Here is a 47,127-nt window from a genome sequence, read left to right on the forward strand (position 1 = left end):
GGGGCAGCGGCCGTCGTCGAGCTCGTCGCGTGTGTAGAACCGCTCGCATCCCACGCAGTAGTCGCCTGTGTAGGGCTGCTTGTACAGGTCTTCGTTCAAGGCTGCCGCGGCCCACAGTCGCTGCACGGCTGGGACGTGGCGAGGATCTGCGCTGGTCCGGATGAAATCATCGAAGCTGAGTCCCAGCGGGTCGCGAAGACCCTCGAAGCGTCGTGCGTGCGCGTCGACGAAGGTGCGGACCGCGACTCCAGCGTCCTCTGCGGCGAGGACGTTCTTGAGGGAGTAGTCGTCCGTGCCACCGAGGAATCGCGTGGCGGTGCCTTCGAGGCGGCTTGCCCGCGCGTGAACGTCGGCCAGGATGAGCTCGTAGGCGTAGCCGAGATGCGGGTCGGCGTTCACGTAGGGAATCGCCACCGTCACGTAGTTCGTGGCCACAGGTGCCTCCAAGGTTGAAGCCTCGGAGAACGCCGGCGAGTCCGTCATTGGCGGCCTCGGTGTCCCCGAGGCCGTGCGGATCGCTACAGGTACGTGCGCGAACCCGGCCCCGTCCGGGGCCGCATCATCAGACTGGAGCCGACGAAGCTGTAGCGCACGGACCGGACGATACGCGCCCCTGGCTCAGCCGGGCCAGTGAATTCTCCGACCTTCCTGCTGCGTCCGAGCGATGCCGAGGAGGTGCGAGCCGCCTGAGCCCAACGGAGTGCCCCGCGGGGCACTCGGCCTCCTCGCCCGGCTACTTCCTCGGGCACTGACGTCGGCCCTCGCCTGCCGGCGTCGTAGCCTGACCGCCATGAGCAAGCCGATCATGCCGTCCGTGGGGTGGGGCGTCCTCCACCTGTTCTGCAAGCGCGGCCCCGGCGCCGACGCCGATGGGGTCACCACCGCGGTGAAGGCTGCGACGGGTGACGACCACCAGGTGGTGCCCTTCGCCGTCCTCGGCCACAAGGCCGACCTCGGCTTCCTCGCCATCGGGCCCGACCTCTGGCGCCTCCGGGCGCTGCAGACCGACCTGCAGGCTGCCGGTCTCGAGCTCGCCGACTCCTACGTCTCGCTCACCGAGCTGTCGGAGTACTCGAAGGGTGTGCCCGAGGCGCAGCGCACCGCCCGCCTGCGGCCGGTCCTGCCGCCCGAGGACAAGCCGGTGTTCTGCTTCTACCCGATGTCCAAGCGCAGGGCGGTGGGGCAGAACTGGTACGCCCTGCCCTACGAAGAGCGCCTCGAGCTGATGTACGCCCACGGCGCCTCCGGCCGGAAGTTCGCCGGGCGGATCGTGCAGCTCGTCACCGGCTCCACCGGCCTCGACGACTGGGAGTGGGGCGTGTCGCTGTTCGGCACCCACATCGACGACCTCAAGGAGTGCGTCTACACCATGCGCTTCGACGAGGCCTCCACCACCTACGCCGAGTTCGGGCCGTTCTACACGGGGCTCGTCGCCCCCCTCAGCGAGGTCCTGGTCCGCGCCGGCCTCCGGTGAGCCCGGCGCCGTGCCGGCGACCGGCAGGGGCCCGATACGGAACCACCCCAGCAGCTGGATGACGGGATCCGTTCATCTGCGGGCCATCTCGGCCTAGGATGCGCGCTGAGAGCGGCTGCCCTGCAGCCCGGGGGCGTGGAGATCCGCGTCGCCGCCGACATGAGAGGAATCCCCACATATGCGATCCAACAGGTGGTTGCGCCTTCTGGCGTTGTTCGCTGTGCTCGGCCTCGTGGCCGCAGCCTGCGGTGACGATGACGACGACACCGCGGACGGCACGACGACGACCGCGGCCGACGACGACATCGACGTCCAGCCCGTGGCCGAGGGCCTGATCATCGGTGCGATCCTGCCCGAGACCGGCGGCCTCGCCGAGGCCGGCCTGGGTGAGCCCCAGATCGCCGCCATCCAGCTGGCCATCAACGACATCAACGCCGCCGGCGGCGTGCTCGGCAACGACGTCACGCTGCTCCAGGGCGACGAGGCCGGCGACGAGGCCCTCGCCCGCGAAGCTGCCCAGCGCATCCTCGGCCAGGGCGCCAACGCCATCGTCGGCGCGGCGGCGTCGGGCATGTCGCAGGCGATCATCCAGCTGCTGTCCGACAACCAGATCCCGCAGTGCTCGGGCTCGAACACCTCGCCGGCCTTCACCGGCCAGGCCAACGCCGACTACTACTTCCGCACTGTGCCGCCCGACGAAGCCGTGGCCCCGATCATCGCCGACGAGGTCGCCGGCGACGGCCACGAGAACGTCGTGATCGTGGCCCGCGCCGATGACTACGGCACCGCCCTGGCCACCCTGGTCGAGGGTGCTCTCGACGAGCTCGGCGCCACCGTGGCAGCCAACGTCACCTACGACCCCGACGCCACCACCTTCGACGCCGAGGTCAGCCAGATCACCGATGCCAACCCCGACGCTGTGGTGGTCATCTCCTTCGGCGAGGGCTTCCCGTTGATCGCCGGCCTGTTGGAGGCAGGGATCAGCGCCGACCAGATGTACGGCGGCGACGGCATCTTCGGCCCCGCCACCATCGAGGGGGTCGACCCGAGCGACCCCAACGTCGTCGACGGCATGAAGGTCATCGGTGCCGCCGGTGGTGCGGAGTTCAATGAGCGACTGGCGGGCGACGTGAGCGCCGGGAACTACATCTACGCCGGTCAGGTCTACGACTGCGCCATCATCATCGCCCTCGCCGCCGAGATCAGCGGTAGCACCGACGGCGCGGAGTTCATGGACGCCGTCTTCGACATCACCCGGGGCGGAACCGAGTGCGAGACCTTCGAGGAGTGCAAGCAGCTCATCGAAGACGGCGAGGAGGACATCAACTACAACGGTGCCTCCGGCCCCCTCGAGCTCGACGACAACGGCGACCCCACCGTGGGCCGCTACGCCATCGGTCAGTTCCAGGACGGTGAGCTCGTGATCATCGACGACCAGGACGTCGACGTCACCGCCCTCTAGCCAAACCCAGCACCACCGAAGAGAACACCTGAGGGGCCCGGGAGACCGGGCCCCTCAGCCATTTTCAGGACAAGAGGAGAGGCCTCGGCGAAGCCCCAACAAGAGGCCTCGGCGAAGCCGAGACCGCTCAACATCCCCCGACGAAACCTGGGGACGCCGACCCAAGCGAGGTAGCGGGTGGCACCGAACGGAAGGGCCCCGCCCGGAGCTTGCGGAGGGTGGGAGGGTTCCGTCGGTGACAGGCCCCGCTACCGGAACCCGCCGACCGCCCCGCTACCGAGACCGCGCGAGCGTCCCCAGGTAGAGCTCGATCACCTTGGGATCCTCCAACAGCTCGGTGCCCGTGCCGGTGTAGGCGTTGGTGCCCTGGTCGAGCACATAGCCCCGGTGGCTGACCTGGAGGCAGCGGCTGGCGTTTTGCTCGACCATGATGATCGAGACGCCGGCCTCGTTGATCTCCCGCACCCGCGTGAACACCTGGTCCTGGAAGGCGGGGGAGAGGCCGGCCGAGGGTTCGTCGAGGAGGAGCACGCTCGGGTCCATCATCAGGGCGCGGGCCATCGCCACCATCTGGCGCTCGCCACCGGAGAGCGCGCTGCACCGTTGACCCGACCGCTCGGCGAGGAGCGGGAAGAGGTCGGCAACGAGCTCGAGGCGTTCCTTGAGGCCCTTTGGGCGCAGGTAGGCGCCCATCTCGAGGTTCTCGGCGATGGTGAGGCTGGGGAAGACGTTTTGGGTCTGGGGCACGTAGCCCACGCCCTTCGACACCAGCGAGTGGGCGGGCAGGTTGGTGATGACCTCGCCCCGGAGGCGCACGGCTCCCGTGCGGACGGGCACGAGCCCGAAGATCGCCTTGAGCAAGGTCGACTTGCCGGCGCCGTTGGGGCCGATGATGCCCACGATCTCGCCCTCGGCCAGCTCGAGGTTGCAGCCGTTGAGGATGTCGACGCCGGGGATGTAGCCGGCCACGAGGGACTCGGCGGCGAGGATGGGGGTGGCGACGGCGCCGTCGGTGGTGGTCATGTGGTCTCCTCGGCGCCCTCGGCGGGGTCGCGGTAGCTGGTACCGAGGTAGGCCTCGATGACGGCGGGGTCGGCCGCCACCGCCTCAGGGGGACCCTCGGCGATGACGACACCGCGCGCCAGGCAGACGATCCAGTCGCTGATGTCCATGACGACGTCCATGTCGTGCTCGACGTAGACCACCGACATGCCCTCGTCGCGCAGGCCGGTGACGTGGCCGAGCAGTGACTGCGTGAGCGCCGGGTTCACGCCCGCCATGGGCTCGTCGAGCATCACCAGTGACGGCTCCACCATGAGGGCCCGGGCCATCTCCAGCAGCTTGCGCTGCCCACCGGAGAGCGTGCCCGCCAGCTCGTCGCGCATGTGGTCGAGCGTGAACCGCACCAGTAGCTCGTCGGCCCGCTCCTCGATGTCGTGCTCCTGGTCGCGCCACAGGGGCCGGGCGAGTGCGGAGAAGAAGCGCTCGCCGCGCTGGCCGGTGCCGCCGAGCTTCATGTTGTCGAGGACGGTGAGGCGCGACAGTGCCTTGGTGAGCTGGAAGGTGCGCACCATGCCCGCTCGGGCCACCCGGTGGGGCGGCAACCTGGTCACGTCCTGGCCGTCGAAGACCCAGCGACCCGCGCTCGGACGGTCGAAGCCAGTGAGGAGGTTGAACAGCGTGGTCTTGCCGGCGCCGTTGGGGCCGATGAGGGCGGTGATGACGCCCCGCTGGATCTCCAGGTGATCGATGTCGACGGCCATCAGACCGCCGAACGACCGGCGGATGCCATCGACGACCAGGATGGGATCGGGTTTGGCCACGCCCGGGACGGGCTCGACGTCGCGGAGGGCATCGCGGGCGAGGGCGACGTCAGGCATCGAGCCTCATCTCGTCCTTGTCGCCGAAGATGCCCTGCGGTCTGAAGATCATCAGCAGCATGAGGCCGAGGCCCACGAGGCCGATGCTGACCGCACCCACGGCCTCCGAGCCCGACAGCAGGTCGGGCAGCCAGTCGGTGCCCGCTGCCTCGCGCAAGAACGACTGCACGCCGGCGATCAGGAACCAGAACAGCACGGCACCCACGATGGGGCCCATGCGGGTGGCGGCCCCGCCGAGGATGAGGATGGCGTAGGCGAAGAAGGTGACCTGGGGCCGGAAGGCGTCGGCGTTCACCGCCGAGGGGGTGATGGCGAACATGATGCCGGCCATGCCGCCGATGAGGCCGCCGACCACCAGGCTCTGCATCTTGTAGGCGAAGACGTTCTTGCCCAGGCTGCGCGCCGCGTCCTCGTCTTCCCGGATCGACTTGAGGACCCGGCCCCACGGGCTGCGCACCAGCAGCACGATGAGGATGGTGGCCAGGGCCACGACGGCCCAGGTGACGAGCAGGGCCCAGAGCTGGGTGTGGGGGAAGCTGAGGACGCCGATGCCGTGGCGGCCCCGGGGGATGGGGTTGAGCCGGTAGAACTCGACGGCGATGCCCTGGAGGCCGAAGACCGAGCCGGTGAGGGGGTCGGCGGGGGCCGAGCGGACCACCAGGCGGAGGATCTCGGCGACGGCGATGGTGGTGATGGCGAAGTAGTCGGAGCGCAGCCGCAGGGTGGGCAGGCCCATGGCGAGGGCCAGCACCACGCAGCCGGCGAGGCCGACGCCGATGCCGACCCACATCGACCAGCCGAAGGTGGCCACGCTGATGCCGACGCCGTAGGCGCCGACGAGCATGAACCCGACCATCCCGAAGTTGAGGAGGCCGGTGAAGCCGTAGTGCAGGTTGAGGCCGATCGCCGCCAGGGCGTAGACCGCGGCCTCCGGGCCCATCGCCGCCCGGAAGGCGTTGCCGAGGATCGTAGAGAGGTCCATCGCTAGCCCAGCCGCTCCTTCATGCCGAGGATGCCCTGCGGTCGCACCAGGAGCACGATGATCAGGGCGAAGAGGGCGAAGACCAGCTTCAGCTCGGGGGAGAACCAGACGACGCTGATCTCGGTCACGAGGCCGATCACGATGGCACCCACCATGGCGCCGTAGGCGGTGCCCAGCCCGCCGAGGATGACGGCGGCGAACATGAGCAACAACAGCCGGAAGCCCATGAGGTAGCTCACCGACTCGGTGGTGCCGAGGAGGATGCCGCCCGAGGCGGCCAGGCCCGCGCCTGCCACCCAGACGAAGAGCAGGACGCGCTTCACGTCGATGCCGGACGACTCGGCCAGGTCGACGTTGTCCGACACGGCCCGCATGGCCTTGCCCATCCGGGTGCGCTGCAGGCAGACAGCAACGGCGACGAGCACCACGGTCGAGATCACCATGATCCAGATGTCGCGCTCGGTGATCGACAGCGGGCCCCAGCTGAGGCGCTCCTGGATCACGAAGTCGGTGTAGCGGCGGCGTCCGCCGCCGAAGAACAGCTGGATGCCGTGGCGGAGCACGAGCGAGAGGCCGATGCTGATGACCAGCAGCTGGAACAGACCCAGCTTGCGGGCGCGCAGGGGCTGCCACAGGCCCTTCTCCAGCCCGGCACCGAGGCCACCCGCGATCACGATGGCGATGGCGGCGGCTGCCAGGAGGTGGAGCTCGGGCCCCTGCAGGTTGAGGTACCACGCCACCACGGCACCGAAGGTGACCAGCTCGCCGTGGGCGAAGTTGATCAGCCCGCTGGTACCGAAGATCAGCGAGAGGCCGATTGACGCCATGGCGATGATGAGGCCGAGACGCAGCCCGGTGAGGGCGGCCTGGGCGATGCGGTCGAGGGTGGCGGTGCCGGTGCGGGCACCCTCCCCGAACTGGAAGATGGCGGTCGTCTCGCGGCCGGTGCGCACGTTGCGCTCGACGGAGTCGCGCTCGGGGTCGCGGAGGGTGACATCGTCGGGGAGGGTCTCCTGGTCGAGCGTCACGACGTAGCGGCCGCCCCCGGGGAGCTCGATGCTCCACGAACCGTCGTCGGCGGTGGTCGCGGCACCCACCTCGTTGCCGTCGAGGTCGCTGACGGTGATGTCGACGCCGGCGATGGGCTCGTCGTCGCCGGAGCGCAGGGTACCCCCGACCGAGGTGACCTCATCGACGTCGGTGTCGTCACCGTCGGTGTCGGCCTGCGGCGCTTCTCCCACGTCGGTCTCGGCCGGGTCGCCTGGGGCCTCCTCCTGGGCATGCGAGGGGGCGGCCACGAGGAGGAGCACCGACAGCGCAGCGAGGAGGAGGGGAGGGAGGAGGCGTGGCGCAGACAAGCGGGCGCAGTGTAGTGGTGGGTCGGGGCTTGGGCCCACCGGTGCCACGAGGCATCATCACGGCGTGCCCACCGACGTCACCGAGCGGATCGACGCCCTCCGGGACCGCCTGCGCGAGCTCGACCGCGTGGTGGTGGCCTTCAGCGGGGGGGCCGACTCGTCCCTGCTCGCCTGGGTGGCAAACGACACCCTCGGCCCGCACCGGGTTCATTCGGTCACGGCGGTCTCACCCTCGCTCGCACCGGAGGAGGAGGGCGACTGCGCCCAGCTCGCCCGTGAGTGGGGCCTGCGCTGGACCCCCGTCGAGACCGACGAGCTGGCCAACCCCGCCTACGCCGCCAACGACGGGGAGCGCTGCTACCACTGCAAGGCCGAGCTGATGGCCGTGGCCGGGCCCATCGCCGACGACGAGGGTGCCACCGTGGTCCTCGGCGTCAACGTCGACGATCTCGGCGACCACCGGCCGGGGCAGCTGGCAGCCGCCGAGCGCGGCGCCGCGTTCCCGCTGGTCGACGCCGGGTTCACGAAGGCCGACGTCCGGGCCGCCTCGCGCGACCTCGGCCTGCGGACGTGGGACAAGCCGGCTGCCGCCTGCCTGGCGTCCCGCGTCCCCTACGGCACCGCCGTCACGATCGGCGTGCTGGCGGAGGTGGCGGCGGCCGAGTCGGCGCTGCGCAGCCTGGGGTTCCTCCAGCTCCGGGTCCGCCACTACGGCGACCTCGCCCGCCTCGAGCTCCCGCTCGACGAGCTCGACGCGGTGCTCGCCCGCCGGGTCGAGGTGGTCGACGCCGTCCGGTCGGCGGGCTACCGCTACGTGACCCTCGATCTCGAGGGATTCCGCTCCGGCAACCTCAACGCCACGATCGGTGGTCCGACGCGATAAATTGGTTACCACGTGCGCGACCCCTCGGTCGTCGCCGAGTCCCTCGAGTCCAGCTGGAGCACCCATGACGGCCACCACCGGTCCCACCACGCCCGACAGCGCTCCCATCGACAAGGAGGCGCTCCGGCAGAAGTACCTCCACGAGCGCGACAAGCGCCTGCGGCCCGACGGCAACGACCAGTACCTGCGCATCACCGGCCAGCTGGCCCACTACCTCGACGACCCCTACACGCCCGTGGCCGAGCGTGCACCGCTGACGGACCACGTGACGGTTGCGTTCATCGGTGGCGGTTTCGCCGGCCTGGTGACCGGCGCCCGGCTGAAGGAGGCGGGGGTCGACGACGTCCGCATCATCGAGAAGGGTGGTGACTTCGGGGGGACGTGGTACTGGAACCGCTACCCGGGGGCACAGTGCGACACGGCGTCGTTCGTGTACATGCCGCTGCTCGAGGAGACGGGCCACATGCCGTCGGAGAAGTACGCCCGCGCCCCGGAGATCCTCGAGCACTGCCAGCGCATCGGCAAGCACTACCGGCTCTACGACGACGCCCTGTTCCACACCGAGGTCGAGGACCTCGAGTGGCAGGAGGCGTCGTCGCGGTGGCTCATCCGCACCAATCGGGGCGACGCCTTCACCGCCCAGTTCCTCGCCATGGGCACCGGGCCGCTGCACGTCCCCAAGCTCCCGGGCATCGCTGGGATCGCAACCTTCGGGGGTCATTCGTTCCACACCAGCCGCTGGGACTACGACTACACCGGGGGCGACCCGCACGGCGCCCCGATGGAGCGGTTGGCCGACAAGCGGGTGGCCATCATCGGGACGGGGGCGACGTCGATCCAGTGCGTGCCCCACCTGGCCCGGGCCTGCGCGGAGCTCCACGTCTTCCAGCGGACCCCGTCGTCGGTCGACGTCCGCGACAACCGGCCGACCGACCCGGAGTGGTTCGCCGAGATCGCCACGCCCGGCTGGCAGCAGCGCTGGCTCGAGAACTTCACCGCCAACCAGACCGGCGGCCTCGTCGAGGACGACCTGGTCATGGATGGCTGGACCGACCTGGCGCGGCGGATCCGCGAGAGGATCATGGCGCTGCCCCCCGAGGACATGACCCCCGAGAAGATGATCGCCGCCTTCGAGGACTCCGACTTCGAGAAGATGGAGGAGATCCGGTCCCGGGTGGAGTCGATCGTCGAGGACCCAGAGACCGCCGAGAACCTCAAGGCGTGGTACCGCCAGCTGTGCAAGCGGCCCTGCTTCCACGACGAGTACCTCCAGGCCTTCAACGAGCCCGGCACCCACCTCGTCGACACCGACGGCAAGGGCGTCGAGAGGATCACCGAGCGGGGGGTGGTCGCCGCCGGCCGGGAGTACGAGGTCGACTGCATCATCTACGCCTCCGGCTTCGAGGTCGGCACCGAGTACACCCGCCGGGCGGGCTACGACCTGACCGGCCGCGACGGGGTGAAGCTCTCCGAGCACTGGGCCGACGGCATGCGCACCAAGCACGGCATCCACGTGCACGGCTTCCCCAACGCCTTCATCGTCCAGCCGACCCAGGGCGCCAACCTCATCTCCAACATCCCCCACAACCTCACGGAGTCGGGCCGGACGATCGCCACGGTCGTCAAGCAAGCCCTCGACCACGGCTTCGACGAGGTCGAGGTGACCGAGGAGGCCGAGCAGGCCTGGATCGACCTCCTGCTCACCGGCGGCGGACGGATGCTGGGCTCGCCAGACTGCACCCCCGGCTACTACAACAACGAGGGCCAGGACCCCGGCCCCGCCGCCAAGCTCAACGTCGGCTACCCGCAGGGCGCCATGGCGTTCTTCCGCTACATCGACGAGTGGCGCTCGTCCGGCGACTTCGAGGGCCTCGCCTTCCGCTGAGCCAGTCGCTACCGGTGCTCGAGCTCCACCGGGGTCCAGAACGGGAACGACAGGTGGGCGGCGCCGAGGTGGTCGACGATGCGCCCACGCTCGCGGAGCCCCATCAGGCACGGCGCCACGACCTCGGGTCCCCCGGCCAGGGCCGCGTAGTCGGCGACGGTGACGAGCAGCGGGCCGGCGTCGACGTCGCCGTCGCGGACCAGCGCCTCCACCTCGAGCGTCGGGCGGCAGGGGTTGGACGTGTCGACGGCGTAGCAGTGGTACACCACGCCCTCGAAGACCGACACGGCCCTGATGATCACCGGGACGTGGAGGTGCGGACCGGGGCCATGTCGGCCAGCATGGCCAGCGATGGACCAGCCCGCCAACCATGCCGCCAACCACCAGCCCGAGGACGCCGAGCTGCGCGTGGCGACGCTGGAGCTGGCACTGGGTGTCGAATCGGCGCTGCCGGGTTGGGTGGTCCGGTCGGTCGGGGAGCTCCATCGGGCGTGGGCGGGGGAGGTCCCCGCCGAAGTCAGCCAAGCGGCTGAGGTGGCCGGGCGGCGAGCCGCCGACGAGGTCGGCGCGGAGCTGCGGCGGATGGCCGACGCCGGCCCCGACGAGCAGCCGACGACGCCGCTCGGCGTGATCCGTGACGCCGTCCGCTTCCCGACGGCGGTCCTGCGGGAGGCGGGGGTCCCCGGTGTGGTGCGGGACGCCTTCGACGAGCGCCACTTCCCTCACGACCAATACGGGCTCACCCCCCGAACCTTCGCCGACGTCGACCCGGCGCTGCACGAGCCCGGTCTGCGCTGGGGGGCGGCGAGAGCCCGCTCCCACCTCGCCCGCCACGGACACAAGCGCACCCTCGGGCAGGGCTGAGGGTTGCGGGCCGTGGCATACGTCCCGGACCTGATGGACCGCTCGCGCGTGCTGGACGCCCATCCGGGCGTCGAGGCGGCTGGTGACGTGGCCGGCCTCGTGGCGATGGCCGAGGGGGCCGACGTGGTGGTGGTGGACCTCGCCCGGCCCGGCGTGCTGGAGGCCCTGCCGGCGGTCGTGGCTGCCGCCGGTCGGGTGGTCGGCTTCGCCAGTCACGTCGACGTCGGCCTCCTCGAGGCCGCGTCCGCGACCGGGTGTGACGCCCTCCCGAGGTCACGCTTCTTCCGCGATCTCGACGAGGTGCTCCGCCCCGGGTGACGGACCGACCGGGCGGTCAGCCCAGGCCGCGTTCCCAGCCGGCGTCGGTGATCGGGCGTGGCTCGAAGAAGAGGCAGCCCTCGGGGCAGGCGAAGGGCATCTCCTCGTTGGCGTCGAGGCGGCAGCGCTGCAGCACGTCGCCGCCCGTCGTCGAACGGGTCGAGTAGTGGCGGCAGTCGCGGCGCACGGCCATGGTGCCCATTGTGGTGCACCGTCGGTGACCGCACCCTCACGGTGCGGTCTAGCCTCGTCCGGTGGGCGAGCGGCTGGTGGTGATCGGTGGCGATGCCGGCGGCATGGCCGCGGCGTCGCAGGCCCGCCGCCTCCGCGGCGACCTCGACATCGTGGCGCTCGAGCGTGGCCCCCACACGAGCTACTCGGCCTGTGGCATCCCCTACCTCGTCGGGGGCGAGGTGGGCGCCGTCGCGGACCTGGTGGTGCGCACCCCGCAAGAGCACCGCGACCGCTCCCGGATCGACGTCCGCACGCGGCACGAGGCGGTGGGCATCGACCTTGGCTCCCGGCGGGTGGAGGTCCGCGACCTCGAGCGCGGCAGGACCTTCAGCCTCGGCTTCGACCACCTGATGCTCGGTCTCGGCGCCCGCCCCCGCCGGCCACCGCTGCCCGGGATCGACGGGCACTCCGTGCACGGCGTCCAGACGCTGGCCGACGCCACCGCCTTGCTGTCGTACGCCGAGCGGACGCCGTGCCAGGACGTGGTGGTGGTGGGCGGCGGCTACATCGGCCTCGAGATGGCCGAGGCGTTCGCCCGGCGGGGGAGCGCGGTGGTCGTGGTCGAGCGAGGCCCCCAGGTCATGGGCACCCTCGACCCCGACATGGGGGCGCTGGTGAGCGCGGCCATGCGGAGCCACGGCATCGAGGTGCGCTGCGGCACGATCGTCGAGGCCTTCGAGGACGGTGTCGTCCACACCGGTGCCGGCGACCTGCCGGCTGACCTGGTGATCCTCGGCATGGGGGTGGAGCCCAACGTCGAGCTCGCGGCCGACGCCGGGGTGGCGCTCGGTGACAGCGGCGCCATCGCCGTCGACCGCCGTCAGCGGACCAGTGCCGAGGGCGTGTGGGCGGCCGGTGACTGCTGCGAGGTGCGACACCTCGTCTCCGGGCGCAGCACGCACGTGGCCCTCGGCACCGTCGCCAACAAGGCGGCCCGGGTCGCCGGCACCAACATCGGCGGCGGGTACGCCACCTTCGACGGGGTCGTCGGCACCGCTGCGGTCCAGGTCTGCGCCACCGAGGTGGCCCGCACGGGCCTGACCGAGGCGGAGGCCACCCGCGACGGGTTCGAGCACCATGCCGTCACCGTCGACAGCACCACCAGCGCCGGCTACCTGCCCGGCGCGTCCCCCATCACCGTGAAGCTCGTCGCCGAGCAGGGCAGCGGACGGCTCCTCGGCGCCCAGATCGTGGGCAAGAGCGGGGCGGCCAAGCGCATCGACGTGGTGGCCACCGCCCTCCACGCGCGGATGACCGTCGAGGCGATGACGCAGCTCGACCTGGCGTACGCGCCGCCGTTCTCCCCTGTGTGGGATCCCGTGCTGATCGCCGCCAGGAAGGCAGCCCAGGCGGTGGCGGAGGCGTCGTCGTCGTGACCCCTACCGGCGACCCCGGCGACGGCGGCGAGGGAGCGCTGAGCGGTCGCGAGGCGGTCGTCGCCGACCGGTCGCTGCGCGGTCGGGCGCTGTGCCGGGCGCTTGCCACCGAGACCGACCGGTGGGTGGTGGGCCTCTTCGAGTCGGCCTGCGGCGGCGACCCTGACGGCCTCGCCCTCGTGGCCGTGGGCGGTTACGGACGTGGGGAGCTGGCGCCGGGTAGCGACCTCGACCTATGGCTGCTCGACACCGGGCGGTCCGACGTCGCCGAGGTGGCCGAGCGCCTCTGGTACCCGATCTGGGACGCCGGCGTGAAGCTCGGACATGCCGTGCGCAGCCCACGCCACGCGCTGGCGCTGGCCGGGGAAGACCTCGAGACGGCCACCGCATCGCTCTCCGTGCGGCACCTCGCTGGCGAGGTCGCCACCTCGACCGGACTGGCCGAGCGGGCGCTGGCGCAGTGGCGGACCCACGGCTCGCGGTGGTTGGCCCGCCTCGCTGACCGGGTCGACGAGCGCCATCTGGCTGCCGGGGAGGTCGCGTTCCTGCTCGAGCCGGACATCAAGGACGGGCGGGGCGGGTTGCGCGACGTCCACGCCCTGGTGTGGGCCGAGGCGGCGCGCCGGGTGCTGCTGGAGGGCGACGCCGGTGCGGTGGGCGCCGCCGAGGCGCTGCTCCTCGACGTGCGTGTGGAGCTGCACCGCCTGACGGGCCGCCCGAGCGACGTGCTCCTACTGGAGCGACAGGACGACGTGGCGCGGGCACTCGACCTCGGTGACGCCGATGCCCTGATGTCGCAGGTGGCTGCGGCCGCCCGGGTGGTGGCGTGGCGGTCCGACGAGACGTGGGCCCGCCTCCGCTCGGCCGTCACCGGACCCTCCGGTCGGGCCGTCCGTCGCGAGCGGCATGCCGGACCGGGCGTGGTCGTCCGGGAGGGCAGCGCGCACATCACCCACGAGGCCGACGTGGCCGGGGACGCGTCGCTGGCCCTGCGCGTGGGGGCTGCGGCCGCGGCCCACGGCGCTCGAATCGACCGCACCACGCTCGACCGGCTCGCGGGACAGGCCCCCGTGCTCACGGAGCGGTGGCCCGACGCGGCTCGCCTCGCCCTCGTCGAGCTCCTCGGCACCGGTCGTGCGGCCATCGGGGTGCTCGAGGCGCTCGACCAGCGCCGCATCCTCGAGCGGGTCCTCCCCGAGTGGGAGCCCACGCGCTCGAAGTCCCAGCGCAACGCCCTCCACCGCTTCACCGTCGACCGCCACCTGTGCGAGGCCGCCGCCAACGCCGCCCGCCTGGTGTCCACCGTCCGGCGCCCGGACCTGTTGCTCGTCGGCGCCTGGCTGCACGACCTGGGCAAGGGCTGGCCCGGGGACCACACCGTGGTCGGCATGGAGCTCATGGGCACCATCGCGGATCGCATGGGCTTCCCGCCGGCCGACGTCGACGTCCTCGTCGCCTTGGTGCGACACCACCTCCTGCTCCCCGACGTCGCCACCCGGCGCGACCTCAGCGACGACGACGTGATCGTCGCCGTCGCCGACGCTGTCGGCTCCCTCGAGGTCCTGGAGCTGCTCGCCGCCCTCACCGAGGCCGATGCGCTGGCGACGGGGCCCTCGGCGTGGGGGCCGTGGAAGGCCGAGCTGGTCGGCGAGCTGGTGGACCGCACCGCCCACGTGCTGCGGGGCGGGGTCGCCGCCGAGCGCATCGGGGAGGGCTTCCCCCCACCGGAGGTCGCCGAGCTGATGAAGGCCGGGGCCACCGTGGTGCAGGGCGTCGACCTCGTCCTCACGGTGGTCGCACCTGACCGTCCCGGCACCCTCAGCCGGGTGGCGGGGGCGCTCTCGCTCGGCGGGGTGGGGGTGCTTGCCGCCGACGCCGCCTCCGACGACGCCGGGATGGCGGCGTCGAGGTTCCGCGTGTCCCCGCCCCCGCAGGGGATCGACTGGGACGCGCTCACCCGCGACGTCGAATTGGCGCTCCAAGGCCGGATCGCCCTCGAAGCCCGAATGGCTGAGCGGCTGCGCACCGCCCGCCGGCCTGCCCGCGGTGCGTCCCTGCTCGGTGCACCGACGGTGCGCATCGACAACACGGCCTCGGGCACGTCGACGGTCGTGGAGGTCCGTGCGCCCGACGCCATCGGTCGCCTGTACCGGATCACGAGGGCGCTGGCGGACCTGGACCTCGACATCCGCACCGCCCGCATCTCCACCCTCGGTGACGAGGCGGTCGACACCTTCTACGTCCGCACCGCCACGGGGTCGAAGGTCGTGGACCGCGACCACCTCCGAGAGCTCGAGCGCGCCGTGCTCCACCAGGTCTCGCTGTAGTCGGGCGGGCGCCTCGGTACCCTCCAGGGTGTGGACGAGCGGCCGGTCTCGCATCGGGATCTCCTGCGGTGGAGCGAGGCGCTCGCCGGGATCGCCCGCACCGGCCTCGGCTTCACCGACAACCTCTACGAGCGTGAGCGCTTCGAGGAGGTCCTGAAGGTCGCGGCCGACATGCGCACCCGCGCCGCCGGCTCCGGTGACCCTGCCGATCTGATCGCCGAGTGGATGAAGCTCGTGGGCAAGGGTGTCGCGGGCTACGTGACGCCAAAGACCGCTGTGGGGGCCGTCGTCGGCAACGACGACGGTGAGATCCTGCTCGTGCAGCGCGCCGACTCGGGGGTGTGGCTCTACCCCACCGGATGGGCCGACGTCGGGTACTCGGCCGCCGAGGTGGCGATGAAGGAGGTCGAGGAGGAGACGGGGATCGAGTGCGTCCCCGAGCGCCTGATCGCCGTGCTCGACGGGTTGCGCCTCGGCTTCACCCGCATCCCCCTCTACTCGCTGGTGTTCCACTGCCATGCCGTCGGTGGCGAGCTGCGCGCCCACCCCCTGGAGTGCACCGACGTGGGCTGGTTCGCGGAGGACGCCCTCCCCGAGCCCCTCGCCGGCGCCGAGCGGTGGGGTCCCCAGGCCTTCGCCGCCATCCGGGGTGAGCCGGTCGACGTGCTCTTCGACGCCCCCCGCAGCCCCATGTGGCGCGACGACGACCCCGCGGACCCCGATGTCTGACTAGGGGGCGTCGCCGAGCTGGTCGAGGACCGCGGCCACGATCGACAGGCGGCCGCCGGTGGCCTCCCACTGATCACCGATGGCGCGGTGGTCGGCGACCCCCGCCCCGTCCGGGGGGATCCCCAGGGCGTCGGTCGCCGCCGCGGCGAGCGGGGCGGGTTCCACCTCCTCGCCGTAGGCGGCGAACGCCTCGAGGCCGTCCCACAGCGAGGCAGGCTCGGCTGGCAGCTCGCCCCCGGTCGCCAGGGCGAGCGCGACGGTGGAGAAGACCTCATGGGTGGTCAGCGCCGGCGGGCGGGCGTAGCCGGGTGCCGGGTGGAGGCGCCACTCGAGGGTCATGCCGCCCGGCCCGTCGTCGCGCAGCCACACCTGGGAGCCGTTCACGTAGGCATCGACCGGCTCGCCGAAGCGATCGTCGAGCGCCAGGATGAGCGCGGAGGTGGTCCGCCACACGCAGGTCGGCACGAGATCGGTCATGGGGCCTCCAGAGCCCGCAGCGTAGTGTCGCCGTCCCCCGCCCCGGAGCGGTGGGTAGAGTCGCCCCCGTGCTCGCCGGCTTCACCCCCCGCTCGTGATCCGCGACAGCGCCATCGAGGTGGCCGAGTCGGTCCGCGCCGGTCGACGCCGTGCCGTGGAGGTGCTCGACGAGGCTCTGGCGGCGGTCGCCGAGGCCGACCCGGCGCTCAACGCCTGGGTCGTGGTCGATGAGGGTCTGGCCCGTCGGGCGGCGGAGGCGGTGGACGCCACGGTGGCGAGGGGCGACGACCCCGGCCCGCTGGCGGGCGTCCCGTTCGGGGTGAAGGACCTCGAGGACTGTGCGGGCTTCACCACGGGCCACGGTTCGCTGGTGTACGCCGACCACCCGCCGGCCGCCCGCGACTCGCTCCACGTGGCGCGCATGCGGGCAGCGGGCGCGGTGCCGCTGGGCAAGACGGCGGCGCCGGAGTTCGGCACCCTCAACTTCACCAAGAACCGGGTCACCGGCGTGACCCGCAACCCATGGGACCCGAGCCGCACCCCAGGCGGCTCGTCAGGGGGCTCGGCAGCGGCAGTCGCCTCGGGCATGGTGCCGATGGCCACCGCCAGCGACGGCGGCGGCTCGACCCGGATCCCGGCGGCCTTCGCCGGCCTGGTGGGGTTCAAGCCCAGCCACGGCCGCATCGCCAACCCCAGCGCCCAGGCGTCGCAGACGTCAGTCGTGGGCGTGGTCACCACGACGGTCGCCGATGCCGCCCGGCACCTCGACGTCACCGCCGGGCCCGACGAGGCCGACCGCCTCTCCCTGCCGCCCGCCGGGGTGGTCTACGAGCAGGCCATCGCCTCGCTCGACGTGTCCGGCCTCCGGGTGGCGTGGTCCTCGGACCTCGGCTTCGCCGCGGTGGCGCCCGACGTCGAGGAGGTTGCCCGGTCCGCCGCCGGGGACCTCGTCGAGGCCGCCGGCATGACGTGGGTGGAGCGCGAGGTGTCGCTCACCGACCCGGTGCGGGCCTGGATGTCCTCGGGCGCCGTCGACCTCTGGCTCGATCTCGAGCCCGGGATGTGGCCCGAGCGGGCTGACGACCTCACCCTCTACGTTCGCCAGGTGTTCGAGCAGACGGAGTCCTACCAGGTCTCCCGCTACGCCCGCGCCCTCCAGCGTCGCCTGGAGCTCCAACGCGAGACCGCTGCGCTCTTCCACGACGTCGACGTGTGGCTCACCCCGACGACGGCCGTCACCGCCTTCGCGGCCGAGGGCCCACCGCCCGACGAGATCGCCGGCCGCCCGGTGGGCCCCGCCATGGCCACCCCCTTCACGATGCTCGCCAACCTCTGCTGGGGCCCGGCGTGCTCGCTGCCCGCCGGGCTCGGCGCCGACGGCCTCCCCGTGGGCTTGCAGGTGATGGCGCGGCGTCACGCCGACGAGGTCGTGCTCCGGCTGGCCCGTGTGCTCGAGGAGGCTCGCCCGTGGCCGAGGTGGGCCCCGGAGCGACCCTGACCTCCGGGCCCGGCGCTCAGTCGCGCTGCTCGCGCAGGAAGCGCTCGACCTCGTCGACCAGCGAGGCCGCGGAGGGCAGCTCGTCGCCGGTGCCGCCGGCCTCCTGGGCGGCGTAGCGGGCTTCGAGGCGGGTCACGTACTCGGTCATCTCCTCGTCGTCGACGACCACCTCGGTGACCTGTCGCTCGTAGGAGGCAGCGGCGATCTCGAGGTCGGTGACGGTCACCGGGACGGCGAGCAGCTCGGCGGTGCGCTCCACGAGGGCGAGGGCGGCCTTGGGGGACGGGGCACCGGGCACGTACGCCGGCACGGCCGCCCAGAGCGACGCGCCGGGGATCCCGGCGGCGGTGCAGCGGTCCTGGAGGACGCCGACGATCCCGGTGGGTCCCTCGTAGCTCGACCGGCGCAGCTCGTGGCGCTCGATGAGCTCGTCGTCGACCGAGGTGCCGATGATGGACGTGGGGCGAGTGTGGGGGACCTCGGCGAGGAGGGCGCCGAGGGTGAGGACGAGCCTGGCGTCGAGCTGCTCGGCGACGGCGACCACCTGGTCGGCAAAGGTGCGCCACCGCAGCTGCGGCTCGGTGCCGACGACGACGACGGTGTCGACCCCGGCGCCGCTTCCCGAGGTCAGCTCGGTGGACGGCCACTCGATCTCCCGGGTCACCCCGTCGGTGAGCACCACCTGGGGGCGCGTGGTGGTGAAGTCGAAGAAGTCCTCCGGGTCGATCTCGGCCATGGGATCGGGCGCCCAGCGGCCCCGGAGCCACCGCGCCGCCGTGCTGGCGGCGTCGCCGGCGTCGTTCCAGCCCTCGAAGGCGGCGATGACGACCGGACGGTGGAGCGCCGGTCGGCTGATCCAGCGGACGTGCTCCATGGGTCCGAGGGTACCGGTTTGGTCCTCCCGTCCCCGCCGGACCGTCAGGCGCGGGCGCGGACGCGCTCGTCCCGGGAGGGGGCACCGGGGACTTCGTCAGGGTCGGCGGTCTCGCCGGCGCAGCTGCGGGCCAGGCAGAAGCCGGTGAGCAGGATGGCGTTGGCGAGGTACAGCCAGAGGGCGAGCAGGACGACTGCGGCGAAGCCGCTGCCCGCCACCCGCTCCTCGAAGTCGGCGCCCTGCCCCAGGTAGACGATGTAGCCGAGCGACATCACGGAGATGGCGGCCGCGGCGGCTCCGGCGCCCTGGAGCAGCGACCGAAGCGGCAGGGGGTCGGGCCCGAAGACCCGATAGATGACGGCGAGCGTGACCAGCCCGGCCGCCGTGCCGGCGATCAGCGCCAGCGCCCACCCCGCGACCATGAGCAGCGCTCCGTCGCCGAGGACGTTCGTCGCCAGGTACGACGTGGCCAGCGCGCCGAGCACGAACACCGGTAGGAGGATGACGAAGAGGAGCGCCTTGGCCCGGCCGCGCAGCCCTTGGGCCACTCGCTTCGGGCGTTGGGAGATGCGTTCGAAGGCGCGAACCAGCCCGCCGCCGTAGGCGGTTGCCGGCCAGAGGGCGGCGATCAGGGCGCTGACCCCGATGCCGGTGTCGATCCCCGCGAGCTGGTCGATCGCGCCGGAGACGTCGGCGCCGCCCGGGGCCAGCTCGTCGAGGTTGGCGCCGAGCTGGCGGAGGCCGTCCTCCCCGACGATGCCGCCGGCGATCCAGAAGCCGATGACGACGAAGGGGGCGATCGAGATGAGGCCGTAGAAGGCCAAGCCCCCGGCGAAGAGCAGGAGCTCGTTCTCCCGGATGGCGTCGATGAGGGCGCCGACCGTCGGCGGGAGACGGCTCTTGGCCGCCTCCAGCCGGTCGTCGAGCGCCCGCGGGCTCAGATGCCCCGGCGGCCGCGGCCGCGCATGGTGAAGCCGCCGAAGGCGCCGAGCAGGAGCAGGACCACGAGGATGATCAGCAGGGTTCTCATGCACGGATCCTTCCCACCTTCGGCGATCCTTGACCCTTCGGGCTCCTAGGATCGGGCCGATGGTCGAGGTGCCGCCGGGGCTGAAGGGCCTGCTCGTCACCGACACCGAGGTCGGCGATGTCCGGGGACCTCTTGAGGTTGCGGCAAGGTGAGGAGCCCGTGGCCGTTCGCCCCGAGCTGGGTCACGCCGCCCACCTCCTCCACCAGCACCTGGGGGAGGTCCCCGACCCGGACGTTGCAAGGGCCCTCGAGCAGTACCTGATCACCACCATCGACCACGGGTTCAACGCGTCGACCTTCACCGCCCGGGTGATCGCCTCCACCGGTGCCGACCTGGGCTCAGCCGTCGTCGGCGCCCTCGGCGCCCTCTCTGGTCCGCGTCACGGCGGCGCCCCGAGCCGTGCGCTCGACGCGCTCGACGCCATCGGTGAGCCCGGTGCTGCCGCCGCCTGGGTGCGTGCCACCGTCGGCCATGGGGAGCGGATCATGGGCTTCGGCCACTCCGTCTACCGGGGCCCCGACCCACGGGCCGTGCTGCTGCGGGAGGTCGCCCTGCGCCTCGGAGGCCGGCTCGTCGACCTGGCCGTGGCGGTCGAGCCGATCATCACCCGCACCCTTGACGAGCTCCGGCCCGGGCAGCGCATCAGCACCAACGTCGAGTTCTACGCCGGGGTGGTCATGGCCCGGTGCGGCCTGCCCCGAGAGGCGTTCACCACCACCTTCGCCGCCAGCCGGTCGATCGGGTGGTGCGCCAACGTCCTCGAGCAGGCACGCGACCCGCGGGTGATCCGGCCCAGCGCCCGGTACGTGGGGCCACCGGCGCCGCAGCCGGTGCCGCCCGGTCCGTGAGGCGGCGCCGCCATCGGTGGGCAGGGGTACGGTCGGCACCATGAGCGTCGTCGTGCAGGAAGCATCCGAGGTCACCTCGGCCGTGGTGGAGGCGTTCGAGCGCCTCGTGCCGCAGCTGTCGCGGACGTCCCCCCCGCCGGACCGCGCCGCGCTCGACGAGATGCTCGCCGCGCCGGGGACCATGGTCCTGTTGGCCCTCGACAGCGACAGCGGCGACATCGTCGGGAGCCTCACGCTGGTGGTGTTTCGCATCCCGACGGGCATGCGGGCCTGGATCGAGGACGTGGTCGTCGATGAGGCCGCTCGTGGCCGCGGGGTGGGTGAGGCGCTGAACGAGGCCGCCCTCGACCGGGCGCGGCGCCTCGGAGCCCGCACCGTCGAGCTCACCAGCCGCCCCTCCCGCGAGGCTGCCAACGCCCTCTACCGCAAGCTCGGCTTCGTGCAGCGGGAGACCAACGTCTACCGGTACGAGCTAGAAGGCTGACTCTCCTCGGTCTATCGTCCTGACTCGCCGTCTGTACGCAACCACGCCTCCCTGGCGCAGGCGCATCGGCCCAGGTGGCCTTGCCTCGCCAGCCGCCCGATGGGTGGTGCGCGCAGACATCCGGTGATCGACATCAGTCGTAGCCGATCATCTCCGACGCCGCAGACGCTCGCGGAGTTGAGGCGGATCAGAGGTGCTCCGCGTTGTGTTATGAGACTTTCTCTCACCATCTATGAAGATTCACAGACGGCGACATAGAGTATGATCGTGGACCCTGTCAGGAACCCCTACTCGCCTGGTGCGGGCACCCCGCCGCCATACCTGGCAGGACGGGACGACTTGATCGCTGCGTTCGACACACTCCTGGGACGGGCAACGATCGGCAACACGGTGCAGCCGCTCGTGCTCTCAGGTCTACGAGGCGTCGGCAAGACCGTCCTCCTCCTCCAATGGAGGTCTCAGGCAGAGGCTGCCGGCTGGACCGCCAGTCACATCGAAGCGCGAGCGACCGTGGACCTGCGTCACCAGCTCGGTGACGCAGTTGCCGATCTCCTTCGCCAGGTGAGCCGTCGCTACCGCAATGCCCAACGCGTCGAGCGACTGAAGCGGGTGGCTGCCTCGTTCATCCGGACGGCCGGTGCCTCGGTGTCGCGCGGAGGCATCACCCTCGACGTCGACCCAGAGCCTGGTGTTGCAGACTCCGGTGATTTGGAGACCGACCTCACCGAGTTGCTCATCGAGCTCGGAACTGCGGCCAGGGAGGAGGGCGTCGGCGCGGTGATCCTGATCGACGAACTGCAAGACGCCGGATCCGAGCACCTCGCCGGTGTCGTCGGTGCGTGCCACCGCATCAACCAGGAGCGCCTTCCAGCGCTGGTCGTCGGAGCGGGCTTGCCCACCGTCGGGAAGGTCCTCTCGGACGCCAAGTCCTACGCTGAGCGCCTCTTCGACCTTCGCACCGTCGGTCCACTCGTCGGCGAGGCCCAGGACCTGGCCATCGTCGAGCCCGCCGAGGACCTCGGTGTTGCCTTCGAAGCAGCCGCATTGGGAGCACTGCGTTCTCTGGCGGGCGGATACCCGTTCTTCATCCAGACACACGCGAAGTTCGTCTGGGACGCGGCGATCGACAGTCCGATCGACGAAGCGGATGTCGCAGCGGCATCGCCGCTCGCCGAAGACCAGCTGCGTCGCTCGTTCTTCGGTCCGCGTTACGACAGGGCAACGCCAGCCGAAAGGCGATACATGCATGCCATGGCGGCACTCGGCGATGGCGGCGTGGCGACGGCCGACGTGGCGGCCAAGCTCGGTCGACGCCAATCCGCTGTGTCCGTCCAGCGCGACGGTCTCCTGAACAAGGGGCTCGTCTACGCCCCCGAGCGCGGGCTCGTGGCGTTCACCGTGCCGCACATGTCCGCACACCTTCGCTCGCTACCGACCCACGAGTTCACCGATGACTTCTAAGAACTCGTCGTACACGAACGTCTACCGCTTCACCCTCGGCTGACCTGGTCGCGGATGGACCTCCTCCTGCTGTCGAACTCCACCAACCACGGCAGCACGATGTACTCGCACGCCCGTGACGAGATCGTCGAGCTGGTGGACGGCGACGCGGTGGTGTTCATCCCCTATGCCCTGGCCGACTGGGACGACTACGCCGACCGGGCCACCGCCGCGCTCGGCGGCTTCGGCGTCGACGTCGCATCGGCGCACCGGTCGGCTGATCCCGCCCGGGCCATCCTCGAGGCCCCGGTGGTGATGATGGGTGGTGGCAACACCTTCCGGTTGCTCGACACGCTCTACGGCCTCGGAGTGCTCGAGCGGCTCGGCCAACGGGTGCGAGAGGGAGCCACCCGCTACATGGGGGCGTCTGCGGGGACCAACGTGGCCTGTCCCACCATCCGCACCACGAACGACATGCCGATCTGCATGCCCCCGAGCCTCGATGCGCTCGCACTGATCCCCTTCCAGATCAACCTCCACTACCTCGATGCCGAGCCCGACTCGACCTTCATGGGCGAGACCCGTGCCGAGCGCATCGAGGAGTTCCTGGAGGAGAACGACTGCCCGGTGGTCGCGATGTACGAGGGCTCGTTCCTCCGCGTGTCCGGTGACGCCGCCGTGGTGACCGGTCGCTCCCGGCTCTTCGAACGGGCGAGCCACCAGGCGTTCGACGAGCAGCTCGATGCCTCCCCGCTGCTGCGGGCCACACCCCGCTTCGACGCCGGGAGGCGCCCAAGGGGCGGAACCACGGGTTGAGCGGTAAACTCGGCCGCTCACCCTTGCTTAGCGGGGACCTCTTCTCTTCGCTCCGGTCGTCGTTGACCGAGCCATCTGGTCGCCTCCTCTGAGTCCAGCTCTGAGGAGCCCCATGTTCGTGCCCTCCGCACCCCTTCCCGTCGTCGCGCCCGCCCGTGCGTTGCCGGCCCGTCCGACCGCCGTCGTCTACTGCGAGGCGAACTTCGGCGCAGGCGATGGCAAGACGGCCAACGGGCTGGTCCGGCACTCCGAGCGCTACGAGATCGTGGCGGTCATCGACAGCTGGCAGGCAGGCCTCGACGCCGGCGAGGTCCTCGACGGCGAGGTGAGCTCGATCCCCATCGTGCGCGACCTGGCCGGCGCGATCTCGCTCGTGGGTGGCACCCCCGACGTCTTCATCTTCGGGGTGGCGCCGTCGAGCGGCATGCTCTCCGCGCCGGAGCGCCTCGTCATGCTCGACGCCATCGGTCGCGGGATGCACCTGGTCAACGGCCTCCATGAGTTCCTGAACGACGACCCGGAGTTCGCCGCCGCAGCCGCCGCGAACGGCGTGACGATCCTCGACGTGCGCCGGCCGCGCGACAAGAAGGATCTGCGCCTGTTCAGCGGGCGCATCGCCGAGGTCACCTGCCCTCGCATCGCCGTGCTCGGCACCGACAGCGCCATCGGCAAGCGCACGACGGCCACGCTCCTCACCCAGGCGCTCAACGAGCGTGGCATCAGGGCGGTCATGGTCGGCACCGGCCAGACCGGCCTCATCCAGGGTGCGCGCTACGGCGTGGCACTCGACGCCATCCCGTGCCAGTTCTGCTCGGGCGAGATGGAGGCGACGGTGGTGGAGGCATTCGAGGGCGAACACCCCGATGTGATCGTCATCGAGGGTCAGGGCGCGCTCAGCCACCCTGCCTACCTCTCGTCGAGCTTCATCCTGCGGGGCAGCCAACCCCATGCCGTGGTCCTCCAGCACGCGCCGGCCCGGCGCACGCTCGGTGACTTCCCCGGCGTGGCGATGCCGACCCCGGCGAGCGAGATCAACCTGATCCAGACCTTCGCCGACACGCGGGTCATCGGCCTCACGATCAACCACGAGGACATGACCGACGCCGAGGTGACTGCCGCCATCATCGGCTACGAAGCCGAGCTCGGGATCCCAGCGACCGACGCCCTCACCCGATCGCCGGACCGCTTGGTCGACATGGTGCTCGGCGCCTTCCCCCAGCTCGAGGTGAAGCTGGTCGCGGCAACCTCGTGAGCGGTCCGAGACTGGAGCTGCGCCTCGACCGGATCCGCCACAACGCCGCGACCCTCGTCTCCCGCCTCGCCGCCCGCAAGATCGCCGTCACCGGCGTCACCAAGGTGACGCTGGGGTCGGCCGAGGTCGCCCGGGAGCTCCTCCAGGCCGGTGTCCGCTCGCTCGGGGAGTCCCGGATCGAGAACGTCGAGACCCTGCGCCACGCTGGGATCACCGCCCCCATGACCTTGATCCGCTCGCCGATGCTGAGCCAGGTCGACCGGGTGGTCGAGCACGTCGAGGTCAGCCTCAACAGTGAGCTCACCGTGCTGGCGGCCCTCTCGGCGGCGGCCGGCGCCCAGGGCAAGCGACACGGCGTCGTCCTCATGGTGGAGCTCGGCGACCTCCGGGAGGGCATCCTGCCGGGGGACGTCGCGGCGACCGTCCGGGAGACCCTCCGCCTCCCCTCCATCGACCTCGTCGGCATCGGCACCAACCTGGCCTGCCAGAGCGGCGTGACGCCCGATGCCCGCAACATGGCTGAGCTGTCGTCGCTGGCGACCTCGCTCGAGTCGACCTTCGGGGTGAGCTTCGACGTGGTATCAGGCGGGAACTCGGCCAACCTGGACTGGGCCCTCGGGTCTGGCGACGTCGGTCTCGTCAACGACCTCCGCCTCGGTGAAGCAATCCTCCTCGGGCGCGAGACCCTTCGCCGGCGTCCGGTCGATGGCCTCCACACCGACGCCATCACCTTGGTCGCCGAGGTGATCGAGGCCAAGGTGAAGCCGACGCAGCCTTGGGGCGAGATCAACCAGGCCGCCTTCGGCGCCTCCACCGCCGTGGTCGACCGGGGCACCATCTCCCAGGCCATCGTGGCCCTCGGCCGGCAGGATGTCGATCCCGCCGGGCTCGGAGCGCCCCCGGGGATGGCGGTCCTCGGTGCCAGCAGCGACCACCTCGTGCTGGACACTGGGGCGACCACCCTCCCCGTCGGGTCGGAGGTGCGCTTCGCGGTCGACTACAGCGCCCTCCTCGCGGCCATGACCTCGCCGTTCGTCGGCCGGGTCTTCACCCGGGGCGATGAGCCGGGGGATGGGCCGAGCCCCGCGGTGTTCGACCGCGCCGGCGCCCCCTGACGCCGTCGCTCACTCCGAGTCGACGAGGCTGCGTTGCTCCACGATGCGCTGGGCGACCTCTCGGAGCTTGATGTTCTCTCGCTGCGAGGCCTGGCGCAGCAGATCGAAGGCATCGTCGGCTGTCCTGCCCGGTGAGGCGGCCATCAAGATGCCCTTGGCCTGTTCGATGACCGCCCGGCTCGCCATGGCCTCGGTCAGCTGCTCGCCCAGCTCGAGGGCGTCCCAGTAGGCGACGGCGTTGGCCAGCACGGCGGCTGCGGCGACGGCGAGGTCCACCCCGAGTGCCTCGTCGTCGTCGGAGAACCCGTGGCGGCGGCCGGAGTAGAGGTTCATGGCGCCGAGGGCCCTGCCGGCCGCGACCAGCGGCAGCGACAGGGTGCTGTGGACACCGTGGCCGGCGCAGGTGGCGGAGAACTCGGGGTAGGCGCCGCCGTCACCGGCGGCGATGTCGTCGAGCCTGACGACCCGGTCGTGCCGCCAGGCGTCGAGGCAGGGGCCGCGCCCGCTGTCGTACTGGCTCTGGTCGATGTCGGGGGACTCCTGGTCGGTGAAGACCTCAGTGGTCGGCTGCCCCTTGTCGTCGAGCATGGTGAAGCCGGCGAACTCGGCGCCCGGCAGGGCCGCCACGGTGATCTCGGCCACCCGTCGGAGGCTGTCGCCGAGCGAGGCCTCCGCCACCAGGAAGGTCGATAGGGATCGCAGGGCCTCGGCGAGGGCGTCGTCCTTGGTGCTCATCACGGCCTTCAACGTCGTTGGAGACGGTGGCCCTGTGTGGTCAAGGAGGAACGTCTGCACCCACCTTACTGGTGTGACGTCGCAGTTCAGGACGTCTGGGCCGCCCCGCCGGACGTCCTGCGGCGGGGGCCGTTCCGTCGAACTGCGAGACTTGGCCTGCCGTCGACGTCGAGGGGGTGCGGGTCGTGAACACCGTGGAGGTCGCCGCCCGCCTTGCTCCCGAGCGGCCGGTCACCGGGATGGCGGCCGTCCTCCTCCCGTACACGGCGGATGGCGCTGTCGACTGGCCCGCGCTGGAGGCCCATGTGGCGCGCACCGCCGAGGCGGGCCTGACGCCGGCGGTCAACATGGACACCGGCTACGTCCAGCTCCTCGACGGCACCACGTCCGCCCGGGTCCTCGACCTGGCCGCCGCCGTCACCGGCGGGTCGTTCGTGGCGGGTGCCTTCGTGGCGGACGACGCCGGTGCTGCGGTCGACCTCGATGCGCACCGCGCCGCGGCCGAGGCGGTCGCGGCGCGCGGTGGCACGCCGGTCGTCTTCCCCTCCCACGGGCTCAACGGGCTCGCCGAGGACGGCTGGGTGTCGGCGCTCGCCGCCATCGGCTCGGCGGTCGACCGCTTCATCGGCTTCGAGCTCGGCCCGAGTTTCGTCCCCTACGGGAGGATCTTCTCCCTCGACGCCTACCGAGGCCTCATGGGGATCCCGTCGTGCATCGGGGCCAAGCACTCGTCGCTGAGCCGGCGCCTCGAGTGGGATCGCCTCGTCCTGCGGGATGAGGTGCGCCCCGACTTCATGGTCCTCACCGGGAACGACCTCGCCATCGACATGGTCATGTACGGCTCGGACTACCTGCTCGGCCTCGCCACCTTCGCCCCCGACGCCTTCGCTGAGCGCGACCGCCTCTGGGCCACCGGCGACGCCTCGTTCCACGAGCTCAACGACCTGTTGCAGTACCTCGGCCAGTTCGCGTTCCGGCCGCCGGTGCCCGCCTACCGCCACGACGCGGCGATGTTCCTGGAGCTGCGCGGCTGGGCGGGCAGCGACGCCACACCACCAGGGGCACCCCGTCGCCCAGCATCGGATCGCGCCGTGCTGGCCGACATCGTCGAGCGGCTGGGCCAGTGGGTGTGAGGTACACCCAGGTCAAGAAGCTCGCCTCAACGGAGGCGCTGCGACGCCACCTGGCCGGACTCGGGGTCGAGGTCCCGGTCGACGACGAGGTCGACCCGAACGGGGTGCTCGCCACCCCGCTCGACGTCGTCGACGCCGGCGCCGGGACCCTCCGTGTGCCCAACCGGTTCGCGGCGCTGCCCATGGAGGGGTGGGACGCAACCGTCGACGGCCGGCCCACCGATCTCGTGCGGCGACGCTGGGCACGGTTGGGCTCGAGCGGTTGCGGACTGGTGTGGGGTGAGGCCACCGCGGTGCGGCCCGACGCCCGGGCCAACCCCAACCAGCTCGTGCTCGACGAGTCGACCGTCGACGGCATCGCCGCCCTGCGGGACCTCCTCGGCCAGGAGCAGGTTGCCGGCCTCCAGCTCACCCACTCGGGACGGTGGAGCCGGCCGGGTGGTCGACCGGCACCGCGCACCGCCTACGAGCACCCGCTCCTCGACCGCCGCGTCGGTGCCTCGGCCAGCGACGTCCTCGGCGACGACGAGCTCGACGAGCTGGTGGCCGGCTTCGTCAGCGCCGCGGTGCTGGCAGAACAGGCCGGCTTCGACTTCGTCGACGTCAAGCACTGCCACGGCTACCTGCTCCACGAGCTGCTCAGCGCCACGGGCCGGCCCGGGCGCTACGGCGGGGACCTCGCCGGCCGGACGCGCTTCCTCCGCTCCGTCGTCAGCGGCATCCGGGCATCCGCACCGGGGCTGGCGGTGGCGGTGCGGCTGTCGGCCTTCGACCTCGTGCCCCACGTCGCTGGAGACGACGGGACCGGGGTCCCCGAGACCACCGGTCCGTACCACCACGCCTTCGGCGGTGACGGCACCGGACTGGGGATCGACCTCGGCGAGGCCCACGCCTTCCTCGACCTGCTCGCCGAGCTCGGGGTGGGGCTGGTCGGCATCACGGCCGGCAGCCCCTACTACACCCCCCACGTCCAGCGGCCCGCCTACTTCCCGCCCTCCGACGGCTACCAGCCCCCCGAAGACCCCCTGGTGGGCGTGGCCCGTCACCTGGCGGTCACCGCCGAGCTGGCGGCCGCCCACCCCACGCTGGCCCTCGTCGGCTCCGGCTACTCCTACCTCCAGGACTGGGTCCCCCACGTCGCCCAGGCCGTGGTGGCCTCGGGCGGCGCCGCCATGGTGGGGCTGGGTCGCATGGTCCTGTCCTACCCGGACCTGCCCGCCGACGTCCTCGCCGGCCGGCCGGTGCAGCGACGTCTGGTGTGCCGGACGTTCAGCGACTGCACCACCGCCCCCCGCAACGGTCTGGTGTCCGGCTGCTACCCCCTCGACCCCTTCTACAAGGAGCACCCGCAGCGGGTGGAGCTCACCCGGGCGAAGCGGGCGGCGAGGCCCAGCCCACGCTGAGCCGTCACCAGCCGAGACGAGCATGGCGAGGCGGTGTGACAGACCGGGAGGATCTGCCCGTGTCGGTGGCGAACTCTGGAGGGTGCGCCGCCTCGGGGTCCTCGTCATCGTCCTGGCCGTCGTCTCGCCGCTGGCTCCACTGCGGGCCGGGATGGTCGAGGACACCCTCGGCCCATCCGAGCCCCGGCGGGAGTTCGAGAAGGGGTTCGTCGAGTACCTGCCAATCGACCGCCAGTCCGAGAGCACCCTGTCGTCTTGGGACGACCCCCATGTGGGCGGATGGGGCGGCGTCCTCCCCGGCGACATCGACGGCGACGACGAGTGCGTGCGCCGGCCGCGGCTGCGCCCGGTCGTCTTCGTCCACGGGACCACGGAGGACGCCTGGTTCTGGCGGGCCGCCGAGAACGACGCGACCGTCGACGTCCGCGAGCGGTTCCTCGCCGCAGGTTGGTGCCCAGACCAGCTCTGGGCGATCTCCTACACCGGTGGCAAGGGCTACTTCACCTACAACGACATCAACGCCGACGAGGTGGCCGAGTTCATCGACGCCGTCCGCCGGTACACGCGGGCCCCCAAGGTCGACGTGGTCACCCACTCGCTCGGCGTCACCGTCTTCCGCAAGGCGGCGTTCGAGCACCCGAAGCTGTACCGGCGGGTGGCCAACGTCGTGGCGATCGCGGGCGCAAACGAGGGGGTCACCACGTGCCGGGGCCTGGGGACGGCGCAGGGCAGCGAGGTGTGCATCGAGCTCGAGCCCGGTTCCGAGTGGCTCGCCGAGCTCAACTCCATCGGCCAGACCCCGAGGGGGCCTTCGTACCTCGCGCTGTACGACCCGGTCGGCGACCAGTTCTACCAGGGGCCCGACGCCCGCAGCCCCCGCCTCGAGGGCGGGTGCAACCATGAGATGCCCGGTGCCTTCCACAACGGCCTGGCCCGGGGGCCGCTCGCGGTCTCGACCTACATCCCGTTCCTCCAGGGGGGTCAGCTGCCGGCCTGCCACCCCTGAGCCGACCCCTAGAGCACCCCGGTGGGGCAGGCGACGCCGGTGGAGCCGAGGCCGCAGTAGCCCGCCGGGTTCTTTGCGAGGTACTGCTGGTGGTAGTCCTCGGCGTAGAAGAAGGGCTGGTCGTGGGCGATCTCGGTGGTGATCCCGCCGTGGCCCGCGGCCGTGAGGCGCTCCTGGTAGGCGGCCCGGGTGGCTGACGCCACCCGCCGTTGCTCGTCGGTGGTGGTGTAGACGGCAGAGCGGTACTGGCTCCCGACGTCGTTGCCCTGGCGCATGCCCTGGGTGGGGTCGTGGCCCTCCCAGAAGACCTTGAGGATCTCCTCGTAGGACACGGCCTCGGGGTCGAAGACGACCAGCACCGCTTCGGCGTGGCCGGTCTGGCCGCTGCACGTCTCCTGGTAGGTGGGGTTCGGGGTGAAGCCGCCGGCGTAGCCCACGGCGGTGCTGTGGACGCCCGGCAGCTCCCAGAACAGCCGCTCCGCCCCCCAGAAGCAGCCCATGGCGACGATCGCCACCTCGAGGTCGTCGGGGAAGGGCGGCGCGATGGGCGTGCCGAGGACCAGGTGCTGGTCGGCGACGGGCATCGGGGTGTCCCGGCCGGGGAGGGCCTGGTCTGGGGTGACCATGCTCGGCGTGGTGCGGAAGAACGACACGGGTGCTCCTGGTGGATCGACGTCGTGTTCAACAGCCTGCACCAGGGAGGGCATTCCGGCCAGCCGCGCGCGCGGGTCGAGAGCGAGGGCAGGGGTGCGAACAGGCGGAGACGGGAATGGGCCATTCGGCCCATTCCCAGCGTGGGGATCCCACAGTTGACTCTCTCCACCGGTGCGGTGCCGGTGCGCGGCCGGATGGGCGTGGGGCGGATCGACGATGGAGGACCAGATGATCCGAGGGAGGCGACCGCTGGCGCTGCTGGCGGTGGTCATGCTGCTGCTGGCGGCATGCGGCAGTGACGACGACGGGGTGGCCGGCACGGGGTCGGAGACGACCGAGGCGGGAGACGGCGCCGAGGACGGGCCGCAGGAGATCACCGTGCAGATCGACGGGAGGGCCGACGACTTCAACGCCGCGTTCCTCGCCTACTTCCCGGACCAGGTAACGGTCCACCCGGGCGACACCATCGTGTACCGGAGCAACTTCACGGGCGAGCCCCACTCGATCTCGTTCGGCTCCATCGTCACCGACGTCGTCGACGCGTTCCGCGCCCTGACGCCGGAGGAGCTCGAGAGCGAGGGTCCCCCTCCGCCGGAGCTCATGGCCGCCTTCGAGGCGGTGCCGTCCATGCTGCCCGAGGGCCCAGGTGACGCCAACCAGTCGAGCATCAACCCGTGCTTCGTCGCAGCGGGCGAGGACCTCCCAGAGGACGAGTCCGCGCAGTGCGACGTCACCGAGCCGGCGCCCTTCGACGGCACGGAGGTGTTCTACAACTCTGGGTTCCTCCCCGACGGTGAGACCTTCGAGCTCCAGCTGGCCGATGACATCGAGCCAGGAACGTACGTCGGCTTCTGCACCCTGCACTTCGTGGAGATGATCTCCGAGGTCACCGTCGTGCCGGCCGACCAGGAGATCCCGTCCGCAGGCGAGGTGGACGACGAGGGTCAGGAGCAGCTCGACGCGCTGATCGAGCAGCTCGAGCCCGCGGCCGAGGACCCGGAGTCGCCGGGCGACGGCGAGGTCCAGGCGGGTGCCGGTTCGGAGGAGCTCCCGAACGCCATGGTCGTCGAGTTCCTCCCCGATGAGATCGAGGTCGGAGTCGGTGACGAGGTCACGTGGACCTTCGTCGGCCCCCACACCGTCAGCTTCAACGCCCCCGAGGAGGCCCGCGTCCCAATCAGCCGCGGCGACGACGGTGGCTTCCACCTCGTCGCGGCTGCCCTCGCGCCGGCGGGCTTCGACCCACCGCCCCCGCCTGACCCCCCGCCCGACGAGGAGGGCCCGCCACCCGACATCGAGGGTGGCGTCTGGGACGGGTCCGGGTTCTTCAGCTCGGGCATCGCGTTCGGCGGAGGGTTCACCGTGACCTTCAGCGAGGAGGGGTCGTACGAGTACGTCTGCCTGATCCACCCCGAGATGGAGGGCACCGTCACCGTCTCGTGAGGCGGCGGCTCCTCTCGGGTCTCGTGCTGCTGGCCTCGGCGCTCGCCGGGGTCAGCGGCGCGCCGGTGGCCGAGCATGGGCACGAGGGGCACGAGAGCCACGACGAGAGCAGCCCATCCCAGCTCGAGGGCCCGACGGGTCACGAGCACGACGAGGGTCTCGCCCTCCGGCCGCAGTCATCGGAGTCCACCTCGGCTGGTGCGACCTGCACCGAGGAGATGCCGCACCGTCGCTACGACATCACCGCGGTGGCCCTCAGCATCACCCTGAACCGCTACGGCGACCACGACCCCGCCGGACGTGCCTACGTGCTCGACGAGGCGCTCGACGATGTCCTCGCCGCCGCCGAGGCTGGCACCGAGGCCGTCACCCTCGGCCTGCAAGGCGACGCTGTCCAGCCGCTCGTCCTGCGGGTGAACCCGGGCGAGTGCCTCCTGGTCCGGCTGACCAATGGGCTGGCCGAGTCGGCGAGCTTCCACCTCCACTCGTCGTCTCTGGTCGTCTCGGCCACCGGCGAGGCGGCCACGGCGGCGAACTCGGATGCGACGGCGGCACCGGGGGAAGTGGTGACATACGAGTGGGCGGTGCCCACCGAGGAGGCAGAGGGCAGCCGGGTGTTCCACTCCCACGGGCACGTCCGGGCCCAGTCGGGTCACGGCCTGTTCGGGACGCTGGTGGTGGAGCCGCCCGGCTCGACCTGGTCGGACCCTCGAACCGGCGTGGCCGGCACCGTGGGCTGGGATGCCATGATCTCGTCCCCCGAAGGCCGGTTCCGCGAGTACGTGCTCGCCTACCACGAGGTCGGTGACGAGGAGTACCGGATCTCGCGCGAGGGCGGCGGGACGGTGCCCCAGGTCGACCCGATCACTGGCGCCTACCGCCCGGCGGCGCGCGCCATCAACTACCGCAGCGAACCGTTCCTGAACCGGCTGAGGCTCCAGGAAGGGGTCGCCGGGTTCGCCGACGAGTCCCTCGCCTACAGCTCGTACGCGTTCGGTGACCCCGCAACCCCGATCCTGCGCAGCTACGTGGGGGACCCGGTGAAGCAGCGCGTGGTCCACGCCGGCGGCGAGGTCTTCCACGTCCACCACGTGCACGGCGGCTCCGTTCGCTGGCGTCGTCAACCGGGCGCTGGGCCCACCGGGTTCGGTGACGGCCTCACCAAGCACCCATCGCTGCTGCCCGGGCCCTCGGAGCGCACCGACTCGCAGAGCCTCGGGCCCTCCGAGGCCTTCGACGTGGACCACGAGTGCTCCGCCGGGGGCTGCCAGCAGGGTGCGGGCGACCACCTGGTCCACTGCCACGTCGCCCATCACTACTTCGCGGGGATGTGGGGGATCTGGCGGGTCTACAACACCGTCCAGGACGGTGCGGCATCGACCGACGCACTCCCGCCGCTGCCCGTGCTTGCCGACCGGGCGGACGCCACCGACGTGGGCGTGGACCTGAGTGACCTGGCGCCGACCCAGCGGGAGAAGGCCCTACGCCACCTCCCGCCACCGGGACGGCCGGGGTCGTACGACGCGTCGGTGTGGGACTGGGTGGAGGCCGACGGTGGCGTGCGTGGCGAGCCGGCCGAGCCTCGGCGTTGGCCGGGCCACGAGCCCGACCATCCTGGCGAGCGACCCGTCGTCCTGTTCGAGCCGACCACCGGTCGACCCGCGTACCCGCTGCTCCGGCCTCAGCTCGGCCGCCGGCCTCCGTTCGCGCCTGGTCACGGTCCTGCGCCATACCTCGACACGCCGACCCCGGACGGTGAGCCACCACCCCCCGGTGCCGACGGGCCGACGTCTCTGTGCCCTGAGGGCACGACCCGGCAGGAGCTGATGCTGCGCGCCGTGGAGGTGCCCGTTCCCCTCGACCCGAGCAGTGGCCTGATCGACCCGGCGGGGACGATCTTCGTGCTCGCCGAGGATGCGGACGCCGTGCGTGGCGACCCCTCACTGCGCACACCGCTGGTGGTCCGCGCCAACGCGGGAGAGGACTGCGTCGACGTCCTGCTCACAAACGAGATCGCTGACGGAGCCGACCACCCCTTCAGCAAGGTGAGCGCCCACATCCACTTCGTGCAGTTCGACGTGCAGGGTGGTGACGGGGTGGACACGGGGTTCAACTTCGAGCAGAGCGTCCGACCATATGCAGCGGCGGGAGAGCGGCTGGCTCGGTCGGTCGCCGCCGGTTCGACCGAGGTGAGGGTGGGGTCGGGGGAGCGGTTCCACGTCGGTGCCCTGGTGGGTGTCGGCCTGGACCAGGCCGGGAGGCTCGAGGTCCGCCGGATCACCGCCCTCGACGAGTCGGGCGCCGTCACCCTCGACCGGCCCCTCGAGCACGACCACGGTGAGGGCGAGGCGGTGAGCGCTGAGTTCGTCCGCTACCGCTGGTACCCCGACGCGCAGGTGGGCACCTCCTACTTCCACGATCACGTCAACGGCCTGCGGACGTGGCAGCACGGCCTGGTGGGTGCGCTCGTGGTGGAGCCGCCGGGCTCCACGTACCACGATCCGAGGACAGGGGAGCCGATGCGGTCGGGCTCGATCGCCGACGTGCACGTGCCACCGGGCACGCCGGTCTCGGCCGATGTGCAGGGCAGCTTCCGCGAGCTCGTGAGCTTCCTCCAGGACGGCAGCCGGCTGAGCAACGTGCGCCGCTCCCCGGGCAGCAAGCTCAACCTGCGGGCCGAGCCCCTCTCCCGGCGGCCCGGCCCGCGGTCGGAATCCTTCTCCTCGGCACGGCACGGCGACCCCGAGACGCCGCTGCTCGAGGCGTACGTGGGTGACCCCGTCGTCGTGCGGGCCGCGGTGAGCGGGGTCAACGAGGTCCACACCTGGCACCTCAGCGGGCACTGGTTCCGCCGGGAGCCCTGGAGCGACGCATCGGCACCGACGAGCACCGTCCACGTGGGGATCAGCGAGCGGATGGACCTCGTGGTTCCCGCCGCCGGGGGGCCACAGCGCCGCGCCGGTGACTACCTCTACGCAAACGGACGTGCCGTCAAGCTCGAGGAGGGTGCGTGGGGGATCCTCCGTGTGCACGACCTCCTCGGCGACATCGAGCCGCTTCCAGGCCATCCAGTCAGTGCGGAGCCGGCGCGTCCCGTCTGTCCGGCGGGCGCCCCCGTCCGGCGCTTCGAGATCGCTGCGGTCGAGTCACGGCTGTCGATGCTGGGCACCGGCCGTGGGCGGGTCTTCGTGCCGGCCGACGAGGCCGATGCCGTGCTCGGGGGACAGCGGCCGGCCAGCCCGCTCGTGCTGCGGGCCGCGGTGGGGGACTGCCTCGAGGTCACGCTCCACAACCGGCTGCCGCCGGGTTCGGGGCCCGTGTCCCTCCACACCTCCGGCCTCGCCTTCGACCCCCTCGAGTCGGGAGGGCTCGAGATCGGCCGCAACCCCGCCCAGGCGGCTGACGTCGGGCGCAGGAGGACGTCGACCTTCTTCGCCCATCCCGAGTACGGACCGGGCGCGGCGATCCTGCGCGACGGGGGCGACCTGGCGCGGTCGGGTGCCCGCGGCCTCTACGGGGCGGTGATCCTGAGCCCCGCGGGGGCAATGATCGACCCCCACGGCGGCTGGACGACCGTCGTCACCGACCCGGACGGCCGGTCATGGCGCGATGTCGTGCTCTTCCTCCACGACGAGGATGACGCCATAGGCAGCCATCGCATGCCCTACACAAGGGTCGTCCGGGGCGCGACGGGCATCAACTACGGGGGCGGAAGCGATGGGCCGACAGTCGAGGCTCGGGTCGGGGACCCCCTGCGGTTCCACGTTCTGGCGCCGTGGAGCGAGCAGGTCCAGGTGTTCTCGGTCGAGGGGCACCGCTGGCCCATCGAGCCGGCCATGGCGGGCAGCTCGCTGGTGGAGTCACTCGCCATCGGCGGGATGGAGTCGATCAGCGTGGTGCCCGAGGGAGGCGCGGGCGGGCCTTCCCGGCTGGCGGGGACCTACTGGTTCGGCAACCACCGGGAGCCGTACCGGGACGCCGGGCAGTCCGGCCAGCTCGTCGTCCACGGGCGTTGCGCCGAGGTGCCGGGCCTGGCGCTCTTGCCCGGCTCGCCGCGCTGCGGGGCCGGTCGGTCGCCGGTGCACGGTGTGGTCCTCGTCGGCGCCGCCCTCTCGGGCGCCCTGGTCCTGGGCGTGCTGCTGTCCTCGCGGCGCCACCGGCGACGGAGCTGAACCATTGGCTCCGGCCACCCGCCGGGCCCAGCCGCGTGCGCGACGATGGCGGCGTGGAGGAGACGCGGATCGACCGGTGGCTCTGGGCGGTGCGGCTCTACAAGACCCGCTCGGCTGCCACCGATGCGTGCCGGGGCGGCCACGTGGAGGTCAACGGCGCCCCCGCCAAGGCGGCCACGCTCGTCCGGCCCGGCGACCGGGTGCGGGCCGTGGTGGGGGACCGCCTGCGCATCCTCGAGGTGGTGCGCACCATCGACAAGCGGGTGGGCGCGCCGGTTGCCGCCACCTGCCTCGTCGACCACAGCCCGCCGCTGCCGCCGCGCGAGGAGGCGCCCGCCCCCGTGTTCGCGCGCGAGCCCGGTGCCGGTCGCCCGACCAAACGGGACCGTCGCCTCCTCGACCGCTTCCGGACCCAGGAGTGAGCGACCCGTGGAGGCGTCGCCTCGTCGTTGCCCTCGTCCCCCTCCTCCTCGGCGCCCTCGCCGCCTGCGGCGACGGGGGGACCAGAGACGGTCAGCTCCTGGTGGCTGCGGCGTCGGACCTCCGTCCTGCCTTCGAGGAGCTCGGACGGCGGCACCAGGAGGCGACGGGCACCTCGGTGACCTTCACGTTCGGCTCGTCGGGGCTGCTCGCCCGCCAGATCGCCAACGGTGCCCCCTACGACGTGTTCGCCTCGGCCGACGAGCGCTTCGTCGACGACGTCATCGCCGCCGGACGGGGCGACGCCGCCACCAAGGCCCACTACGCCATCGGGCGCATCGTGGTCTGGACCCGACCCGGGGCCGACCCGGCCGTGGCCATCGAGGACCTCGAGGACGACGACATCGCCCGCATCGCCATCGCCAACCCCGACCACGCGCCCTACGGCCGGGCCGCCGAGCAGGCCCTAGGGTCGGCGGGTGTGCTCGACGGGGTGCGTGACCGCCTCGTGTACGGCGAGAACATCTCCGACACCCAGCGCCTCGTGCAGTCGGGCAACGCCGACGTGGGGGTCATCGCCCTCTCCCTGGCGCTGGCGTCGCCCGAGGGAGACCACGTGATGGTCCCGGCGACCCTCCACGAGCCGCTCGACCAGGCGCTGGTCGTCACCGCCGGCAGCGCCCGGTCCGAGGCCGGGCGAGCCTTCGCCGCCCTCGTGGTGAGCGAGGAGGGCCGCGAGGTGCTCCGTCGTTTCGGCTTCGGGCCTCCGGCGGTGCGCTGATGGACTGGTTCCCCCTCTGGCTGTCGCTGCGGGTGGCGGCGACGGCGACGGTCATCGCCGGGGCCCTCGGTCTCACCGGGGGCTACCTCCTGGCCAAGGCCAGCTTCCGCGGACGCGGGTTGCTGGAGGCCATCGGGACGCTCCCCATCGTCCTGCCGCCGACGGTGCTCGGGTACTACCTGCTGGTGGTGCTCGGGGTCGACAGCCCGATCGGCCGGACGTGGGAGCGTGTGACCGGACGGCCGCTGGTGTTCACCGTGGCGGGAGCGGTCGTCGCCGCGTCGGTCTCCGCCCTCCCGTTCGTCCTGCGCACGGCGAGGGCGGCGATCGAGGGGGTCGACCCCCGCGTGGAGCAGGCCGCCCGTGTCGCCGGCCTCCCCGAGTGGCGGGTGGCGCTGAGCGTCACCGTGCCCCTGGCCGGGCGCGGCCTCATCGCCGGGGTGGCCCTCGGTTTTGCCCGCGCCATCGGCGAGTTCGGTGCCACCGTGATGGTGGCGGGGAACATCCCGGGCCGGACCCAGACGATGCCCGTGGCCGTCTTCGATGCCGTCCAGGCTGGGGACGACGACCGGGCGGCGGTGCTCGCCCTGGTCCTCGCCGCCATCGCCGTGGCCGTGCTGCTCGTCGCCAACCGCCTGTCGCGAGCGGCGCCGTGAGCACGCCCACCACCGTCGAGGTCGACATCACCTGCACCGTCGGCGACGTGTCAGTGCGGGCGCGGTGCTCCGCGGGGCCCGGCGTCACCGTCTTCCTCGGACCCTCTGGTGCCGGCAAGTCGGTCACGCTGGCCGCCGTGGCCGGCCTGCTCCGCCCGAGCGCCGGCACGATCACCATCGGTGGGCGGACGGTGGCCGACGCCGCGGCCGGCATCCACGTCTCGAGCCAGGAGCGCCACGTGGGCCTGGTGTTCCAGGACGCGCTCCTGCTGCCCCACCACCACGTGCTCGACAACGTGGCCCTGGCGGTGCGCTCCGGGCGCCGGGTGGAGCGCCGTCGCACTGCCTCGGCGTGGCTCGAGCGGGTGGGCGCCGGGCACCTGGCAGGGGCGCGGCCCGCACGGTTGTCCGGAGGTGAGCGCCAGCGGGTCGCCCTGGCCCGGGCCCTGGCCGGCGAGCCGCTGGCGCTCCTGCTGGACGAGCCGTTCAGCGCCCTGGACCTCCCGACCCGCCGCCAGCTCCGCCGGGTGGTGCGCGAGGTGGTCGACGAGCGGCGGTTGCCGACCCTGCTCGTGACCCACGACCTCGATGAGGCCGGCGAGCTGGCCGACTCCGTGGTCTCGTTCGTGCCGGGTGCCACCGTCGCTCAGCGCGACACGGCACCCTTCGACCCAGTCGAGCTGGCAGGCCTCCTCAGCGGAGAGGGTGACGTCCGCCGCTGAGCAGCTAATCGCCGAAGACGAAGAAGCGCCACTCGCCATCCTCGGTGAACCCGAGCCGCCAGCCGAGGTACTGCCCGTCGCCGAACCACTCCTCGGCCTCCTCGCCGAACACGTCGACGACCTCTTGGCGGGCGGCCTCGTCGTCGTCGTCGTGCAGGGCGCGGGGCGCCACGTAGAGGGTCTCGGCGGCGCCGTCCGCCACGGTCGTGTCGACCTTCGAGCGGCTCATGGTGGTCAGGTGCACGATGATCGCCGTGATGGGCTCCTCGCGCTCCCCCTCCTCGGCGCGCCAGTAGGCGGCCAGGTCGGCGGACTCTGCGAAGGCCTCCCCGAAGCTGGCCGTGAAGGTGCCGTCAGCGAGGGCCAGCTCCGCCAGATCGTCGTAGTCGCACCGCTGGGCGGCGCTGCGGACGGCGAGGAGGGTGGTGGCCACCTGCTCGGGGATGTCCCCCGGGAACTCCATGGTGGTCATGATCCCGGCGCCGGCGCACTCGGGCTCGTCCGGCCGGTCGCCGTCCCCGGTGTCGTCGCTGTCGCCGGTCCCCTGGTCGGTGGTCATCGGCGATGTGGTGGTGGTGTCGCCGCTGCTCGCCTGTTGGGCGTCGTCGTCACCGCAGGCGGCCAGCGCGAGGGCGAGCAGCGGCGCCGCCAGCAGGAGGGTCAGGGATCGGGCGGGCATGGGTTCCTCCGGAGGGTCGGTCGATGGTCTCGTTCGTTGTGACGACGCGGCAGCCGGGTTCGTTCCCGGCCATCTCAGCCACCCGATACCAGCAGGTCGGCACCGGTCGGTGGCGCCGGGTCGTCGATGGTCTCGAGCCAGCCCGGCGGGAGCTGGACCGGACGGGGCCCCTGGGTGTGGCCGCGTTGCAGACGGGCGGCGTCGGCGGGGAAGGGGAGGCCGTGGTCCAGGCCGGCGAGGAGCTCGTCGAGCTCGTCGAGGGTCGCCACCAGGGCCATCCGGCGACGGACCTCACCGCCCACCGGGAAACCGGTGAGGTACCACGACGTGTGCTTGCGGAAGTCCCGGACCCCGGCGTGCTCGTCGCCCATCACCTCGCACAGGAGCCGGGCGTGGTCGGCCATGATCCCCGACACCTCACCGAGCGACGGGGGTGCCTGGGTCGGCCGGCCCGCGAAGACGTCGGCGAGGTCGCGGAACAGCCACGGGCGCCCGAGGCACCCGCGTCCGATGACCACGCCGTCGCAGCCGGTGGCAGCCATCATCGCCACCGCGTCGGTCGCCTCCCAGATGTCGCCGTTGCCCAGGACCGGCACGGTGGTGACGGCCTCCTTGAGGGCGGCGATGGCGGTCCAGTCGGCGGTGCCGGAGTAGAGCTGCTCGGCGGTGCGGGCGTGCAGCGCCACCGCGGCCGCGCCCTCCTCGGCGGCGGCCGTGCCGGAGGCGATGGCGGTGCGGTGGCGGTCGTCGATCCCGATGCGGAACTTGACCGTCACCGGCACGTCGCCGGCGGCGGTCACCGCGGCCCGCACGATGGACCGGAACAGCAGCGGGTGGGCCGGCAGCGCGGCACCACCGCCCTTGCGGGTCACCTTGGCGGCCGGGCAGCCGAAGTTGAGGTCGATGTGGTCCACGTCGACCTCGTCGACGAGGCGGCGCACGGCCGCGCCCACCACCTCGGGGTGCACGCCGTAGAGCTGCACGCTGCGCCGGTCCTCGTCCTCGCTGAACGAGACCATCCGAAGGGTCCTGGCGTTGCCCTCCACCAGGGCGCGGGCGGTGACCATCTCGCTCACGTAGAGCCCGGCGCCGTAGCGCCGGCAGAGACGCCGGAACGCGGCGTTGGTGACCCCGGCCATCGGGGCGAGGACCACCGGCGGGTCGAGGGCGAGGGGGCCGATGGTCAGGACCACAGGTCGGTCACCTCCAGGTCGAGGCGGGCCAGGAGCTGGCGCAGGAGGGGGAGGGACAGGCCGATGACGTTGCCGGGGTCACCGTCGACACCGTCGATGAACGGCGCCGACCGGCCGTCGAGGGTGAACGCCCCGGCGACGTGGAGGGGCTCGCCCGTGGCGACGTACGCCTCGACCTCGGCGTCGCTGGGGCACCCGAACCGCACGACGGTGGAGGCCACCGCAGATGCCTGCGCCGAGGTGCGGGTGTCGACGACGCAGTGCCCGGTGCGCAGCACACCGCTTCGCCCCCGCATGGCGTGCCAGCGGGCCACGGCGTCGTCGCGGCCGGCGGGCTTGCCCAGCGCCACGCCGTCGAGGTCGAGCACGGAGTCGCAGCCGACGACGAGGGCGCCGGTGGTGCGGGAGGCCACGGCGGCCGCCTTGCGCTCCGCGAGGGCGAGCGCCAGCCGGCCGGGGTCCGTCTCGTCGACGTCGTCCTCGTCGATCCCGCTGACCACGACGGTGGCCTCGATGCCCGCGGCGCGGAGCAAGCGCAGTCGGGCCGGTGAGGCGGACGCGAGGACGAGGGGCGGGCCGTGCATGTCGCTCCATGGTGGCACCGCCACGCGCTGGTGCCACACCGCGCCTTGACCCCGTGGTCCCCGGGGGGTTCACTACGAGGGATGCACGCGACCGCTCTCCTCGCCCGCAACCTCCTCCTCCTCGCCTGAGGCGAGCGCTCCCCGCGCTCGCCCCGACCTCCTGCGCCCACCGGGCCAGGAGGTCTCTTGCTTCTCGAACCCGACTCGAAGCGCAACCCGACCAAGGAACAGCCGATGCCTCCTCCGCCCGTGACCCCGAAGAAGATGCCCTTCGAGAAGTACCGGCCGTTCCTCCCGCTCCCGCTGGAGCTGCCCGACCGGGCGTGGATCAACCGCCAGATCACCAAGGCGCCCACCTGGTGCTCGGTCGACCTCCGCGACGGCAACCAGGCGCTGATCGACCCGATGGACCCGACCCGCAAGCGCCGCATGTTCGACACGCTCGTGCAGATGGGCTTCAAGGAGATCGAGGTCGGGTTCCCCTCGGCCAGCCAGCCCGACTACGACTTCGTCCGCCAGCTCATCGAGGACGACCTCATCCCCGACGACGTCACCATCCAGGTGCTCGTCCAGTGCCGGCCCGAGCTGCTCGAGCGGACCTACGAGTGCCTCGCGGGTGCGCCGCGGGCAATCGTCCACTTCTACAACTCGACCTCGGTCCTCCAGCGTCGTGTCGTGTTCGGCCTCGACCGGGCCGGCATCACCCAGATCGCCGTCGACGCCGCCCGGATGTGCCGCAAGCTCGAGGCGACCCTGCCGGGCACCGAGGTGCGCTACGAGTACTCGCCGGAGAGCTTCACCGGCACCGAGCTTGACTACGGCGTCGAGATCTGTGGCGCGGTGATGGACGCCATCGAGCCCTCGGCCGACGAGCCCATCATCTTGAACCTCCCGGCAACCGTCGAGATGTACACCCCGAACATCTACGGCGACGCCATCGAGTGGTTCCACCGCAACGTGCCCCACCGCGACCGCGTGGTCCTCTCGCTGCACCCTCACAACGACCGCGGCACCGCCGTCGCCGCCGCCGAGTTCGGCGTCATGGCCGGTGCCGACCGCGTGGAGGGGACCCTGTTCGGCAACGGCGAGCGCACCGGCAACGTCGACGTCGTGACCCTGGCGATGAACCTCTTCAGCCAGGGCGTCGACCCCGAGCTCGACATCAGCGACATCGACGCCCTGCGCCGCGAGGCCGAGCACTGCAACCGCCTGCCGGTGCACCCCCGCCACCCCTACGTGGGCGACCTCGTCTACACGGCGTTCTCCGGCTCCCACCAGGACGCCATCAAGAAGGGCACCGAGGCGCTCCCCGACGACTACGAGGTGTGGGAGGTCCCCTACCTCCCGATCGACCCCAAGCACGTGGGCCGCACCTACGAGGCGGTGATCCGGGTCAACAGCCAGTCGGGGAAGGGGGGCGTGGCCTACCTCATGAAGGCCGAGCACGGCCTCGACCTGCCGCGGCGGCTCCAGATCGAGTTCTCCCGCGCCGTCCAGACCATCGCAGAGGACACCGGCACCGAGATCAGCCCGGCGGAGATGTGGGCCACGTTCTCGGCCGAGTACCTCCCGGACGAGACCTCGGTGCAGCTGCTCTCGCACGAGGTCGCCACCACCGACGAGTCGACGTCGGTGACCGCCCAGCTCGTCATCGACGGTGAGCACCGCACGCTCACCGGAGAGGGCAACGGCCCCATCGCCGCACTGGTGCACGCGCTACGCCACGAGCTGGCGATCGACCTCGAGGTCATCGACTACGCCGAGCACGCCGTGAGCGCCGGAAGCGACGCCACCGCGGTGGCCTACGTCGAGGCCCGTGGTGGCGACGTCATCCGCTGGGGGGTGGGGATGCACGAGAACATCCTCACCGCCTCCCTCCGAGCGGTGGTCGGAGTCGTCGACCGGCTCCGCCGGGCGGAGGACTGAGGGCGAGAAGAGCGACAGCCCGGTTGGTACGATCCTCGTGCCCAGGTCGGGCTCACGGTGGATCATGAGCAGGAGGCGCACGATGCACGACGCCACGTTCACCGCTCCCGGAGCAGGCCAGTGGGAGCTCGATCGCAGCCACGGACTCGGCGGCGCCACCCCGATCTGCCAGTGGCTGCTCGGTGAGTCGTGCGAGGTGGCCTTCCGCCGCCTGTTCCGCGAGTTCGGAGTGGCCGCGGACACGATGAGCATGGAGTTCGTCAACGGGTTCATGTACACGCGCCTGCGGCCCCTCTTCGGCGCCGACAAGCAGTCGACCAAGGCGCCGCCGACGCTGGTGCTCAAGATCCTCGGCCGCCTCCACCCCGAGCTGCGCCGGCGCGACCGGGCGGCCGCCCGAACGCTCGACGAGCGGCCCTGGCGCCAGGCGATCGCCAACTGGCACGCCGAGCTGCGACCGCAGATCGAGGCCTGCAACCTGGCGTTCCAGGACGTCGACCTCGCCACGATCGACGATGTCGCCCTCGCCGATCACCTCGTCGCGCTGCTCGCCCACTGCCGCGAGGGGTTCGAGCGCCACTTCTACCTGCACGGCTTCGACCTCGGCCCGCTCGGGCTGCTCATCTACGACGCCAAGGGCTGGGGCCTGCCCACCACCGAGGTGCTGCAGGCGCTCGTCGGCGCCTCGCCGTCCACGTCGGCGCCGCGGGAGGCCCTGGCACGGATCCGGCGCGAGGTCGACGCCGCCGGGGCGTCACCGTCCACGCTCGACGAGCTCCGTGCCGTGTCGCCGGCGGTGGCGGCCGCCCTCGACGACTACCTGCGCTACCGGGGCCACGTGCTCTACACCCGCTACGACATCGACGGGCTGACCCTGGTCGAGACCCCCGAGGTGCTCCTCGCCACCATCCTCCACGGGCGGGCCGACGACGGCACGGGACCCGACCCCGCCGCGGTCGCCGACTCGCTGCGGGAGCGCGTGCCCGCCGAGCACCGGGACCGCTTCGACGACCTCCTGGCGGAGGCACGGGCGGCGATGGACCTTCGCGACGACAACGGCCCCACCACGGTCGAGTGGCCGATGGGCCTCCTGCGGCTCGGCCTCCTCGAGGCCGGCCGCCGGCTCGCCGCGTCCGGCCGGATCCAGGTGCCGGACCACATCCTCGAGCTGGAGCCCGGCGAGGTCGACGCCCTCGTGCGCCGCGGGGAGGGGCCGGGCGCGGCCGCGCTGGCGGCGCGCGCCGAACGACGACGTTTCGAGATGACGCTGGACCCCCCGATGACCCTTGGGCCGCCGCAGGCGGAGCCGCCGCTCGACGCCCTTCCCGAGAACCTGGGGCGCATGGTCGCCATGGTCCAGGCGATCATCGAGGAGCTGGGCATGGCCGAGCGGGACGACGCGTCGGCCGATCCCCTGCGCGGCGTCGGCATCGGCTCGGTGGCGTACCGCGGGCGGGCCCGGGTGGCCCTCTCGCCCGAGGACGCCATCGCCTCGTTGGAGCCGGGCGACGTGCTGGTCACCCGTACCACCTCGCCCGCCTTCAACCTCGTGCTGACCCTGGTCGGTGGGCTCGTGACGGCCGAGGGCGGGCCCATGTCGCACGCCGCCGTCCTCGCCAGGGAGCTCGGCTTCCCCGCGGTGGTGGGCGTCCCAGGCGCCCTCGAGGCCATCCCCGATGGGTCGCTGGTCGAGGTCGACCCCAGCTCGGGCCGGGTCTCGGTGGTCGATCTCGCCACCGAGGAGCCTGCCCCGGCCTGACCCGGGATGCGTTTGGTTCGTCGAGGTCCCGCCAGGGAGTGCTGGTCGGACCACTGCGTCAGAGCGCTGTCAGGACGCCGATGAGCACGATGGCCATCCCGGGTAGGTGGCCGGCGCTGCTGGTTGCGAGAAGTTTCCAGCCGAGAGACCGGACCGCGAAGTGGTCGCCGATGTCCTGACGCCAGTTGGCGATGGCGCCGGCGACGAACAGCGCGGAACCGGTGACGAGCAGCCCGGCAGCGGTGGTCTCCAGCCATGCGGTCAGCGACGAGAAGGCCACGGCCACGGACAGCCCCAAGTGGACTGCTCCCTGGATGATCGCCGAGAGGTGCGCGGTCACCAGGTGGCGAGGTGCCTCAGGGACCCGACTGCGGACCTGGGACAGCGGGATGCCGAGCAGGAACCCCACGGTGAGGCTCACCGTGCCATACACGACGAGGATCTTCGCTGCTGTCTCCATCCGCCCCCCAACTTGGTGAGATTCTACGTATCATGGATTAGGTGGTAGGGATCCGTCAAGGTTGGAGACGTGACACGCAACTACGACCTCGGTGAGCGGGCGAAGGGGATGGAGGAGACGCGCCAGCGGATCCTCGATGCCGCCTGGAACCTCACGGCGGCTGCGGGCTTCGAGCCCGTCAGCGTCGACGAGATCGCCGCCGAGGCGGGAGTCGGGCGTGCCACGATCTTCCGCCACTTCGGTTCCAAGACCGCCCTGTACGAGGCCGCCCTGTGGCACCGCATGTCCCTGGTGGATCTCGATCGCGTCGAGGCTGCCCACCAGCTTCCCGACCCCGTGGACGCGCTCGCCGAGGTGCTGCGAGCGAACTGCGAGATGTTCGACCAGATCGGCGACGCCCTGGCCCGCTGCCTCGAAGTGGCCCGCACCAACGACCTCATGCGCCAGCTCCTCGACATCTCCTACTTCGGCCGCCGAGTCGACTCGATGTCCCGGCTCGCACGACGCCTCCACGACGCCGGCCGGCTCGCCCCCGGCTGGACCCAGCCTCGCGTCGCCGACGCGCTCGTCGTCCTCACCAGCCTCGAGGCCTACGAGACCCTCACCCGTCACCGTGCCCGACCCACCAATGCGGCGTCCGACACCCTGTTCGCCATGGCCCAGGCGTTCCTCGTCGCACCGGGCAGCTGACTGGATCACAGCCGGGCTTGGGCGGGGGGTACACCAGTCCCGGCATCCCGTTAGCGTCGAGACGATGGGCGCGCCGACGAGCCACGACCACCACGACGACCGCCTCCCGCCGCCGGTGACGGTGGAGGTCGGGGACGGGCTCTTCGCCTACGTGCAGCCCGACGGCAGCTGGTGGATCAACAACACCGGCTTCCTCGTGGGCTCCGACGGCGTGGTGGCCGTCGACACCTGCTCCACCGAGCGGCGGACGCGCGCCTTCCTCGGGGCGGTGTCGGAGGTGACCACCGCGCCCATCCGCACGCTGGTCAACACCCACCACCACGGCGACCACACCAACGGCAACTGCCTGCTGCCCGAGGCGACGATCCTCGCCCACCACCAGTGCCGCGAGGGCGTGCGGGCCACGCCCATCGGCGGCCTCGAGGCCGTCTTCGGCGAGGTCGGGTGGGGCGACCTCACCCCCAACCCGCCGTTCGTGACGTTCGACGACCGCCTCGACGTGCACGTCGACGACACCCGCCTCGAGCTGCACCACATCGGCACGCCCGCCCACACCACCGGCGATGTGGTGGCGTGGGTGCCGGAGCAGTCGGTCCTCTACGCCGGCGACCTCGTGTTCAACGGCGCCACGCCCTTCGTGGTCATGGGCTCGGTGGCAGGGTCGTTGCAGGCGGTCGAGCGGGTCCGGGCGTTCGGTGCCCACACCATCGTCCCCGGCCACGGCGGCGTCTGCGGCCCGGAGGTGCTCGACCGCATTGCCGGCTACCTCCGCTTCGTGCAGGAGCTCGCCGCCGACGCCAAGGAGGCGGGCGAGGGGCCACTCGACGCCGCCCGCCAGGCCGACCTCGGGGAGTACGCCGAGCTGCTCGACAGTGAGCGCATCGTCGGCAACCTGCACCGCGCCTACGCCGAGCTCGACGGCGCCGAGCCCGGGGCGCCCATCGACGTCCTCGCCGCCTTCGGCGACATGATCGTCTACAACGGCGGCAAGCCGCTCCGCTGCCTCGCCTGAGGATCGGCGGTCGCGTGGTGGTCGCCGATGCTCGGCGCTCGCGCGACGCTCGTCCTGTCATCCTCTCCGGCGGTGGATGGAGACGGCGTAGT

General features: G+C 71.9%; 45 protein-coding genes. 29 read left to right on the forward strand and 16 right to left on the reverse strand.

The window, feature by feature from the left end; genetic code table 11:
• On the reverse strand, window positions 1–483 hold a 483-nt coding region (locus tag VMN58_11830; protein HUF33884.1), incomplete at its 3' end, for a class I tRNA ligase family protein.
• 307 nt (window positions 484–790) lie between these two features.
• Here VMN58_11830 and VMN58_11835 point away from each other — a divergent pair.
• Together VMN58_11835 and VMN58_11840 are read left to right on the forward strand one after the other, a co-directional pair.
• A complete protein-coding gene (locus VMN58_11835) occupies window positions 791–1,474 on the forward strand; it encodes a chlorite dismutase family protein (protein HUF33885.1) in 684 nt (227 codons plus the stop codon).
• Between the two features lie 178 nt (window positions 1,475–1,652).
• Window positions 1,653–2,936: an ABC transporter substrate-binding protein gene (locus VMN58_11840; protein ID HUF33886.1), complete on the forward strand. Its 1,284-nt coding sequence runs from the start codon at window positions 1,653–1,655 to the stop codon at window positions 2,934–2,936.
• Between the two features lie 273 nt (window positions 2,937–3,209).
• On the opposite strand, the gene VMN58_11845 is transcribed toward VMN58_11840, so the two are convergent.
• The 4 genes from VMN58_11845 to VMN58_11860 are packed head-to-tail and all read right to left on the reverse strand — an operon-like array spanning window position 3,210 to window position 7,156.
• On the reverse strand, window positions 3,210–3,959 hold the full coding sequence (locus VMN58_11845; protein HUF33887.1) for an ABC transporter ATP-binding protein: 750 nt from the start codon (window positions 3,957–3,959) through the stop codon (window positions 3,210–3,212).
• Window positions 3,956–4,816 (reverse strand): ABC transporter ATP-binding protein, encoded by an 861-nt coding sequence (locus VMN58_11850; GenBank protein ID HUF33888.1) that lies wholly within the window; start codon window positions 4,814–4,816, stop codon window positions 3,956–3,958. The genes VMN58_11845 and VMN58_11850 overlap by 4 nt, the downstream gene beginning before the upstream one ends.
• Complete coding sequence (locus VMN58_11855; protein HUF33889.1) at window positions 4,809–5,798, reverse strand: branched-chain amino acid ABC transporter permease; 990 nt, start codon at window positions 5,796–5,798, stop codon at window positions 4,809–4,811. Before VMN58_11855 ends, VMN58_11850 begins: the two co-directional genes overlap by 8 nt.
• Window positions 5,799–5,800: 2 nt before the next feature.
• Window positions 5,801–7,156, reverse strand: a complete 1,356-nt coding sequence (locus tag VMN58_11860) for a branched-chain amino acid ABC transporter permease (GenBank protein HUF33890.1) — start codon at window positions 7,154–7,156, stop codon at window positions 5,801–5,803.
• A 64-nt stretch (window positions 7,157–7,220) separates the two neighbouring features.
• Between VMN58_11860 and larE the strand changes: the two genes are divergently transcribed.
• The gene (larE, locus tag VMN58_11865) at window positions 7,221–8,039 is read left to right on the forward strand and encodes an ATP-dependent sacrificial sulfur transferase LarE (protein ID HUF33891.1); all 819 of its coding nucleotides are present in this window, start codon (window positions 7,221–7,223) and stop codon (window positions 8,037–8,039) included.
• Between the two features lie 64 nt (window positions 8,040–8,103).
• Window positions 8,104–9,924, forward strand: a complete 1,821-nt coding sequence (locus tag VMN58_11870; GenBank protein ID HUF33892.1) for an NAD(P)/FAD-dependent oxidoreductase — start codon at window positions 8,104–8,106, stop codon at window positions 9,922–9,924.
• 8 nt (window positions 9,925–9,932) lie between these two features.
• Here VMN58_11870 and VMN58_11875 read toward each other — a convergent pair whose 3' ends face one another.
• Complete coding sequence (locus VMN58_11875; protein ID HUF33893.1) at window positions 9,933–10,211, reverse strand: hypothetical protein; 279 nt, start codon at window positions 10,209–10,211, stop codon at window positions 9,933–9,935.
• A gap of 64 nt (window positions 10,212–10,275) precedes the next feature.
• On the opposite strand from VMN58_11875, the gene VMN58_11880 reads away from it, so the two are divergent.
• Window positions 10,276–10,788: a hypothetical protein gene (locus VMN58_11880; protein HUF33894.1), complete on the forward strand. Its 513-nt coding sequence runs from the start codon at window positions 10,276–10,278 to the stop codon at window positions 10,786–10,788.
• A 12-nt stretch (window positions 10,789–10,800) separates the two neighbouring features.
• The gene (locus VMN58_11885; protein HUF33895.1) at window positions 10,801–11,106 is read left to right on the forward strand and encodes a hypothetical protein; all 306 of its coding nucleotides are present in this window, start codon (window positions 10,801–10,803) and stop codon (window positions 11,104–11,106) included.
• Window positions 11,107–11,122: 16 nt separating this feature from the next.
• On the opposite strand, the gene VMN58_11890 is transcribed toward VMN58_11885, so the two are convergent.
• Window positions 11,123–11,299: a hypothetical protein gene (locus VMN58_11890; protein ID HUF33896.1), complete on the reverse strand. Its 177-nt coding sequence runs from the start codon at window positions 11,297–11,299 to the stop codon at window positions 11,123–11,125.
• Window positions 11,300–11,360: 61 nt separating this feature from the next.
• Between VMN58_11890 and VMN58_11895 the strand changes: the two genes are divergently transcribed.
• From VMN58_11895 to VMN58_11905, 3 genes are read left to right on the forward strand one after another with little or no spacing between them, the layout of a single operon-like run.
• Window positions 11,361–12,716: an FAD-dependent oxidoreductase gene (locus VMN58_11895; GenBank protein HUF33897.1), complete on the forward strand. Its 1,356-nt coding sequence runs from the start codon at window positions 11,361–11,363 to the stop codon at window positions 12,714–12,716.
• Window positions 12,713–15,043, forward strand: a complete 2,331-nt coding sequence (locus VMN58_11900) for a [protein-PII] uridylyltransferase (protein ID HUF33898.1) — start codon at window positions 12,713–12,715, stop codon at window positions 15,041–15,043. The genes VMN58_11895 and VMN58_11900 overlap by 4 nt, the downstream gene beginning before the upstream one ends.
• A 30-nt stretch (window positions 15,044–15,073) precedes the next feature.
• A complete protein-coding gene (locus VMN58_11905) occupies window positions 15,074–15,772 on the forward strand; it encodes an NUDIX hydrolase N-terminal domain-containing protein (GenBank protein HUF33899.1) in 699 nt (232 codons plus the stop codon).
• Here the strand turns inward: VMN58_11905 and VMN58_11910 are convergent, their stop codons facing one another.
• The gene (locus VMN58_11910; GenBank protein ID HUF33900.1) at window positions 15,773–16,249 is read right to left on the reverse strand and encodes a hypothetical protein; all 477 of its coding nucleotides are present in this window, start codon (window positions 16,247–16,249) and stop codon (window positions 15,773–15,775) included.
• Window positions 16,250–16,343: 94 nt separating this feature from the next.
• On the opposite strand from VMN58_11910, the gene VMN58_11915 reads away from it, so the two are divergent.
• Window positions 16,344–17,747, forward strand: coding sequence for an amidase family protein (locus tag VMN58_11915; protein HUF33901.1), 1,404 nt, complete (start codon window positions 16,344–16,346; stop codon window positions 17,745–17,747).
• 16 nt (window positions 17,748–17,763) lie between these two features.
• On the opposite strand, the gene VMN58_11920 is transcribed toward VMN58_11915, so the two are convergent.
• Entirely contained in the window at window positions 17,764–18,621 is an 858-nt protein-coding gene (locus tag VMN58_11920) for a PAC2 family protein (GenBank protein ID HUF33902.1), read from the reverse strand.
• 44 nt (window positions 18,622–18,665) lie between these two features.
• Window positions 18,666–19,562, reverse strand: a complete 897-nt coding sequence (locus VMN58_11925; GenBank protein HUF33903.1) for a YihY/virulence factor BrkB family protein — start codon at window positions 19,560–19,562, stop codon at window positions 18,666–18,668.
• A gap of 248 nt (window positions 19,563–19,810) precedes the next feature.
• Here VMN58_11925 and VMN58_11930 point away from each other — a divergent pair, with 248 nt between their 5' ends.
• From VMN58_11930 to VMN58_11955, 6 genes are all read left to right on the forward strand, one after another.
• On the forward strand, window positions 19,811–20,500 hold the full coding sequence (locus VMN58_11930; GenBank protein HUF33904.1) for a citrate/2-methylcitrate synthase: 690 nt from the start codon (window positions 19,811–19,813) through the stop codon (window positions 20,498–20,500).
• Between the two features lie 40 nt (window positions 20,501–20,540).
• Window positions 20,541–20,984: a GNAT family N-acetyltransferase gene (locus tag VMN58_11935; protein HUF33905.1), complete on the forward strand. Its 444-nt coding sequence runs from the start codon at window positions 20,541–20,543 to the stop codon at window positions 20,982–20,984.
• A gap of 261 nt (window positions 20,985–21,245) precedes the next feature.
• Window positions 21,246–22,445, forward strand: coding sequence for an ATP-binding protein (locus tag VMN58_11940; GenBank protein HUF33906.1), 1,200 nt, complete (start codon window positions 21,246–21,248; stop codon window positions 22,443–22,445).
• A 54-nt stretch (window positions 22,446–22,499) separates the two neighbouring features.
• On the forward strand, window positions 22,500–23,240 hold the full coding sequence (pepE, locus tag VMN58_11945) for a dipeptidase PepE (GenBank protein HUF33907.1): 741 nt from the start codon (window positions 22,500–22,502) through the stop codon (window positions 23,238–23,240).
• Between the two features lie 112 nt (window positions 23,241–23,352).
• Entirely contained in the window at window positions 23,353–24,492 is a 1,140-nt protein-coding gene (locus VMN58_11950; GenBank protein ID HUF33908.1) for a DUF1611 domain-containing protein, read from the forward strand.
• Entirely contained in the window at window positions 24,489–25,607 is a 1,119-nt protein-coding gene (locus VMN58_11955; GenBank protein HUF33909.1) for an alanine/ornithine racemase family PLP-dependent enzyme, read from the forward strand. The genes VMN58_11950 and VMN58_11955 overlap by 4 nt, the downstream gene beginning before the upstream one ends.
• Before the next feature lie 9 nt (window positions 25,608–25,616).
• Here the strand turns inward: VMN58_11955 and VMN58_11960 are convergent, their stop codons facing one another.
• Window positions 25,617–26,342, reverse strand: a complete 726-nt coding sequence (locus VMN58_11960; protein HUF33910.1) for a GAF and ANTAR domain-containing protein — start codon at window positions 26,340–26,342, stop codon at window positions 25,617–25,619.
• A gap of 185 nt (window positions 26,343–26,527) precedes the next feature.
• Between VMN58_11960 and VMN58_11965 the strand changes: the two genes are divergently transcribed.
• The 3 genes from VMN58_11965 to VMN58_11975 all read left to right on the forward strand — a co-directional run bounded on the left by VMN58_11965 (window position 26,528) and on the right by VMN58_11975 (window position 29,884).
• Window positions 26,528–27,475, forward strand: a complete 948-nt coding sequence (locus VMN58_11965) for a dihydrodipicolinate synthase family protein (GenBank protein ID HUF33911.1) — start codon at window positions 26,528–26,530, stop codon at window positions 27,473–27,475.
• Window positions 27,466–28,878 (forward strand): NADH:flavin oxidoreductase, encoded by a 1,413-nt coding sequence (locus tag VMN58_11970; GenBank protein ID HUF33912.1) that lies wholly within the window; start codon window positions 27,466–27,468, stop codon window positions 28,876–28,878. Before VMN58_11965 ends, VMN58_11970 begins: the two co-directional genes overlap by 10 nt.
• A gap of 82 nt (window positions 28,879–28,960) precedes the next feature.
• Window positions 28,961–29,884, forward strand: a complete 924-nt coding sequence (locus VMN58_11975; protein HUF33913.1) for an alpha/beta fold hydrolase — start codon at window positions 28,961–28,963, stop codon at window positions 29,882–29,884.
• A gap of 8 nt (window positions 29,885–29,892) precedes the next feature.
• Here the strand turns inward: VMN58_11975 and msrA are convergent, their stop codons facing one another.
• Window positions 29,893–30,537 (reverse strand): peptide-methionine (S)-S-oxide reductase MsrA, encoded by a 645-nt coding sequence (gene msrA, locus VMN58_11980; protein HUF33914.1) that lies wholly within the window; start codon window positions 30,535–30,537, stop codon window positions 29,893–29,895.
• Between the two features lie 217 nt (window positions 30,538–30,754).
• Between msrA and VMN58_11985 the strand changes: the two genes are divergently transcribed.
• From VMN58_11985 to VMN58_12010, 6 genes are read left to right on the forward strand one after another with little or no spacing between them, the layout of a single operon-like run.
• Complete coding sequence (locus tag VMN58_11985) at window positions 30,755–31,981, forward strand: hypothetical protein (GenBank protein HUF33915.1); 1,227 nt, start codon at window positions 30,755–30,757, stop codon at window positions 31,979–31,981.
• Window positions 31,978–36,153, forward strand: coding sequence for a multicopper oxidase domain-containing protein (locus VMN58_11990; GenBank protein ID HUF33916.1), 4,176 nt, complete (start codon window positions 31,978–31,980; stop codon window positions 36,151–36,153). Before VMN58_11985 ends, VMN58_11990 begins: the two co-directional genes overlap by 4 nt.
• 53 nt (window positions 36,154–36,206) lie before the next feature.
• On the forward strand, window positions 36,207–36,575 hold the full coding sequence (locus VMN58_11995; protein HUF33917.1) for an RNA-binding S4 domain-containing protein: 369 nt from the start codon (window positions 36,207–36,209) through the stop codon (window positions 36,573–36,575).
• Window positions 36,572–37,354 carry a molybdate ABC transporter substrate-binding protein gene (gene modA, locus VMN58_12000; protein ID HUF33918.1) on the forward strand — a complete coding sequence of 261 codons (783 nt, stop codon included), beginning with the start codon at window positions 36,572–36,574 and terminating at the stop codon, window positions 37,352–37,354. The genes VMN58_11995 and modA overlap by 4 nt, the downstream gene beginning before the upstream one ends.
• A complete protein-coding gene (gene modB / locus VMN58_12005) occupies window positions 37,354–38,010 on the forward strand; it encodes a molybdate ABC transporter permease subunit (protein HUF33919.1) in 657 nt (218 codons plus the stop codon). The genes modA and modB overlap by 1 nt, the downstream gene beginning before the upstream one ends.
• The gene (locus tag VMN58_12010; protein ID HUF33920.1) at window positions 38,007–38,732 is read left to right on the forward strand and encodes an ATP-binding cassette domain-containing protein; all 726 of its coding nucleotides are present in this window, start codon (window positions 38,007–38,009) and stop codon (window positions 38,730–38,732) included. The genes modB and VMN58_12010 overlap by 4 nt, the downstream gene beginning before the upstream one ends.
• 4 nt (window positions 38,733–38,736) lie before the next feature.
• Here VMN58_12010 and VMN58_12015 read toward each other — a convergent pair whose 3' ends face one another.
• The 3 genes from VMN58_12015 to VMN58_12025 form a co-directional block, all read right to left on the reverse strand.
• Window positions 38,737–39,411 (reverse strand): hypothetical protein, encoded by a 675-nt coding sequence (locus tag VMN58_12015; protein ID HUF33921.1) that lies wholly within the window; start codon window positions 39,409–39,411, stop codon window positions 38,737–38,739.
• A gap of 74 nt (window positions 39,412–39,485) precedes the next feature.
• Window positions 39,486–40,604, reverse strand: a complete 1,119-nt coding sequence (gene dusB, locus VMN58_12020) for a tRNA dihydrouridine synthase DusB (protein ID HUF33922.1) — start codon at window positions 40,602–40,604, stop codon at window positions 39,486–39,488.
• Window positions 40,595–41,188, reverse strand: a complete 594-nt coding sequence (locus VMN58_12025) for a nucleoside triphosphate pyrophosphatase (protein HUF33923.1) — start codon at window positions 41,186–41,188, stop codon at window positions 40,595–40,597. Before VMN58_12025 ends, dusB begins: the two co-directional genes overlap by 10 nt.
• Window positions 41,189–41,422: 234 nt before the next feature.
• On the opposite strand from VMN58_12025, the gene leuA reads away from it, so the two are divergent.
• Window positions 41,423–43,114 (forward strand): 2-isopropylmalate synthase, encoded by a 1,692-nt coding sequence (gene leuA / locus VMN58_12030; protein ID HUF33924.1) that lies wholly within the window; start codon window positions 41,423–41,425, stop codon window positions 43,112–43,114.
• Window positions 43,115–43,196: 82 nt separating this feature from the next.
• Window positions 43,197–44,873 (forward strand): PEP-utilizing enzyme, encoded by a 1,677-nt coding sequence (locus tag VMN58_12035; protein HUF33925.1) that lies wholly within the window; start codon window positions 43,197–43,199, stop codon window positions 44,871–44,873.
• A 58-nt stretch (window positions 44,874–44,931) separates the two neighbouring features.
• Here VMN58_12035 and VMN58_12040 read toward each other — a convergent pair whose 3' ends face one another.
• Window positions 44,932–45,333 (reverse strand): hypothetical protein, encoded by a 402-nt coding sequence (locus VMN58_12040; protein ID HUF33926.1) that lies wholly within the window; start codon window positions 45,331–45,333, stop codon window positions 44,932–44,934.
• Between the two features lie 69 nt (window positions 45,334–45,402).
• On the opposite strand from VMN58_12040, the gene VMN58_12045 reads away from it, so the two are divergent.
• On the forward strand, window positions 45,403–46,023 hold the full coding sequence (locus VMN58_12045) for a helix-turn-helix domain-containing protein (protein ID HUF33927.1): 621 nt from the start codon (window positions 45,403–45,405) through the stop codon (window positions 46,021–46,023).
• A gap of 64 nt (window positions 46,024–46,087) precedes the next feature.
• Complete coding sequence (locus VMN58_12050) at window positions 46,088–47,035, forward strand: MBL fold metallo-hydrolase (protein ID HUF33928.1); 948 nt, start codon at window positions 46,088–46,090, stop codon at window positions 47,033–47,035.
• Window positions 47,036–47,127: the final 92 nt, after the last annotated feature.

It is taken from the genome of Acidimicrobiales bacterium, assembly GCA_035512495.1.
GTDB lineage: Bacteria > Actinomycetota > Acidimicrobiia > Acidimicrobiales > CADCSY01 > DATKDW01.

Bases quoted from the DNA above. Each gene is read 5' to 3' on its own strand.
- VMN58_11835 (HUF33885.1), top strand. From the start codon at position 791: ATGAGCAAGCCGATCATGCCGTCCGTGGGGTGGGGCGTCCTCCACCTG.
- VMN58_11840 (HUF33886.1), top strand. From the start codon at position 1,653: ATGCGATCCAACAGGTGGTTGCGCCTTCTGGCGTTGTTCGCTGTGCTC.
- VMN58_11845 (HUF33887.1), bottom strand. From the start codon at position 3,959: ATGACCACCACCGACGGCGCCGTCGCCACCCCCATCCTCGCCGCCGAG.
- VMN58_11850 (HUF33888.1), bottom strand. From the start codon at position 4,816: ATGCCTGACGTCGCCCTCGCCCGCGATGCCCTCCGCGACGTCGAGCCC.
- VMN58_11855 (HUF33889.1), bottom strand. From the start codon at position 5,798: ATGGACCTCTCTACGATCCTCGGCAACGCCTTCCGGGCGGCGATGGGC.
- VMN58_11870 (HUF33892.1), top strand. From the start codon at position 8,104: ATGACGGCCACCACCGGTCCCACCACGCCCGACAGCGCTCCCATCGAC.
- VMN58_11880 (HUF33894.1), top strand. From the start codon at position 10,276: ATGGACCAGCCCGCCAACCATGCCGCCAACCACCAGCCCGAGGACGCC.
- VMN58_11890 (HUF33896.1), bottom strand. From the start codon at position 11,299: ATGGCCGTGCGCCGCGACTGCCGCCACTACTCGACCCGTTCGACGACG.
- VMN58_11910 (HUF33900.1), bottom strand. From the start codon at position 16,249: ATGACCGATCTCGTGCCGACCTGCGTGTGGCGGACCACCTCCGCGCTC.
- VMN58_11920 (HUF33902.1), bottom strand. From the start codon at position 18,621: ATGGAGCACGTCCGCTGGATCAGCCGACCGGCGCTCCACCGTCCGGTC.
- VMN58_11935 (HUF33905.1), top strand. From the start codon at position 20,541: ATGAGCGTCGTCGTGCAGGAAGCATCCGAGGTCACCTCGGCCGTGGTG.
- VMN58_11940 (HUF33906.1), top strand. From the start codon at position 21,246: ATGATCGTGGACCCTGTCAGGAACCCCTACTCGCCTGGTGCGGGCACC.
- pepE (HUF33907.1), top strand. From the start codon at position 22,500: ATGGACCTCCTCCTGCTGTCGAACTCCACCAACCACGGCAGCACGATG.
- VMN58_11950 (HUF33908.1), top strand. From the start codon at position 23,353: ATGTTCGTGCCCTCCGCACCCCTTCCCGTCGTCGCGCCCGCCCGTGCG.
- VMN58_11960 (HUF33910.1), bottom strand. From the start codon at position 26,342: ATGAGCACCAAGGACGACGCCCTCGCCGAGGCCCTGCGATCCCTATCG.
- VMN58_11985 (HUF33915.1), top strand. From the start codon at position 30,755: ATGGAGGACCAGATGATCCGAGGGAGGCGACCGCTGGCGCTGCTGGCG.
- modB (HUF33919.1), top strand. From the start codon at position 37,354: ATGGACTGGTTCCCCCTCTGGCTGTCGCTGCGGGTGGCGGCGACGGCG.
- VMN58_12015 (HUF33921.1), bottom strand. From the start codon at position 39,411: ATGCCCGCCCGATCCCTGACCCTCCTGCTGGCGGCGCCGCTGCTCGCC.
- VMN58_12025 (HUF33923.1), bottom strand. From the start codon at position 41,188: ATGCACGGCCCGCCCCTCGTCCTCGCGTCCGCCTCACCGGCCCGACTG.
- leuA (HUF33924.1), top strand. From the start codon at position 41,423: ATGCCTCCTCCGCCCGTGACCCCGAAGAAGATGCCCTTCGAGAAGTAC.
- VMN58_12035 (HUF33925.1), top strand. From the start codon at position 43,197: ATGCACGACGCCACGTTCACCGCTCCCGGAGCAGGCCAGTGGGAGCTC.
- VMN58_12040 (HUF33926.1), bottom strand. From the start codon at position 45,333: ATGGAGACAGCAGCGAAGATCCTCGTCGTGTATGGCACGGTGAGCCTC.
- VMN58_12050 (HUF33928.1), top strand. From the start codon at position 46,088: ATGGGCGCGCCGACGAGCCACGACCACCACGACGACCGCCTCCCGCCG.